At 64.9% G+C, this 56,557-nt stretch carries 52 protein-coding genes, 1 tRNA gene and 1 pseudogene (2 of these 54 cut by a window edge); 26 read left to right on the plus strand and 28 right to left on the minus strand.

Annotation, left to right across the window (positions count from 1 at the left end):
* The 9 genes from NBE95_RS10195 to NBE95_RS10235 form a co-directional block, all read left to right on the plus strand.
* Window positions 1–255: the 3' portion of an SCP2 sterol-binding domain-containing protein gene (locus NBE95_RS10195; protein WP_289893780.1), read on the plus strand. The gene continues 30 nt to the left of window position 1, outside the view; only the last 255 of its 285 coding nucleotides appear in the window; its start codon lies beyond the left edge, outside the window; its stop codon occupies window positions 253–255.
* Window positions 256–258: 3 nt separating this feature from the next.
* Window positions 259–1,206, plus strand: coding sequence for an alpha/beta hydrolase (locus NBE95_RS10200; RefSeq protein WP_289893781.1), 948 nt, complete (start codon window positions 259–261; stop codon window positions 1,204–1,206).
* A gap of 88 nt (window positions 1,207–1,294) precedes the next feature.
* Window positions 1,295–3,133 carry a M3 family oligoendopeptidase gene (locus tag NBE95_RS10205; RefSeq protein WP_289893782.1) on the plus strand — a complete coding sequence of 613 codons (1,839 nt, stop codon included), beginning with the start codon at window positions 1,295–1,297 and terminating at the stop codon, window positions 3,131–3,133.
* Complete coding sequence (locus NBE95_RS10210; protein WP_289893783.1) at window positions 3,130–3,639, plus strand: GNAT family protein; 510 nt, start codon at window positions 3,130–3,132, stop codon at window positions 3,637–3,639. The genes NBE95_RS10205 and NBE95_RS10210 overlap by 4 nt, the downstream gene beginning before the upstream one ends.
* 100 nt (window positions 3,640–3,739) lie before the next feature.
* Window positions 3,740–4,921 (plus strand): membrane dipeptidase, encoded by a 1,182-nt coding sequence (locus tag NBE95_RS10215; RefSeq protein ID WP_289893784.1) that lies wholly within the window; start codon window positions 3,740–3,742, stop codon window positions 4,919–4,921.
* Window positions 4,922–4,957: 36 nt separating this feature from the next.
* Complete coding sequence (locus NBE95_RS10220; protein WP_289893785.1) at window positions 4,958–5,617, plus strand: glutathione S-transferase family protein; 660 nt, start codon at window positions 4,958–4,960, stop codon at window positions 5,615–5,617.
* Between the two features lie 578 nt (window positions 5,618–6,195).
* On the plus strand, window positions 6,196–8,166 hold the full coding sequence (gene parE, locus NBE95_RS10225) for a DNA topoisomerase IV subunit B (RefSeq protein ID WP_289893786.1): 1,971 nt from the start codon (window positions 6,196–6,198) through the stop codon (window positions 8,164–8,166).
* 1 nt (window position 8,167) lies between these two features.
* Entirely contained in the window at window positions 8,168–8,500 is a 333-nt protein-coding gene (locus tag NBE95_RS10230) for a YnfA family protein (RefSeq protein ID WP_289893787.1), read from the plus strand.
* Between the two features lie 108 nt (window positions 8,501–8,608).
* Window positions 8,609–9,061, plus strand: coding sequence for a DUF2267 domain-containing protein (locus tag NBE95_RS10235; protein ID WP_354670351.1), 453 nt, complete (start codon window positions 8,609–8,611; stop codon window positions 9,059–9,061).
* Window positions 9,062–9,090: 29 nt separating this feature from the next.
* Here the strand turns inward: NBE95_RS10235 and NBE95_RS10240 are convergent, their stop codons facing one another.
* From NBE95_RS10240 to NBE95_RS10260, 5 genes are all read right to left on the minus strand, one after another.
* The gene (locus tag NBE95_RS10240; protein WP_289893789.1) at window positions 9,091–9,777 is read right to left on the minus strand and encodes a phosphatase PAP2 family protein; all 687 of its coding nucleotides are present in this window, start codon (window positions 9,775–9,777) and stop codon (window positions 9,091–9,093) included.
* The gene (locus NBE95_RS10245) at window positions 9,774–10,448 is read right to left on the minus strand and encodes an ABC transporter ATP-binding protein (protein WP_289893790.1); all 675 of its coding nucleotides are present in this window, start codon (window positions 10,446–10,448) and stop codon (window positions 9,774–9,776) included. Before NBE95_RS10245 ends, NBE95_RS10240 begins: the two co-directional genes overlap by 4 nt.
* Before the next feature lie 78 nt (window positions 10,449–10,526).
* Window positions 10,527–11,828: an ABC transporter permease gene (locus NBE95_RS10250; protein WP_289893791.1), complete on the minus strand. Its 1,302-nt coding sequence runs from the start codon at window positions 11,826–11,828 to the stop codon at window positions 10,527–10,529.
* Between the two features lie 71 nt (window positions 11,829–11,899).
* Entirely contained in the window at window positions 11,900–12,358 is a 459-nt protein-coding gene (locus tag NBE95_RS10255) for an Lrp/AsnC family transcriptional regulator (protein WP_289893792.1), read from the minus strand.
* A complete protein-coding gene (locus NBE95_RS10260; protein WP_289893793.1) occupies window positions 12,355–12,810 on the minus strand; it encodes an Lrp/AsnC family transcriptional regulator in 456 nt (151 codons plus the stop codon). Before NBE95_RS10260 ends, NBE95_RS10255 begins: the two co-directional genes overlap by 4 nt.
* A 127-nt stretch (window positions 12,811–12,937) precedes the next feature.
* Here NBE95_RS10260 and ilvC point away from each other — a divergent pair, with 127 nt between their 5' ends.
* Complete coding sequence (ilvC, locus tag NBE95_RS10265; RefSeq protein ID WP_289893794.1) at window positions 12,938–13,960, plus strand: ketol-acid reductoisomerase; 1,023 nt, start codon at window positions 12,938–12,940, stop codon at window positions 13,958–13,960.
* 49 nt (window positions 13,961–14,009) lie between these two features.
* On the opposite strand, the gene NBE95_RS10270 is transcribed toward ilvC, so the two are convergent.
* Together NBE95_RS10270 and dnaE are read right to left on the minus strand one after the other, a co-directional pair.
* Complete coding sequence (locus NBE95_RS10270; RefSeq protein WP_289893795.1) at window positions 14,010–15,071, minus strand: hypothetical protein; 1,062 nt, start codon at window positions 15,069–15,071, stop codon at window positions 14,010–14,012.
* 47 nt (window positions 15,072–15,118) lie between these two features.
* Window positions 15,119–18,589 carry a DNA polymerase III subunit alpha gene (gene dnaE, locus NBE95_RS10275; protein WP_289893796.1) on the minus strand — a complete coding sequence of 1,157 codons (3,471 nt, stop codon included), beginning with the start codon at window positions 18,587–18,589 and terminating at the stop codon, window positions 15,119–15,121.
* Between the two features lie 92 nt (window positions 18,590–18,681).
* On the opposite strand from dnaE, the gene NBE95_RS10280 reads away from it, so the two are divergent.
* From NBE95_RS10280 to NBE95_RS10295, 4 genes are read left to right on the plus strand one after another with little or no spacing between them, the layout of a single operon-like run.
* Window positions 18,682–20,196 (plus strand): ABC transporter ATP-binding protein, encoded by a 1,515-nt coding sequence (locus tag NBE95_RS10280; protein ID WP_289893797.1) that lies wholly within the window; start codon window positions 18,682–18,684, stop codon window positions 20,194–20,196.
* On the plus strand, window positions 20,183–21,253 hold the full coding sequence (locus tag NBE95_RS10285; protein ID WP_289893798.1) for an ABC transporter permease: 1,071 nt from the start codon (window positions 20,183–20,185) through the stop codon (window positions 21,251–21,253). The genes NBE95_RS10280 and NBE95_RS10285 overlap by 14 nt, the downstream gene beginning before the upstream one ends.
* Window positions 21,250–22,140, plus strand: coding sequence for an ABC transporter permease (locus NBE95_RS10290; protein WP_289893799.1), 891 nt, complete (start codon window positions 21,250–21,252; stop codon window positions 22,138–22,140). The genes NBE95_RS10285 and NBE95_RS10290 overlap by 4 nt, the downstream gene beginning before the upstream one ends.
* Window positions 22,141–22,161: 21 nt before the next feature.
* On the plus strand, window positions 22,162–23,238 hold the full coding sequence (locus NBE95_RS10295) for a BMP family ABC transporter substrate-binding protein (RefSeq protein ID WP_289893800.1): 1,077 nt from the start codon (window positions 22,162–22,164) through the stop codon (window positions 23,236–23,238).
* 54 nt (window positions 23,239–23,292) lie between these two features.
* Here NBE95_RS10295 and dps read toward each other — a convergent pair whose 3' ends face one another.
* From dps to NBE95_RS10320, 5 genes are all read right to left on the minus strand, one after another.
* Entirely contained in the window at window positions 23,293–23,766 is a 474-nt protein-coding gene (gene dps / locus NBE95_RS10300) for a DNA starvation/stationary phase protection protein Dps (RefSeq protein ID WP_289893801.1), read from the minus strand.
* A 145-nt stretch (window positions 23,767–23,911) separates the two neighbouring features.
* Complete coding sequence (locus tag NBE95_RS10305; protein ID WP_010397399.1) at window positions 23,912–24,145, minus strand: acyl carrier protein; 234 nt, start codon at window positions 24,143–24,145, stop codon at window positions 23,912–23,914.
* A 136-nt stretch (window positions 24,146–24,281) separates the two neighbouring features.
* Window positions 24,282–25,019, minus strand: a complete 738-nt coding sequence (gene fabG / locus NBE95_RS10310) for a 3-oxoacyl-ACP reductase FabG (protein ID WP_289893803.1) — start codon at window positions 25,017–25,019, stop codon at window positions 24,282–24,284.
* A gap of 64 nt (window positions 25,020–25,083) precedes the next feature.
* Complete coding sequence (gene fabD / locus NBE95_RS10315; protein ID WP_289893804.1) at window positions 25,084–26,010, minus strand: ACP S-malonyltransferase; 927 nt, start codon at window positions 26,008–26,010, stop codon at window positions 25,084–25,086.
* A gap of 72 nt (window positions 26,011–26,082) precedes the next feature.
* Window positions 26,083–27,423, minus strand: coding sequence for an ATP-binding protein (locus tag NBE95_RS10320; RefSeq protein ID WP_289893805.1), 1,341 nt, complete (start codon window positions 27,421–27,423; stop codon window positions 26,083–26,085).
* Window positions 27,424–27,481: 58 nt separating this feature from the next.
* Here NBE95_RS10320 and NBE95_RS10325 point away from each other — a divergent pair, with 58 nt between their 5' ends.
* The 4 genes from NBE95_RS10325 (at window position 27,482) to NBE95_RS10340 (ending at window position 32,534) form a co-directional block, all read left to right on the plus strand.
* Window positions 27,482–28,348 (plus strand): MBL fold metallo-hydrolase, encoded by an 867-nt coding sequence (locus NBE95_RS10325; protein ID WP_289893806.1) that lies wholly within the window; start codon window positions 27,482–27,484, stop codon window positions 28,346–28,348.
* A 104-nt stretch (window positions 28,349–28,452) separates the two neighbouring features.
* A tRNA-Asn gene (locus NBE95_RS10330) sits at window positions 28,453–28,527 on the plus strand.
* A gap of 121 nt (window positions 28,528–28,648) precedes the next feature.
* Window positions 28,649–30,649, plus strand: coding sequence for a site-specific integrase (locus tag NBE95_RS10335; protein ID WP_289893807.1), 2,001 nt, complete (start codon window positions 28,649–28,651; stop codon window positions 30,647–30,649).
* A gap of 301 nt (window positions 30,650–30,950) precedes the next feature.
* Window positions 30,951–32,534 carry a Mob protein gene (locus NBE95_RS10340; RefSeq protein WP_289893808.1) on the plus strand — a complete coding sequence of 528 codons (1,584 nt, stop codon included), beginning with the start codon at window positions 30,951–30,953 and terminating at the stop codon, window positions 32,532–32,534.
* Between the two features lie 82 nt (window positions 32,535–32,616).
* Here NBE95_RS10340 and NBE95_RS10345 read toward each other — a convergent pair whose 3' ends face one another.
* The 3 genes from NBE95_RS10345 to NBE95_RS10355 form a co-directional block, all read right to left on the minus strand.
* On the minus strand, window positions 32,617–34,026 hold the full coding sequence (locus tag NBE95_RS10345; protein ID WP_289893809.1) for a hypothetical protein: 1,410 nt from the start codon (window positions 34,024–34,026) through the stop codon (window positions 32,617–32,619).
* A gap of 163 nt (window positions 34,027–34,189) precedes the next feature.
* Complete coding sequence (locus tag NBE95_RS10350; protein WP_289893810.1) at window positions 34,190–34,669, minus strand: hypothetical protein; 480 nt, start codon at window positions 34,667–34,669, stop codon at window positions 34,190–34,192.
* A gap of 64 nt (window positions 34,670–34,733) precedes the next feature.
* Window positions 34,734–35,039 (minus strand): hypothetical protein, encoded by a 306-nt coding sequence (locus NBE95_RS10355; protein ID WP_289893811.1) that lies wholly within the window; start codon window positions 35,037–35,039, stop codon window positions 34,734–34,736.
* A gap of 81 nt (window positions 35,040–35,120) precedes the next feature.
* On the opposite strand from NBE95_RS10355, the gene NBE95_RS10360 reads away from it, so the two are divergent.
* Window positions 35,121–35,381, plus strand: a complete 261-nt coding sequence (locus NBE95_RS10360) for a helix-turn-helix transcriptional regulator (protein WP_289893812.1) — start codon at window positions 35,121–35,123, stop codon at window positions 35,379–35,381.
* Window positions 35,382–35,394: 13 nt separating this feature from the next.
* Here the strand turns inward: NBE95_RS10360 and NBE95_RS10365 are convergent, their stop codons facing one another.
* Entirely contained in the window at window positions 35,395–35,838 is a 444-nt protein-coding gene (locus tag NBE95_RS10365) for a hypothetical protein (protein WP_289893813.1), read from the minus strand.
* 157 nt (window positions 35,839–35,995) lie between these two features.
* On the opposite strand from NBE95_RS10365, the gene NBE95_RS10370 reads away from it, so the two are divergent.
* Window positions 35,996–36,175, plus strand: coding sequence for a helix-turn-helix transcriptional regulator (locus tag NBE95_RS10370; protein ID WP_181870420.1), 180 nt, complete (start codon window positions 35,996–35,998; stop codon window positions 36,173–36,175).
* A gap of 910 nt (window positions 36,176–37,085) precedes the next feature.
* Window positions 37,086–37,763, plus strand: a complete 678-nt coding sequence (locus NBE95_RS10375; protein ID WP_289893814.1) for a thermonuclease family protein — start codon at window positions 37,086–37,088, stop codon at window positions 37,761–37,763.
* Window positions 37,764–37,841: 78 nt separating this feature from the next.
* Here NBE95_RS10375 and NBE95_RS10380 read toward each other — a convergent pair whose 3' ends face one another.
* The gene (locus tag NBE95_RS10380) at window positions 37,842–38,714 is read right to left on the minus strand and encodes a helix-turn-helix transcriptional regulator (protein WP_289893815.1); all 873 of its coding nucleotides are present in this window, start codon (window positions 38,712–38,714) and stop codon (window positions 37,842–37,844) included.
* Window positions 38,715–39,149: 435 nt separating this feature from the next.
* Here NBE95_RS10380 and NBE95_RS10385 point away from each other — a divergent pair, with 435 nt between their 5' ends.
* The 3 genes from NBE95_RS10385 (at window position 39,150) to NBE95_RS10395 (ending at window position 44,408) form a co-directional block, all read left to right on the plus strand.
* Window positions 39,150–40,994, plus strand: a complete 1,845-nt coding sequence (locus NBE95_RS10385) for an SIR2 family protein (RefSeq protein WP_289893816.1) — start codon at window positions 39,150–39,152, stop codon at window positions 40,992–40,994.
* On the plus strand, window positions 40,991–42,409 hold the full coding sequence (locus NBE95_RS10390; protein WP_289893817.1) for a nuclease PIN: 1,419 nt from the start codon (window positions 40,991–40,993) through the stop codon (window positions 42,407–42,409). The genes NBE95_RS10385 and NBE95_RS10390 overlap by 4 nt, the downstream gene beginning before the upstream one ends.
* A 280-nt stretch (window positions 42,410–42,689) precedes the next feature.
* Complete coding sequence (locus NBE95_RS10395; RefSeq protein WP_289893818.1) at window positions 42,690–44,408, plus strand: retron Ec67 family RNA-directed DNA polymerase/endonuclease; 1,719 nt, start codon at window positions 42,690–42,692, stop codon at window positions 44,406–44,408.
* Window positions 44,409–44,693: 285 nt separating this feature from the next.
* Here NBE95_RS10395 and NBE95_RS10400 read toward each other — a convergent pair whose 3' ends face one another.
* From NBE95_RS10400 to NBE95_RS10450, 11 genes and pseudogenes are all read right to left on the minus strand, one after another.
* The gene (locus NBE95_RS10400) at window positions 44,694–45,014 is read right to left on the minus strand and encodes a hypothetical protein (RefSeq protein WP_289893819.1); all 321 of its coding nucleotides are present in this window, start codon (window positions 45,012–45,014) and stop codon (window positions 44,694–44,696) included.
* Window positions 45,015–45,317: 303 nt separating this feature from the next.
* The gene (locus NBE95_RS10405) at window positions 45,318–46,775 is read right to left on the minus strand and encodes an alpha/beta hydrolase (RefSeq protein WP_289893820.1); all 1,458 of its coding nucleotides are present in this window, start codon (window positions 46,773–46,775) and stop codon (window positions 45,318–45,320) included.
* Window positions 46,776–47,519: 744 nt separating this feature from the next.
* A pseudogene (locus NBE95_RS10410) lies at window positions 47,520–48,281 on the minus strand (DUF4394 domain-containing protein).
* A 126-nt stretch (window positions 48,282–48,407) separates the two neighbouring features.
* A complete protein-coding gene (locus tag NBE95_RS10415; protein WP_289893822.1) occupies window positions 48,408–48,965 on the minus strand; it encodes a fasciclin domain-containing protein in 558 nt (185 codons plus the stop codon).
* Between the two features lie 134 nt (window positions 48,966–49,099).
* Window positions 49,100–49,801, minus strand: coding sequence for an anti-sigma factor (locus tag NBE95_RS10420; RefSeq protein WP_289893823.1), 702 nt, complete (start codon window positions 49,799–49,801; stop codon window positions 49,100–49,102).
* Window positions 49,798–50,352 (minus strand): sigma-70 family RNA polymerase sigma factor, encoded by a 555-nt coding sequence (locus tag NBE95_RS10425; protein WP_289893824.1) that lies wholly within the window; start codon window positions 50,350–50,352, stop codon window positions 49,798–49,800. The genes NBE95_RS10420 and NBE95_RS10425 overlap by 4 nt, the downstream gene beginning before the upstream one ends.
* Complete coding sequence (locus tag NBE95_RS10430; RefSeq protein ID WP_289893825.1) at window positions 50,349–51,059, minus strand: tryptophan-rich sensory protein; 711 nt, start codon at window positions 51,057–51,059, stop codon at window positions 50,349–50,351. The genes NBE95_RS10425 and NBE95_RS10430 overlap by 4 nt, the downstream gene beginning before the upstream one ends.
* A gap of 29 nt (window positions 51,060–51,088) precedes the next feature.
* Window positions 51,089–52,492 carry a deoxyribodipyrimidine photo-lyase gene (locus NBE95_RS10435; RefSeq protein ID WP_289893826.1) on the minus strand — a complete coding sequence of 468 codons (1,404 nt, stop codon included), beginning with the start codon at window positions 52,490–52,492 and terminating at the stop codon, window positions 51,089–51,091.
* Window positions 52,489–53,649 (minus strand): cyclopropane-fatty-acyl-phospholipid synthase family protein, encoded by a 1,161-nt coding sequence (locus tag NBE95_RS10440; RefSeq protein WP_289893827.1) that lies wholly within the window; start codon window positions 53,647–53,649, stop codon window positions 52,489–52,491. The genes NBE95_RS10435 and NBE95_RS10440 overlap by 4 nt, the downstream gene beginning before the upstream one ends.
* Window positions 53,649–54,428 carry a DUF1365 domain-containing protein gene (locus NBE95_RS10445; RefSeq protein ID WP_289893828.1) on the minus strand — a complete coding sequence of 260 codons (780 nt, stop codon included), beginning with the start codon at window positions 54,426–54,428 and terminating at the stop codon, window positions 53,649–53,651. Before NBE95_RS10445 ends, NBE95_RS10440 begins: the two co-directional genes overlap by 1 nt.
* A gap of 3 nt (window positions 54,429–54,431) precedes the next feature.
* Complete coding sequence (locus tag NBE95_RS10450) at window positions 54,432–55,712, minus strand: FAD-dependent oxidoreductase (RefSeq protein ID WP_289893829.1); 1,281 nt, start codon at window positions 55,710–55,712, stop codon at window positions 54,432–54,434.
* 243 nt (window positions 55,713–55,955) lie between these two features.
* Between NBE95_RS10450 and NBE95_RS10455 the strand changes: the two genes are divergently transcribed.
* Together NBE95_RS10455 and NBE95_RS10460 are read left to right on the plus strand one after the other, a co-directional pair.
* Window positions 55,956–56,519 carry a sigma-70 family RNA polymerase sigma factor gene (locus tag NBE95_RS10455; RefSeq protein ID WP_289893830.1) on the plus strand — a complete coding sequence of 188 codons (564 nt, stop codon included), beginning with the start codon at window positions 55,956–55,958 and terminating at the stop codon, window positions 56,517–56,519.
* Window positions 56,516–56,557, plus strand: partial view of a ChrR family anti-sigma-E factor gene (locus tag NBE95_RS10460; RefSeq protein ID WP_289893831.1) — the 5' end (the start) only. 594 nt of this gene lie beyond the right edge of the window; the window shows 42 of its 636 coding nt (coding positions 1–42); the start codon lies at window positions 56,516–56,518; the stop codon falls past the right edge of the window. Before NBE95_RS10455 ends, NBE95_RS10460 begins: the two co-directional genes overlap by 4 nt.

Here is a 56,557-nt window from a genome sequence, read left to right on the forward strand (position 1 = left end):
GCGCTGGACGAGAAGGCCAAGGGCTTCGACGGCACCGCCAAATTCGTCATCGAGGGCGAGGGCTCGGTCTATATCGACGCCAACGGCGCCCGCGCCGCCGATGACGAGGCCGAGGTGACGCTGACCGCCAGCCGCGAGACCTTCGAGGGGCTGCTCTCGGGCGACGTGAACCCGACCACCGCCTTCATGACCGGCAAGCTGAAGGTCGACGGCTCGATGGGCACGGCGATGAAACTGGGGGCACTGCTTTCTTAAGCGATGAAGCCCGCGCCCTTCAACACCCTGCCCGGCGATCCGCTGCCCCTGGCCCGCGCCTTCTGGCTGCGGGCCGATGACGGGGTGCGGCTGCGCGCCGCGCATTGGCCGGCGGGCGGCGCCACCGGCACGGTGCTGCTGTTTCCCGGCCGCACCGAATATGTCGAGAAATATGCCGAGACCGCGGCGGACCTGAACGGCGCCGGGTTCGAGGTGCTGTCCATCGACTGGCGCGGCCAGGGCATGTCCGACCGGCTGCAGGCCAATGTCCGACCCGGACATATCGGCAGTTTCGCCGATTACCAGCGCGACGTGGTCGAACTGGTGGTGGCGGCGCAGGAACTTGATCTGCCCCGACCCTGGCACCTGCTGGCCCATTCCATGGGCGGCACCATCGGCCTCGCCGCGCTCGAGGCGGGGCTGCCGGTGGACAGCGTCGCCTTCTCGGCGCCGATGTGGGGCATCGACCTGCGCGGCGTGCCGGAATGGCTGGCGCTCGGCCTGGCCACCGCCCTGTCCCGGCTGGGCCGCGGCGGCCACCCGGCGCCGCGCGCGGGGGGCGAGGAAAGTTTCGTCCTGCTGGACCCGTTCCACGACAACCTGCTGACCCATGACGGCCGGCGCTGGGGCCGGCTGGTGGCCGAGGCCGCGGCCTGGCCCGACATCTCGGTCGGCGGCGCCAGCAACGACTGGCTGCGCGAGGCGATCCTGGAATGCCGCCGCATCGCCGCCCTGCCCTCGCCCGCCCTGCCGGCGCTGATCGCGCTTGGCGACGCCGAGCGGATCGTCTCGAGCCCCGCCATCCGCGCCCGCGCCGCCCGATGGCCCGGCGCCGCGCTGCTGGAACTGGCCGAATGCCGGCACGAGCCGATGCTGGAGCGCGACCCGGTCCGCAGCCGCTTCCTCGAGTCGGTGGTCGCGCATTTCTCGGCCGCCACCGACCGGCGCTGAGGCGCCGTCTCGGCCGCCCGATTGTTCCCTTCGACTTGCAGCCGGGCGCATCAGGCGTCACATGTTGTCGCAGAGGAAAGGAATAACGATGACGATTTCAGCCAGCCGCCTTCTGCCGCGAGACGAAAACGCCCTTCCCGCCGCCGCCGCCAATCCCGATCTGGGCCCACTGCCGGAATGGGATCTGAGCGACCTCTACCCCTCGCCGGAAGCCCCGGACCTGATCCGCGATCTGGAGGCGGTCGAGAAGGCCTGTTGCGAATTCGCCCGCGACTATGAAGGCAAGCTCGCCTCGCTCTCGGCCGAGAAGATGCTGGAATGCATCGAGCGTTACCAGCAGATCGACGTCCTGGCCGGGCGGATCATGTCCTATGCCGGGCTGCGCTATTACCAGAACACCACCGATGCGACCCGCGCCAAGCAGATGGGCGACCTGCAGGACCGCATCACCACCGCCACCACCCGGCTGGTGTTCTTCAGCCTGGAGTTCAACCGCATTCCCGACGCGCGCTATGACGAGGTGTTCTCGGCGGCGGATGGGCCCGCGCGCTACAAGCCGGTCTTCGACCGGATGCGCGCCATGCGGCCCTATCAGCTGTCGAACGAGCTGGAACGCTTCCTGCACGACAATTCCGTGGTCGACGCCGCCGCCTGGAACCGGCTGTTCGACGAGACCACCGCCGGCCTGAGCTTCGATGTCGATGGCGAGGAGCTGGGGCTGGAGGCGACGCTGAACCTGCTGACCGACCACGAGCGCGCCCGGCGCGAGGCCGGCGCCCGCGGCCTGGCCGAGGTGTTCGGCAAGAACGTCAAGCTGTTCGCCCGCATCCACAACACCCTGGCCAAGGAAAAGGCCATCGAGGACAAGTGGCGCAAGATGCCGACGCCGCAGACCGCGCGCCACCTGTCGAACCATGTCGAGCCCGAGGTGGTCGAGGCGCTGCGCAATGCCGTCACCGCCGCCTATCCGCGGCTGTCGCATCGCTACTACCGGCTGAAGGCCAAATGGCTGGGCCTCGACAAGCTGCAGGTCTGGGACCGCAACGCCCCGCTGCCGACCGAGACGCCGCGCCTGATCGCCTGGCCCGAGGCCGAGGCCACCGTGATCGACGCCTATGCCGGATTCTCGCCGAAACTGGCGGAACTGGCGCAGCCCTTCTTCGACAAGGGCTGGATCGACGCCGGGGTAAAGCCCGGCAAGGCGCCCGGCGCCTTCGCGCATCCCACCGTGACCACGGTGCATCCCTATGTGCTGCTGAACTACCTCGGCAAGCCGCGCGACGTGATGACGCTGGCGCATGAACTCGGCCACGGCGTCCACCAGCGCCTTGCAGCCGGACAGGGCGAACTGCTGGCCTCGACGCCGCTGACGCTGGCCGAGACGGCGAGCGTCTTCGGCGAGATGCTGACCTTCCGCGCCCTGCTGGCAAAGACCACCGATCCCGCGCAGCGCAAGGCGCTGCTGGCCGGCAAGGTCGAGGACATGATCAACACGGTCGTGCGCCAGATCGCCTTCTACGATTTCGAATGCAAGCTGCATGCCGCCCGCGCCAAGGGCGAGCTGACGCCGGACGACATCAACGCGCTGTGGATGTCGGTGCAGGCGGAATCGCTGGGCGACGCCTTCGAGTTCATGCCGGGCTACGAGACCTTCTGGGCCTATGTGCCGCATTTCGTGCATTCGCCCTTCTACGTCTATGCCTATGCCTTCGGCGACGGGCTGGTGAACGCGCTCTATGCCGCCTACGAGGACGGGCTGCCGGACTTCCAAGCCAAGTATTTCGACATGCTGGCGGCGGGCGGCTCCAAGCACCACAAGGAACTGCTGGCGCCCTTCGGCCTCGACGCCTCGGACCCGGCGTTCTGGGACAAGGGCCTGTCGATGATCGAGGGCTTCATCGACGAGCTCGAGGCGATGGAGGCGTGACCGCACCCAAGGTCGTGCTGGAACCTCTGGGCCGCGACGGGTTCGAGCGCGTGGCCCATATCGCCGTGCGCCCCGAGCAGGAGCCGTTCTGCGGCACCATCGCCGGCCATTTCGCCGCCGACGAGCCGGGCTGCGACTTCCATGTCGTGACCCGCGACGGCCGCGCGGTCGGATTCTTCAAGATCGACCGCGCCTATGCCGCCCATTTCGACTTTGCCGGCCCGCAGGATCTGGGATTGCGCGGGGTGATGATCGACGCCGCCGAACAGGGGCACGGCACCGGCAAGGCGGCGATGCGGGCGCTTGGTCGCTATGTGCCCCGGCTTTATCCCCGAGCCAAGGCCCTGGTGCTGACGGTCAACGAGGTCAATCCGGTGGCGCGCGCCGTCTATCTGGACGCCGGATTCACCGATACCGGCAGCTTCTATCACGGCGGCCGGATCGGGCCGCAGCATATCCTGCGCCTGTCGCTCGCGGACGGGCAGCCGGGGCGGCAGACGTTCTGATCCGCAGCACCTTCCCCGGCGGACGGGTCGGGGCAGTTTTCCGTCGCATGGCCGGCGGCCCTGCCCTATGCTCCGCCCCGGACGAGACAAGGGGGACGGCATGATCCGCATGATCCGGCGCATTTTCCTGTGGCTTCTGGGGCTTGCGGTGCTGGCGGCCGTCGCGGTGGCGATCTGGGGCCCCGGCTTGGTCGAAAGCCGGCTGAACCCCGTGACCATGCCGGCGAAGGGCTGGCCGGTCTCGCCGCAGGCCGAGGCGCTGCATCAGCAGCTGGTGATCGGCGACTGGCATTCGGACGCGCTGCTGTGGGACCGCGACCTTCTGGACCGGGCCGAGCGTGGCCATACCGACATTCCCCGCCTGGCCGAAGGCAATGTCGCCGTGCAGGTCTTCACCACCGTCACCAAAAGCCCGCGCGGCCAGAACTACAGCCAGAACTCCGCCGAGGCGCCGGACAACATCACGCCGCTGTTCATCGGCCAGCTGCGCCCGCTGCCCAGCTGGTTCAGCCTCAAGGAACGCGCCCTGGTGCAGGCCGCCGCGCTGCGCCGCGCCGCCGAAGCGGCACCGGACCGGCTGATGCTGATCCGCTCGGCCGCGGACCTGCAGACCTTGCTCGAGGCGCGCCAGAACGGCGCCCAGACCGTCGGCGCCATCCTGGGCAGCGAGGGCGGGCATCCGCTGGAGGGCAATATCGCCAATCTTCAGGTGCTCTACGGCGCCGGGTTCCGCCTGCTGGGACTGACGCATTTCTTCGACAACGAGTTGGGCGGCAGCCTGCATGGCGAGGGCGGCAGCGGCTCGGGCCTGTCGGATTTCGGCCGCGAGGTGGTGGCCGAGATGATGGACAAGCGCATGATCATCGACCTGGCCCATGCCAGCCCGCAGATGGTGCGCGACGTGCTGGCCATTCCCGGCACCCGGCCGATCCTGTCGCATACCGGCATCCACGGCCGCTGCGCCAGCCCGCGCAACCTGCCCGACGGGCTGGTCAAGGCCATCGCCGACAAGGGCGGCCTGATCGGCATCGGCTATTGGGCCGACGTGAACTGCGGCAAGACCCCCGCGGACATCGCCGCATCCATCCAGGCGGCCATCGCACTGGTGGGCGAGGACCACGTCTCGCTGGGCTCGGATTACGACGGCTCGGTGGATGCGCCCTTCGACGCGGCGCATCTGGCGGCGCTGACCCAGGCGCTGCTGGATGCCGGCCTGACCGACCAGCAGATCGCCAAGGTCATGGGCGGCAACATGATGCGCTACCTTGCCCAGACCCTCTGAACGCGCCTAAGCTCGCGCCGAGACCAGGAGAGAACCATGCTGACCGTCTATGGCGTCACCCGCTCGCGCGCCTCGCGCATCGTCTGGCTGTGTCACGAGCTGGGCCTGCCCTTCAAGCAGGTGCCGGTGATCCAGGCCTATCGCCTGCCCGATCCCGACGCCCCCGACGCGCCGCTGAACACCCATTCCGAGAGCTTCCTGAAACTCTCGCCCGCCGGCGCCATCCCGGTGATCCAGGACGGCGACCTGGTGCTGTCGGAATCGCTGGCCTGCACGCTGCACCTGGCGCGCAAGCACGGCCAACCTTTCGGCCCCGCCGATGCCATCGAGGATGCGCTGATGCTGCAATGGAGCTTCTACGCCGCCACCGCGATCGAGCCGGACGCGCTGGCCATCCTGTTCAACCACCACAGCGGCCAGGCCCAGCCGGGCGCCGCCCAGGCCGCCGTCGCCAATGCGGCCGAGCGGCTGGTCCGCCCGCTGGCGGTGCTCGAGCATCACCTGAACCGGCATGGCCATCTGGTCGGCGGCCGCTTCACCGTGGCCGACCTGAACGTGGCCGAGATCCTGCGCTATGCCCAGGGCCACGGCGCGCTGATGGAGCAGTTTCCGGCCGTCCAGGCCTGGCTTGCCGACTGCCAGGCCCGGCCGGCCTTTCACAAGATGTGGCAGGAGCGGCAGGCCGAACCCGAATAGGCCGCCTCGCCCGCCGCGGGCGCAGGCCGGCCTGCGGGAACAGCGATGGCGCCCGGGCTCGAAAGCCGCCGGATCACATCGGGATCGGCGGCGGGACAGCCACGGGGGGACGCTCGCCCCCTCGCCATTGCCACCGTCTGGCGCAACCAACGGCGGGATGGAACCACCGGCCACAGCCCTCGTTGTCAGCCCCTTCTCAGCCGCCTTCCCGGTCGCATCGCCGTCGGCCGGCGCTGTCCGTGGCAGTAGCGGCGGCCGGGGCGCGACCGACGCCGCCCCGACCACCGCCACTCCCAACTCTTTACCCTTCGGAGGTGGCCGGCGTTTCCCTCTTGACCCGCTCACCATCCATTCGCGCGCGCCCCCGTTCACCCTTCAACGACAGAACTGTGACAGTGATTCCCGCGACCGACCTTGACCTGCGTCAAACTGCCGGGCGTTTTGTCGCATTTGGCGGGGCTTGACGCCGCGCTCGGCCACCATCACTTGCGGCCCCTGCCCCGGCCGACACTTTCCCTTGCCCATGGCCCGCCGGGCATGAGATAACGCCGGCCCAGAGTACAAGACGAGCAGGTGCCATGGCAGACGATCTCTTTCCCGCCTCGGACAAGGCCACCGAAAGCTATTCGGCCGCCTCGATCGAGGTTCTCGAGGGGCTGGAGCCCGTCCGCAAGCGTCCCGGCATGTATATCGGCGGCACCGATGAACGCGCCCTGCATCACCTGGTGGCCGAGATCCTCGACAACTCGATGGACGAGGCGGTGGCCGGCCACGCCAGCCGCATCGAGGTCGAGTTGCTGGCCGATTTCAGCGTGGTGATCCGCGACAACGGCCGCGGCATTCCCATCGACCCGCACCCGAAATTTCCCGGCAAGTCGGCGCTGGAGGTGATCCTGTGCACGCTGCATGCCGGCGGCAAGTTCTCGGGCGACGCCTATCAGACCTCGGGCGGGTTGCACGGCGTCGGCGCCTCGGTGGTCAACGCGCTGTCGGACAGCATGGTGGTGCAGGTCGCCCGCAACAAGGAGCTGTTCCAGCAGAGTTTCTCGCGCGGGGTCCCGCTTGGCCCGGTGGAAAAGGTCGGCGCCGCCCCGAACCGGCGCGGCACCACCGTGACCTTCCACGCCGACGAGCAGATCTTTGGCCATCACCGCTTCAAACCGGCGCGGCTGCTGAAGATGGTGAAATCCAAGGCCTATCTGTTCTCGGGCGTCGAGATCCGCTGGAAATCCGAGATCGACGACGGCGAGACGCCGCCGGAGGCGGTGTTCCACTTTCCCGGCGGGCTGGCCGACTATCTTTCCGAAACCCTCGACGGCTCCTCGACCTATGCCGACCGGCCCTTTGCCGGCAGCGTCGATTTCAAGGAAAAGTTCAACACCCCTGGCAAGGTGGACTGGGCGATCAACTGGACGCCGTCGCGCGACGGCTTCATCCAGTCCTATTGCAACACCGTCCCCACGCCCGAGGGCGGCACGCATGAGGCCGGCTTCTGGTCGGCGATCCTGCGCGGCATCCGCGCCTATGGCGAACGGGTCAGCAACAAGAAGGCGGCGCAGATCACCCGCGACGACCTGCTGACCGGCGGCTGCGCGCTGGTCAGCTGCTTCATCCGCGAGCCGGAATTCGTCGGCCAGACCAAGGACCGCCTGGCCACCACCGAGGCGGCCCGGCTGGTCGAGGGCGCGGTGCGCGACCATTTCGACAACTGGCTGGCGGCCGACACGAAATCCGCCGGCGCGATCCTGGATTTCCTGGTGCTGCGCGCCGAGGAACGGCTGCGCCGCCGCCAGGAAAAGGAAACCGCCCGCAAGTCGGCGACCAAGAAGCTGCGTCTGCCCGGCAAGCTGGTCGATTGCTCGGCCACCAACCGCGACGGCACCGAACTGTTCATCGTCGAGGGCGACTCGGCCGGTGGCAGCGCCAAGATGGCGCGCGAACGCCAGACCCAGGCGCTGCTGCCGCTGCGCGGCAAGATCCTGAACGTGCTGGGCGCCGCCAGCTCGAAGCTCGGCCAGAACCAGGAGATCGCCGGTCTCTGCCAGGCGCTCGGCGCCGGCATGGGCAGCAAGTTCAACGTGGACGATCTGCGCTATGACAAGATCATCATCATGACCGATGCGGATGTGGACGGCGCCCATATCGCCTCGCTGCTGATGACCTTCTTCTTCACCCAGATGCGGCCGCTGATCGACAAGGGCCATCTGTATCTGGCCTGCCCGCCGCTCTATCGCCTGACCCAGGGCGCGCATCGGGTCTATGTCGCCGACGATGCCGAGAAAGAGGCGATGCTGGCCAAGGGCCTGGGGGGCAAGGGCAAGATCGACGTGCAACGCTTCAAGGGTCTGGGCGAGATGGACGCCAAGGACCTGAAGGACACGACGATGAACCCGAAGACGCGCAAGCTGATCCGGGTCTCGATCGACGAGGACGAGGGCGGCGAGACCTCGGACCTGGTCGAGCGGCTGATGGGCAAGAAGCCCGAGCTGCGCTTCCAGTTCATTCAGGAGAACGCGCAATTCGCGGATGCCGAGGAACTGGACCTCTGACATGGCGCTGGCCGCGCCGCTTGCCGTCTACGTCCTTGCCGCGCTGGCCGAGATCGCCGGCTGCTTTGCCTTCTGGGCCTGGCTGCGGCTGGGCCGCTCGGCCTGGTGGCTGGTGCCGGGCATGGTCTCGCTGGCGCTGTTCGCCTGGCTGCTGACCCGGGTGGACACGGATTTCGCCGGCCGCGCCTATGCGGCCTATGGCGGGATCTATGTGGCGTCCTCGCTGGGCTGGCTGTGGCTGACCGAGGGTCAGGTGCCGAGCCGCTGGGATCTGCTGGGCGGCGGACTGTGCGGGCTGGGCGCGGTGGTGATCCTGGCCGGCGCGCGGGGGTAGCGGGTCGTCACGAGCAGCTGGGCTGGGCGGCTTTGCGGGACGAATCGGCCTCGGCGGGCTAGAATCAGGTGCCTGATGCCCCAGAAGAGACGAGAGCCGACCATGCCGATGCCCTGGACCTATCGCCACGCTTCCAAGGAATGGAGGGCGATCCTTGACGATCTCAGGGACCGCATGGACCTCACGTCGGATAATACGGCCTATACCGCGATGGACGGGGTCTTACAGGTGTTTCGGCGGCGGCTGACCGCCCAGCAGGGATTGAACTTTGCTTCCGTTCTTCCAGCCATACCGCGCGCGGTTTTCGTTGCGGGCTGGCAGGTTCACCTCCCCCCGCTTCCCTTCGCGGAGCGGGCTGCCTTGGTGCAGGAGGTAAAGAAGGTCCGGCAGAACCACAACCTGACGCCTGACAATGCCATTGAGGCGACAGCCTGGTCCTTGCGCCGTTACACGAACAAAGCGGATCTGGCGCGGGTGCTGGCGACCCTGCCCGAAGGCGCAGTCGAGTTTTGGCATGTGGATGTGGCCGATCCGCGTGAGATCGAGCAAAGAATTTTCTAGGCCGATCGGATCGACCGCCCGCTAAGGGCTCAGAACCGCATCCCCACCGAGACGCTCGCGCCCTCGGTGCCGATCCCGAAGCTTGCCGCGCCGAAGCTGATGCCGATCAGCGCCCCGGTCCAGACCTGCTGCGGGGTATGTTCGCCGGCATGGATGCGGCTCCAGCCGGTCAGGCCGGCCGCGCCATAGGTGGCGGCGCCGGCCAAGGGTTTGTCCTCGAAGCATTTTCCGGCCAGATCCGCGGCGCCGAAAAAGGCCATCGCCGTATGGCCCGAGGGAAAGCCGCCGCCTTGGCCCGAAGGGCGGCGGGCGATCGGCGCGTCGGTATATTCCTTCATCGCCCAGACCAGCGCCGTCTGCAAAAGCCCGCGCAGCGCGAAATCCTCGAGCCGGTCCTGGTCGGCGGCGCAGGCGGCCGCGGCCAGCGGCAGGCCGTATTTCATCGCCGTGCCGAACTGCTCGAACGGGTCGGCGGCGGCCGGGGCCGGCAGCAGGCCGAGAAGCGCCAGCCCCGCCGCCAGGCAGGCGGGGTATTTGGAAAACGGTGAAGGCCGCGGCGGCGCGCAACGGCTGCGGGCGTTGCGCCGGGGCTGCCTGGCGGCGTCCGGGCCGCCGGGACCAGCAATTGCCGGGGTTTCGGGCGTGATCTGCGTGCAGCCCGCATGCACCGCGCGTACACCGGCCGTACACCGCCGCCGGCCGGCGGCGGCGGTCATGCCGCGCCCCCCCCGCCCAGCCGCACCACCCGGTCCATGCGCCCTGCCAGTTCGAGGTTGTGGGTGGCGATCAGCGCCGCCAGCCCGGTTTCGCGCACCAGCGTCATCAGCATGTCGAACACCTTGTCCGAGGTCGCCGGGTCGAGATTGCCGGTCGGCTCGTCCGCCAGCAGCAGCGAGGGCTGGTTGGCCAGCGCCCGGCAGAAGGCGACGCGCTGCTGCTCGCCGCCCGAAAGCTGCGCCGGCCGGTGGGCGGCGCGATGCGACAGCCCGACCCGCCCCAGCAGGTCGGCGGCCCGCGCCCGCGCGGCGGCGCCGGAGACGCCATTGGCCAGTTGCGGCAGCACGATGTTCTCGGCCGCGGTGAATTCGGGCAGCAGGTGGTGGAACTGGTAGACGAAGCCCAGCTCCTCGCGCCGCGCCTCGGTCCGGGCGCGGTCGCCCTGCCCGCTCATCTCGCGGCCGTTGATCGCCACCCGCCCGGCATCGGCGGTGTCGAGCAGGCCGGCGATATGCAGAAGCGTCGATTTCCCCGCCCCGGACGGCGCCACCAGCGCCACCACCTCGCCGCGCGCCACGCTGAGCGACAGGCCGGAGAGCACCGGAACCGGCGCCGGGCCGCCCTTGCCATAGGTCTTGGAAACGCCTTCGAGGACCAGGACGTCATTCATGATGCGGGACCCTCTTGCGGGTTCGGATTGGCCGGGGCTGGTCCCCGGCGGCGGGCCGGGCGAGCGGGACGCGCGGGATCATTCATAGCGCAGCGCCTCGACCGGGTTCATGCGCGCCGCCCGCCGCGCCGGGAAGATCGTCACCACGAAGGCCAGCCCCAGGGACAGCGCCACGGCGCGGAAGATGTCCCAGGCGCGCAGCTCACCATGCAGCGCGTAGATGCCGCGCACCTCGGGCTGCCAGGCATTGCCGCCGGTCAGCGCGTTCAGCGCCGCCATGACATGGTCGACGTTCAAGGCCAGCGCCACGCCCAGCAGCACGCCGGCGGCGGTGCCGATCACCCCGGTGAAGGCGCCGCAGAGGAAGAACACCCGCAGCACCGCGCCTTCGGTCAGGCCCATGGTGCGCAGGATGCCGATGTCGCGGCCCTTGTTCTTGACCAGCATGATCAGGCCCGAGGTGATGTTCATCGAGGCGATCAGCACCAGGATCGCCAGGATGACGAACATCACGTCATCCTCCATGTCCAGCGCGGCAAGGAAGCTGCCCGAGGCGTCGCGCCAGGTCCAGACCTGGCCGCGTTCGCCCACCGCCGCCAGCAATTGCGGCGTCCAGTCGTCCACCCGTTCGGGATCCCCGACGAAGACCTCGATCTCGTCGGCGACGCCCTCGCGGTTGAAGAAGCTCTGCGCCGCGGCCATGGGCATATAGATGCGGGCCTCGTCGATGTCCCAGCGCCCGGCCGAGAAGACATAGACCACCTCGTAGCTTTCGATCCGGGGCGTGGTGCCGACCGGCGTCTGCGCCCCCTCGGGCGAGACCAGCTGGATGCGGTCGCCGACGCCGACGCCCAGCGTCCGCGCCAGCCCCAGGCCGATGGCGACGCCCCGGTCGTAATCGGCGATGTTGCCGCTGGCGCGCTGGGGATCGACGACGCCGGGCAGCGCCTTCAGCGCCTCGGCCGAGACGCCGTAGACGTCACCCAGGCCGCGGGCGCCGTTCTGGGTGGCCATGACCTTGCCGCGCACCGCCGGATCGGCGCGGGTGACGCCGGGGACGGCGGCGATCTTCGCGGCCAGCGCGTCGTAATCCGCGATGGTGCCGGGGGAGACGTAGGTTTCCTCGGTCAGCTCGTTATAGATCTGCGTCGGCGGGTAATAGACGGTGCTGTGCGGGTTGGCGCCCAGGATGGTGTCGACGAAATCCGCCCGGAAACCGGCCCGCACCGCCAGCGTGGCGATCAGCGCCATGACGCCCAGGGTGATGCCGATCAGGCTGATCCAGGTCATCACGCTGACCCCGCCTTCGGCCCGGCGGGCGCGCAGGTAGCGCCAGGCGATCAGGAATTCGTAACGCGAAAACGGGGCGGGACTGGCCATCGCTCACCTCATGTTGGGTCGCGCCTGATTGGCGGCTTTGCCGGGGTTTTGCAAGCCAACAAGCCCGTGACCTAGAGCGGGCCGGGCCGGCGTTCCTCGGAGAGCATCACGTTCGCCTCGACCTGGCCGACGCCGGGCAGGGTCATGATGCGGCGGCGCAGGATGCGTTCGAAATCGGCGATGTCGCGGGCATGGATGCGCAGCCGGTAGTCGAACTGGCCCAGCACATGCTGGACGGTCTGCACCTCGGGGATGGCGGTCACCGCGCGCTCGAAATCCTCGAGGCTGGTGCGGCCCTTGGCGGCCAGGCGGATGCCCAGGAAGACGGTGACGCCGAATCCCAGCGCCGCCTCGTCCACCACCACGCGGCGGCCGGCGATCACCCCCGCCTCGGCCAGGCGCCGGATGCGGCGCCAGGTGGCGGGCTGGGTCAGGCCCAGGGCGCGGCCGATCTCGGCCGCGCCGCGGGTCGCGTCCTGGGCCAGGAGCCGCAGGATGGCCAGGTCGGTGGCGTCGGGGGCGAGGCTCACAGCGGCAGCTCCTGCACGTCCTTGATGGTCGAGACCAGCATCAGCGCGTCGCTGTCCTGGACATGCGGCAGCGTCAGGATGCTTTCGCGGTAGATCTGCTGCCAATGCGCCATGTCGCGGGCGATGACCGACAGCCGCAGGTCGACCGAGCCGAGGAAGGTCTGGATCTCGGTCACCTCGGGGACGCGGCGGGCGGCGGCCTGGAATTCGTCGAAGGCGCGCTGATGGGTCTTGTCGAGGGTGAAGCGCAGGCTGACCTGCACCTCGTAGCCGAGCTTGCGCCAGTCGATGCGGGTCTCGGTGGCGCGGATCACCCCGGTCTCGCGCAGCTTTTCCAGCCGGCGCCACAGGCTGGCGGGCGTCACCCCGGCGCGCAGGGCCAGTTCGGCATTGGCGATGTCGGGATCGGCGAGCAGCTGGCGCAGGATGCGGCGATCGGTGGCGTCGGGCATGATTTTTTCGCAAAGATGATCTATCGTTTATTATCATTTCGCATTTGAAGATAGAAGTGCGAAAAATGCGCTGATCTGCCGGCGCACGGCTGCTACAACCCCTGCAGCGAAATGGAGGGAGTTTCCGATGCGCGTTTACTATGATCGCGATTGCGACGTGAACCTGATCAAGGACAAGAAGATCGCCATGCTGGGTTACGGCAGCCAGGGCCACGCCCATGCGCTGAACCTGCGCGATTCCGGCGCCAAGAACGTCGTCGTCGCGCTGCGCGAGGGCTCGGCCTCGGCCAAGAAGGCGGAAGCCGAGGGGCTGAAGGTCATGGGCATCGCCGAGGCCGCCGCCTGGGCCGACCTGATCATGTTCACCATGCCCGACGAACTGCAGGCCGAGACCTACAAGAAATACGTGCATGACAATATCCGCGAAGGCGCGGCCATCGCCTTTGCCCACGGTCTGAACATCCATTTCGGCCTGATCGAGGCCAAGCCGGGCGTCGACGTGATCATGATGGCGCCGAAGGGCCCGGGCCACACCGTGCGCGGCGAATACACCAAGGGCGGCGGCGTGCCCTGCCTGTTCGCGGTGCATAACGACGCCACCGGCAAGGCGCAGGATCTGGCGCTGAGCTATTGCTCGGCCATCGGCGGCGGCCGCTCGGGCATCATCGAGACCAATTTCCGCCAGGAATGCGAGACCGACCTGTTCGGCGAGCAGGCGGTGCTGTGCGGCGGTCTGGTCGAGCTGATCCGCATGGGCTTTGAAACCCTGGTCGAGGCCGGCTACGAGCCCGAGATGGCCTATTTCGAATGCCTGCACGAGGTGAAGCTGATCGTGGACCTGATCTACGAAGGCGGCATCGCCAACATGAACTACTCGATCTCGAACACCGCCGAATATGGCGAGTATGTCTCGGGCCCGCGCATCCTGCCTTACGAGGAAACCAAGGCCCGCATGAAGGAAGTGCTGTCGGACATCCAGACCGGCAAGTTCGTGCGCGACTTCATGCAGGAGAACGCCGTCGGCCAGCCCTTCTTCAAGGCGACCCGCCGCATCAACGACGAGCACCAGATCGAGAAGGTCGGCGAGAAGCTGCGCGCCATGATGCCCTGGATCAGCAAGGGCAAGATGGTGGACAAGGAGCGCAACTGAGCGCCCTGCCCCGGAATGGAAAGCCCCGCCATCGGCGGGGCTTTTGCGTTCAGCTGACGCCCTGCGCCGCTTGCAGCCGGTCGATGGCGCGCTGTTCGTCGGCGGCGGTCCAGCCGGCCTGCAACAGCCGCACCAGCTGCGCGATGAAGGCCGGATCGACGGCCCGCAGCGCCGCGAGCTGCTGCTCGGACAGCAGGTTCACATATTCCAGCGCCACGTCGTCGCTGTCGGTGAAATGCGCCGCCTCGAGCCGGTCGAAGATCGCGCGCAGCCGCTTGGTGTTGGTGCCGAGTCCGGCGCAGAACTTCGCCAGCCCCTTTTCGTCCATGTTGACGGTCATGCCCCAGCCGCCGGTGCGGAAGCGGTTCACAACGAATTCACCGTCTTGCGCGACATAGTTCAGAAAGCCATGCGCGACCTTGAAACCGACCTTGGAACTGGTCCAGTCCATGCGCAGGTCAAGAAAGCTGACCGGGTCGAAGGTATAGGCGTTGTTCACCCGGTTCAGCCCCACCGGCCAGCCGCGCGCCGGCGAGCCGAAGCTGTTCACCTCGAGGCCCCGGACCGAGTCCGCGCCCTTGACCAGCGTCACCGCGGAAAGCGCGTTCGAGGTCACCAGGTTGCCCTGGCTGTGGCAATAGACCGGCGTGCCCAGCATGCCGCCCGGCTGGCCGATCAGCAGCGCGAACAGCGATTGCGCCGCCGGGTTGCCGGCCAGCATCTCATGCGCGAAATCCTCCTTGCTGAGCATCGGGCGCTTCTCGCGGCTCTTCTGCCAGACCTGGTCGAAGAACGCGATCCAGTTGGTGTTGTGGTTCAGGTTCGAGGTCTGGACCTGGGTCAGCCGCGCCTTGTCGGTGATGCACTGGAACAGGTCGGCCCAGAAACCATCCTTGCGGTTGTAGACGCCGATGACCGGGCAGCCCAGCATCAGCGACAGCGCCTCGGCGCTGGCCCGGTGATCGGCGCCGGTATTCATCATGCCGTTGACGAAGATCACCGGCTTGGTCGGGTTGAACCAGCTTTTGTTCTGGACCTCGGGCGAGACGAAGCGCGTCACCGCCCCGTCCGCCGAGGGCGTGGCGCCCTGCGCAATGGTCGGGAATCGCATGAAAGCTCCTTGTAACAATGGGCCGGCGGGCCGGCCGGATGAAAAAACTATTCTTCAAGCACTTCCAGCACGCCGGGAATGACGCGCAACGCCTGGCGCGCCGGCGTGGTCAAGGGCGCGTCCTCGGCGATCTCGATATCCACCAGATCCTCGCCGTCCTTGAGCCGCAAGGCAATAGGACCGCGCGCGCGGGCCGGGGCGGCGATCTCGGCCTGGATGCGGGCCAGCGCCTCGGCGATGCCGGGCACGGCGTCCAGCCCGGCGATCTCGACCGCGAGCCGATTGGCCCCGGCATCCGCCACCGCCTGATCGAGCGGCGTCACCGCGCGGGCCAGAAGCTTGACCTGATCGCCCGACGGCTCGACCTGCACCTGCAGCACCACGTTCTCGCCCGGTTCCAGGTGCTGGCGATGGGCGTCCAGCGTGTCGGAAAACACCGTGACCTCGTAAAGCCCGGTCGGGTCCGACAGGCCGACGAAGGCGAAACGGGTGCCGCGGGCGGATTTCTTTTCCTGCCGGAAGGCCACGGTGCCGGCCAGCGAGGCGACCAGCGCCCCATCGGCCGCCGCCTGCGTCACCTCGGCCAGGGTCTGCACGTTCTTGCGGCGCAGCGCCGGCTGGTAATCGTCCAGCGGATGGCCCGAGAGGTAGAAGCCGACCGCCGCATGTTCCTCGGCCAGCTTCTCGGCCGGCATCCAGATCGGCGCCGGCACGGGGCGCGGCGGCGGCAGATCCTCGCCGCCGCCGAACAGCGAGCTTTGCGACGAGGCCGCGGCTTCCTGCACCGCCGCCGACCAGGCGACCAGCCCGTCCAGCGCCTTGAGCACCCGGGCGCGGTTCGGTTCCAGCCCATCGAAGGCGCCGGCGCGGGCCAGCATCTCCAGCGGCCGCTTGCCGACGCGCTTCATGTCGACGCGGCGGGCGAAATCGTGCAGGTCGCGGAACGGCGTCTGGCCGCGCGCCGCGGTGATCAGCCGCATCGCCTCGACGCCGACGCCCTTCAGCGCGCCGAGCGCATAGACGATGCGGCCGTCCTTGACGCTGAAGGTCGGCTCGGAGCGGTTGACGCAGGGCGGCACGGTCTCGATCCCCATCCGGTCGGCTTCGCGCTTATAGACGGCGAGCTTGTCGGTCAGGTGAATGTCGCAGTTCATCACCGCGGCCATGAACTCGACCGGGTGATTGGCCTTGAGCCAGGCGGTCTGGTAGCTGACCACGGCATAGGCGGCGGCATGGGACTTGTTGAAACCGTAATTGGCGAATTTCTCAAGCAGGTCAAAGACCTCTCCGGCCTTCTTCGCGTCGATTCCCTGTTGCTTGCAGCCCTCGACGAATTTCGGCCGCTCCTTGGCCATCTCCTCGGCGATCTTCTTGCCCATGGCGCGGCGCAGCAGGTCGGCGCCGCCCAGGCTGTAGCCGGCCATGACCTGGGCGATCTGCATCACCTGTTCCTGGTAGACGATGATGCCCTGGGTCTCGGCCAGGATGTGGTCGATGGTGGGGTGAATGGATTCAAGCGGTCGCAGGCCGTTCTTCACCTCGCAATAGGTCGGGATGTTCTCCATCGGGCCGGGGCGATACAGCGCCACCAGCGCCACGATATCCTCGATGCAGGTCGGCTTCATGCGCCGCAGCGCGTCCATCATCCCCGAACTTTCGACCTGGAACACCGCCACGGTGCGGGCGCTGGCGAACAGCTCATAGCTGGGCTTGTCGTCCAGCGGGATGGCGTTGATCTGGTTCTCGGCCCCCTTGGCCGGATCGTAGAGCCGCCGCCCGTCGGCGGCGACATGCAGCTGCCGGCCGCCGGCATTGATGAGATCGACCGCGTTCTGGATCACCGTCAGGGTCTTGAGGCCGAGAAAGTCGAACTTGACCAGCCCGGCCTGCTCGACCCATTTCATGTTGAACTGCGTCGCCGGCATGTCCGAGGCCGGATCGCGATAAAGCGGCACCAGCCGGTGCAGCGGCCGGTCGCCGATCACCACGCCGGCGGCATGGGTCGAGGCATTGCGCAGCAACCCCTCGATCTTGGCGGCATAGTCCAGCAGGCGGGCGACCACCTCCTCCCTGGCGGCCTCGCGCAGGCGCGGCTCGTCGGCCAGGGCCTTGGTGACGCTGACCGGCTTCACGCCCTCGACCGGGATCATCTTGGACAGCCGGTCCACCTGGCCGAAGGGCAGTTGCAGCACCCGGCCCACGTCGCGCACCGCCGCCTTGGAGAGAAGCGCGCCGAAGGTGATGATCTGGCCGACCTTGTCGCGGCCGTATTTCTCTTGCACGTATTGGATCACCTCCTCGCGGCGATCCATGCAGAAGTCGATGTCGAAGTCGGGCATCGACACCCGTTCCGGGTTCAGAAACCGCTCGAAGAGCAGGCTGTAACGCATTGGATCCAGGTCGGTAATCGTCAGCGCATAGGCAACCAGAGAGCCGGCGCCCGAGCCGCGGCCCGGCCCGACCGGGATGCCGTGTTCCTTGGCCCATTTGATGAAGTCGGCGACGATCAGGAAATAGCCGGGAAAGCCCATCTGCTCGATGATGCCCAGCTCGAAGCGCAGGCGTTCCTCGTATTCCTCGACGGTGGCGGAATGCGGGATCACCGCCAGCCGGGCGCGCAAGCCGTCCCAGGCCTGGCGGCGCAGTTCCTCGACCTCGTCACCCGCAAAGCGCGGCAGGATCGGCTTGTGTTTCTTGACCGCGAAGGCGCAGCGGCGGGCGATCTCGACAGTGTTCTGGATCGCCTCGGGCAGGTCGGCGAACAGCGCGGCCATTTCGGCGGCGGTCTTGAAGTAATGCTGCGGCGTCAGCCGGCGGCGCGGCGCGGTCTGGTCGACATAGGCGCGGTCCGAGATGCAGATCAGCGCGTCATGGGCGTCGAACAGCTCGGATTTCGGGAAATACACGTCGTTTGTGGCGACCAGCGGCAGGTCGAGCGCATAGGCGATGTCGATCATGCCGCCTTCCGAGCCCGCCTCCTCGGGGACGGGCTGGCCCTCGGCATCGTGGTGGCGCTGCAGTTCGACATAAAGCCGGGTCGGGAAGGCGGCGGCCAGCCGCTCGGCCAGGCCGCGGGCCTCGGCCGGGCGGCCCTGCAGCACCAGCTGGCCCAGCGGGCCGCCGGCGCCGCCGGTCAGGCAGATCAGCCCCTCGGCATGGGCTTCCAGATCGGCCAGCGTCACATGCGGCAGCGCGTGGTCGTCGCGCAGGTAAAGGCAGGTCGACAGCTCCATCAGGTTCAGCCAGCCGGCCTCGTTCTGGGCCAGCAGCACCACCGGGCCGGTCACTTCGGCCGCCAGCGTGACCTGGCAGCCGACGATGGGCTGCACGCCGGCATCCTGCGCCTTGACCGAGAATTCCAGCGCCGCGAACAGCGCGTTGGTATCGGTCAGCGCCACGGCCGGCATGCCGTTCTGCGCCGCCAGATCGGCAAGTTTCTTGACCGGCACCGCGCCTTCCAGCAGCGAATGTTCGGAATGGGTGCGCAGGTGGATGAATCGGGGAGAATTTTCCGGCATGGCGCAATCTAGGTCCGACCTGACGGATTGTGCAATTGCCCCTCGGCGGAAAACCGCTAATCTTGGCGCAAAAAGCAGCGAGGCGCGCGACAGTGACCGATGTTTTCCGGGCCGAGGGTCTGGGCAAGAGCTATCCCGGCGTGCGGGCCAATGACGACCTGTCCTTTGCGGTCGCCGCCGGCGAGATCCATGCCCTGCTGGGCGAGAACGGCGCCGGCAAGTCCACGCTGGTCAAGATGATCTATGGCCTGGTGCGGCCGGACGAGGGGCGGATGGCGTTGCTGGGCGCACCCTATGCGCCGCACGATCCGCGCGCCGCCCGCGCCGCCGGCGTCGCCATGGTGTTCCAGCATTTCAGCCTGTTCGACGCGCTGACCGTGGCCGAGAACATCGCGCTGGGGATGGAGAACCCGCCGCCGCGCGCCGAACTTGCCAGCCGCATCGCCGAGCTGTCGCAGGGCTACGGGCTGCCGCTGAACCCCGGCCGCCGCATCGCCAGCCTGTCGGCGGGCGAGCGGCAGCGGGTCGAGATCCTGCGCTGCCTGCTGCAAGGCCCGCGCCTGCTGATCATGGACGAGCCGACCTCGGTCCTGACCCCGCAGGAGGCCGAGATCCTGTTCGCCACCCTGCGGCAACTGGCCGAGGCCGGCACGGCGGTCCTGTATATCAGCCACAAGCTGGAGGAAATCCGCAGCCATTGCGACCGCGCCACCATCCTGCGCCAGGGCCGGCTGGTCGGCACGGTCGATCCGCGCGCCCATTCCGCCCGCGAACTGGCGGCGATGATGGTCGGGGCCGAGATGCGGCTGGTGGACCGTTCCGGCCGCAAGCCCGGCGCGCCGGTGCTGGAGGTCCGGGGCCTGTCCACGCCGGCCGGCGAGGGCGTGGCGCTGAGGGACATCGCGCTGAGCCTGCGCGCGGGCGAGATCCTGGGCATCGGCGGCGTCGCCGGCAACGGCCAGGAGGAGCTGCTTTCGGCGCTGTCGGGCGAGACCGCGACCGCCGCCGGCACCGTGGCTCTGGAGGGACGCGACCTCTCTGCCGCCGGCCCCGAGGCGCGGCGCCGGGCCGGGCTGCTGGCGGCGCCCGAGGACCGGCTGGGCCATGCCGCGGTGCCCGAATTCAGCCTGGCCGAGAACACGCTGCTGACCGCCGGGGCGCGGCAGGGGCTGATCCGCAACGGCCTGATCGACCGCAAGGCGGCCACGGCTTTCGCGCAGGAGGTGATCCGCGCCTTCGACGTGCGCACCCCCGGCCCCGGCACGGCGGCGGGCGCGCTGTCGGGCGGCAACCTGCAGAAATTCGTCATCGGCCGCGAGGTGCTGGGCCGGCCGCGGGCGCTGGTCGTCAACCAGCCGACCTGGGGCGTCGATGCCGGCGCCGCCGCCGCCATCCGCCAGGCGCTGCTGGACCTGGCCGCGCAGGGTGCCGGGCTGATCGTCATCAGCCAGGACCTGGACGAGCTGCTGGAACTGTCGGACCGGTTCTGCGCCCTGAACCAGGGCCGGCTGTCCGCGCCCCGGCCGACCGAGGGCCTGACGGTCGAGGAGATCGGGCTGATGCTGGGCGGCGCGCATGGCATGGAGGTGGCGCATGTTTCGGCTTGAACCCCGCACCAGCGCCCCGCTGCTTTGGCAGGTCGCGACCCCGGTGCTGGCGGTGCTGGCGACGATGCTGGTCGGCGGCGCGCTGTTCGCCGCCATGGGCTTCGACCCGCTGGCCGCGATCCGCACCATTTTCTGGGACCCGCTGTTCGGTCCCGCCGCCGGCTATTCGCGGCCGCAACTGCTGGTCAAGGCCGGGCCGCTGATCCTGATCGCCTGCGGGTTGGCGCTGGGATTCCGCGCCGGGATCTGGAACATCGGCGCCGAGGGGCAATACATCATCGGCGCCATTTGCGGCGCCGCGGTGGCGCTGGCCGCCTATCCGCTGGACGCGTTCTGGATCTTCCCGGCGATGATCCTGGCCGGCGCGGCGGGCGGCTGGGCCTGGGGGATGATCCCGGCGCTGCTGCGCAACTGGTTCGGCGCCTCGGAAATCCTGGTATCGCTGATGCTGGTCTATGTGGCGCAGAAGGTCGCCGCCTGGATGGCCTTCGGGCCGATGAAGAACCCCGAGGGCTTCAACTTTCCCGGCTCGCGCAACCTGCAGCAATACGAGGCGGCCTCGAACCCGGACCTGATCGCCGGCTCCGGCCTGCATTGGGGCGGCGTGGCGGCGGTGCTGGCCCTGGCGGCGACCTGGTTCGTGATGTCGCGCCACGTCCTTGGCTTCCACATCCGCACCGCCGGGGCCGCCCCCCGCGCCGCGCGCTTTGCCGGCGTCCGCCCCGAGCGGCTGGTGGCGCTGTGCCTGGGCGTCTCGGGCGCGCTTGCCGGCCTCGCCGGCCTGTTCGAGGTCGCGGGCCCGGCCGGCCAGATCACCGAGAGCTTCGGCTCGGGCTACGGCTTCACCGCGATCATCGTGGCCTTCCTGGGCCGGCTGCATCCCTTGGGCATCCTGCTGGCGGGGCTGCTCATGGCGCTGACCTATATCGGCGGGGAACTGGCGCAGATGATGCTGAACCTGCCCGCGGCGACGGTGCAGGTGTTCCAGGGGATGCTGCTGTTCTTCCTGCTCGGCTTCGACATCCTGACCCGATACCGCATCCGGAGGCGCGCATGATGATCGACCCGCTTTCCGTCTTCATCCTGCTGCTGGGCGCCGCGACGCCGATCCTGTTCGCAGCCCTGGGCGAGCTGGTCGTCGAACGCGCGGGGGTGCTGAACCTGGGGGTCGAGGGCATGATGATCGGCGGCGCGCTGGCGGGCTTTGCCGTGGCCCATGCCAGCGGCAGCCCGGCGCTGGGTTTCCTGGCCGCCGCCGTCGCCGGCGCGGCGCTGTCGATGATCTTCGCGGTGCTGACGCAATTCCTGCTGTCGAACCAGGTTGCCACGGGGCTGGCGCTGACGCTGTTCGGCCTGGGCCTGACCGCCATGTTCGGCAAGCCCTACGAGGGGGTGAAGGCGCCGCCGATGCTGGCCGGGCCGCTGCGGCTGAACCTGATGATCTGGCTGGGCCTGGCGCTGGTGCCCGCCGTCTGGTGGTTCCTGATGCGCTCGCGCCCCGGCCTGATCCTGCGCGCGGTGGGCGAGAACCACGACGCCGCCCATGCGCTGGGCTATCCGGTGCGCGCCCTGCGCATCGCCGCCATCGGCTTCGGCGGCGCGCTGGCCGGGATGGGCGGCGCCTATATCTCGATCGCCACGGTGCTGCAATGGACCGAGGGCATGACCGCCGGCGCCGGCTGGATCGCGCTGGCCATCGTGGTCTTTGCGCAATGGAACCCCTGGGGCGTGCTGGCCGGCGCCTGGCTGTTCGGCGGCGTCACCGTGCTGCAGCTGCGTCTGCAGGCGGCGGGGGTCGCGGTGCCGGTGCAGCTGCTCAGCATGGCGCCCTATCTTGCCACGATCCTCGTGCTGGTGCTGATCTCGGCCCGGCAGAAATTCGGCCGCTCGGGCGGGGCTGCTGCCCCCGGATCGCTGGGCAGGCCCTTCCACGCACTGCGCTAGCGTAACCAACAGGAGACCATGATGAATCGCAGAACCCTTCTCGGCAGCGCCGCCGCCCTTCTGGCCGCCTCGGCCCTGCCCGGCTTTGCCCAGGATGAAAAGCTCAAGGTGGGCTTCATCTATGTCGGGCCGGTGGGCGACGGCGGCTGGACCTATCAACACGACCTGGCCCGCCAGGCGGTCGAAAAGGAATATGGCGACCGCGTCGAGACCACCTTCATCGAAAGCGTCCCCGAGGGCGCCGATGCCGAGCGTGCCATCACCCAGCTGGCGCTGTCCGGCCACAAGCTGATCTTCACCACCAGCTTCGGCTTCATGGACGCGACCGTGAACGTGGCGAAGAAATTCCCCGACGTGAAGTTCGAGCACGCCACCGGCTACAAGACCGCCGAGAACGTCGCCACCTACGACGCCCGCTTCTACGAGGGCCGCGCCGTCATGGGCACCATCGCCGGGCGCATGACCAAGTCGAACAAGATCGGCTATATCGGCTCGTTCCCGATCCCCGAAGTGGTGCAGGGCATCAACAGCTCGTATATCCACGCGAAGAAGGTGAACCCGGATGTCGAGATGAAGGTGGTCTGGGCCTATAGCTGGTTCGATCCCGCGAAAGAGGCCGACGCCGCCGCCGCGCTGATCGCCGAGGGCGTGGACGTGATCCTGCAGCACACCGACTCGACCGCGCCGCTGGCCAAGGCGCAGGAGGCCGGCGCCATCGGTTTCGGCCAGGCCAGCGACATGGCGGCGTTCAAGCCCAGCCCGCGGGTTTCGTCGATCATCGACAACTGGGCACCCTATTACATCCAGCGCGTCGGCGAGGTGCTGGACGGGACCTGGAAATCGCATGCGGTCTGGCTGGGCATCGGCGACGGCGAGGTCGAGATCGGCGAGATCACCGAGGCGGTGCCGGCCGAGATCAAAGACGAGGCGCTGGCGCTGAAGGACAGGATCGCCTCGGGCGAATACCACCCCTTCACCGGGCCGCTGAACAAGCAGGACGGCAGCGTCTGGCTGGCCGAGGGCCAGACCGCCAGCGACAAGGACCTGTCCTCGATGAACTTCTATGTCGAGGGCATCACGGCGCCGATGCCGAAGTGACCAGACGACAAAACCGGGGCTTGCGCCCCGGTTTTCATCGCCCCGGCCAGGCCGTCACTCCAGATGGCTTTCCAGGAACCACAGATCCTTGTCGGCGGTGCGCGAGGCGGCGGTGAACAGGTCGGCGGTATCGGCATCCCCGGCCTCGTCGGTGGTGCCGATGGCGGCGCGGACCTTCCCGCCGTAATCGCGCATCCGTTCGCAGACCGCCTTGATATGGTCCTCGGCCTTGGTCAGGTCGGTGGGGTATTCCTTCAGCGTGCTGGCCTTGGCCACCTTCTCGACCGTGCCGACGGCGACGCCGTCCAGCACCTGCACGCGCTCGGCCATCATGTCCACATGCTCGTCCAGCCGCGCCTTCACGGTGTCGAACAGCTCGTGCACCGCGATGAAGTTGCGGCCCTTCACGTTCCAATGCGCCTGCTTGATCGCCGCCGACAGCGCCAGCGCGTCGGCCAGGCGGGCATTCAACTCGGCGATCGCGGTCTTGCGGGCATTGTCGCTGAGCCCTTTGACATTCACAGCCATGAAACTCTCCTTCGTCAGGTTCATCCTTGCAACGAAGGCCGGGACGCGACGGTTCCCCGCGACGCCGGGTCAAACCGCCGCAGGCACAGAAAAAGGGCGGCGCTTCCTGCGAAGCACCGCCCCTGCAAACTCGCTCAGAGCTGGATCAGACCGCGCCCTGGATGAACTTCACCGCGTCGCCGAAGGTCTGGATCGTCTCGGCGGCGTCATCGGGGATCTCGATGCCGAACTCTTCCTCGAACGCCATGACCAGTTCCACGGTATCCAGCGAATCGGCGCCGAGATCGTCGATGAACGAGGCGGTTTCCGTCACCTTGTCCTCATCGACACCCAGGTGCTCGACGACGATTTTCTTCACGCGATCAGCAATATCGCTCATGTCTCTTCCTCGTTTTCGCGGGCAATCCGCCCAGATGTTCCAGCGATTGCCGGTCACAGCCCAGGGCGGTTCCCCTGCAGCCTTGCTTGCGGGATATAGCACGGAGACGTGATCTTGCAACCCGCATAAACCATCATCAGATCATCGCCATGCCGCCATTCACATGCAGCGTGGTGCCGGTGACATAGCCCGCCTCGGGGCTGGCCAGATACAGCACCGCGCCGGCGATTTCCTGCGCCGAACCCATGCGCCCGGCGGGGATCTGCGCCAGGATCCGGCCCTTCTGCTCGTCGTTCAGCTTGTCGGTCATCGCAGTCTCGATGAAGCCGGGCGCGACGCAGTTCACCGTGATCCCGCGCGAGGCGACCTCATAGGCCAGGCTCTTCGACATGCCCACGAGCCCCGCCTTGGCGGCGGCGTAATTGCCCTGGCCCGGATTGCCGGTGGCACCGACGACCGAGCCGATGTTCACGATCCGGCCCCAGCGCGCCTTCATCATGCCGCGCAACACCCCCCGGCACAGCCGGAAGCTCGAGGTCAGGTTCACCTCGATCACCTGCGCCCATTCCTCGTCCGACATGCGCATGAACAGGTTGTCACGGGTGATGCCGGCATTGTTGACCAGGATGTCGACCGAGCCCATGGCCTCGGCCGCCGCCTTGGGCAGCGCCTCGACCGCGGCCGCATCCGACAGGTTCGCGGTCACGACATGCGCCCGCGACCCCAGTTTCCCGGCCAGCTCGCGCAGCGGCGCCTCGCGCGTGCCCGACAGCGCCACCGTGGCGCCGGCGGCATGCAGCGCCTCGGCCACCGCACCGCCGATCCCGCCCGAAGCCCCGGTCACCAGCGCATTCCTGCCCGTCAGATCAAACATCAAGCTCTTTCTCCGTTTTCCAAATACCCCGGGGGAATCCCGCAGGGATGGGGGCGGAGCCCCCTTATGCCTTCAGCGCCGCAATATCGCCCGGCACGCCGATATTCCGCACTGCTGCCTCTTTCGAGATGCGCTTGATCATCCCCGACAGCGCCTTGCCGGCGCCGATCTCCCAGAATTCGGCGACGCCCGCGCCGGCCAGGAACTCGACCGACTCGCGCCAGCGCACCGCGCCGGTCACCTGCTCGACCAGCAGCCGGCGGATGGCGCCCGGCTCGCTCACCGGCTCGGCGCGGACATTGGCGACCAGCGGCACGGCCGGGGCGGCGATTTCGACCGCCGCCAGCGCCTCGGCCATCACCGCCGCCGCCGGCTGCATCAGCGCCGAATGGAACGGCGCCGAGACTGGCAGCATCAGCGCCCGCTTGGCGCCGCGCTCCTTCGCCAGCCCTGCCGCCCGCTCCACGGCGGCCTTGTGGCCCGAAATCACCACCTGCGCCGGATCGTTGTCATTGGCGGCCTGGCAGACCTCGCCCTCGGCCGCGTCCCGCGCGATCTGGTCCACCGCGGCGAAATCCAGGCCCAGGATCGCCGCCATGGCGCCCTGCCCGACCGGCACCGCCTCCTGCATGGCCTGGCCGCGCAGGCGCAAAAGCCGCGCGGTATCGGCAAGGCTCAGCGCCCCGGCCGCGCAAAGCGCCGAATATTCACCCAGCGAATGGCCGGCGACGAAATCCGCGTCCGCGATGCCGAACCCCTCGGCCTCCAGCGCCCGGAAGGCCGCAAGCGAGGTGGCCATCAGCGCCGGCTGGGCGTTCTGGGTCAGGGTCAGCGTCTCGATATCGCCGTTCCAGATCAGCTCCGACAGGCTCTCACCCAGCGCCTCGTCCACCTCGGCAAAGACTGCGCGCGCCGCCGGATAGGCCTCGGCCAATTCGCGCCCCATGCCGACGACCTGGGCGCCCTGCCCCGGAAATACGAATGCCCGCATCGCGGAATCCCTTCTGTCTCATGTCCTTGTGACAGCCTTAGCCCGGCGGGGGACGTCCCGCAACCGCGCCGCTCAGCGCGGAATCACGATCTCGGCCCGCAGCCCGCCCAGCCGCTCGCCCTCGCCCAGCCGCAGCTGGCCGCCATGGGCGCGCGCGATATCGGCGGCGATCGACAGGCCCAGGCCCACGCCCTGGCCGCGATTCTGGTTCCTGGCCGGGTCGAGCCGGGTGAAGGGCTTCAGCGCCTCCTCGCGCTTCTCGGGCGGGATGCCCGGGCCATCATCCTCGACCGAGATGCGGAAATAGCTCGGCCCCAGCGCCGCATCGACCTCGGCGCGTTCGCCATAGCGCACGGCATTGCCGATCAGGTTCTCGACGGCGCGGCGCAGGCTGTCGCGGCGGAAGGTGGCGCGGCCGGCCTCGTCCCCGGTCAGTGCATGCAGAACCACCCGCTGGCCGCCGCGCTGCGCATCGGCGACGATGCCGCGCAGGAAGTCCAGCGCCGGCACCGGCTCGGGCGGCGCGTCCTGGGCCGCATCGCGGGCATGGTCCAGGAAGGCGTCGACCATGGTGCCCATCGCCGCCACGTCGCTTTCCAGCGCCGCGATCTCGTCCGGCTCGGGCGGGTAGTCGGGGCTCAGCATCGACAGGCCCAGCCGCAGCCTGGTCAGCGGCGTGCGCAGGTCGTGGCTGACGCCGGACAGCATCTGCTTGCGCTGTTCGTTCTGGCGCTCGATGCGGGCGCGCATCTCCAGGAAGGCGGTGCCGGCGCTGCGGATCTCGCTGGCGCCGCCGGGACGATAGGGGATGATCCGGCCCTTGCCGTAATCCTCGGCGGCGCGCGCCAGGCGCCTGATCGGCCGCAGCTGGTTGCGCAGGAAGATGGTGGCGATGGCGGTCATCAGAAGCGAGGTGCCGATCATCAGCACCAGCAGCTGATGCGGGTTCGAGGCGCTGACCCGCACCCGCGGAAACACCAGTTGATAGGGGCCCCAGCGGCCCTGCAGCGTCACCCGCACCTCGCGGCGCCGGCTCAGGTCGACGGCGCGCACTTCGGCGACCTTCTCGTGCAGCTCGGTGATGACGATGCGGCCCGAGAGGTCGTAGAAGACCCGCCGGTCCTCGCCCCCGGCCCCGGCCGGCAGGATCAGCTGCAGCCCCAGCGGCCCGGTCACCTCCTGCGCCGCCGCCCGCGCGGCGGCGATATCCGGGGCGGCGTCGATGCGGTGGACGACCAGCCCGATCTCGCTGGCCATGCCCGAGCTCATCTGCCGGGTCACGTCCTCGAAATGCCGCTGCAGGAACATGACGGTGACGACCACGGTCACCACCGCCACCGGCAGGAACAGGATCAGCGCCGCCCGCCCGTAGAGGCCGCGCGGCATCACCCGTTTCAGCCAGTCGAAATTCATCGCCCTTCGCCTCATTGCGGCCTTGGAAAACCGGCCGGCCCGCGTCTAGGTTAACCGCATGACAAGCACCGAGAAAGCCCTGCGGATCATCACCGCCGACAATCCCTCGCCCCTGACCGGGCCGGGCACCAACACTTTCCTGCTGGGCCGCGACCAGATCGCGGTGATCGACCCCGGCCCCGACCTGCCCGCCCATCGCCAGGCGATCCTGGCCGCGGCCGGGCATGGGCGGATCAGCCATATCTTCGTGACCCATGCGCATCTGGATCATTCCGGCGGCGCCCGGGCCCTGGCGCAGGCCACCGGCGCGCCCATCCTGGGCTTCGGCCCGGCCGAGGCCGGGCGCTCGGCGGTGATGGCGCGCCTGGCGCGCGAGGGCGGCATCGCCGGCGGCGAGGGACTCGACCGCGATTTCCTGCCCGACATCGCGCTGGCGGACGGCGCCGCGGTCGAAAGCGACGAATGGCGCCTGACCGCGCTGCACACGCCCGGCCATTTCGCCGGCCATCTGAGCTTTCGCCACGAGGCGGTGATCTTTTGCGGCGACGTGGTGATGGGCTGGTCCTCGACGCTGATCTCGCCGCCCGACGGCGACCTGGCGGATTACTTCCGTTCGCTGGCGCGGCTCGATTCGGCGGACGCGCGGCTTCTGCTGCCGGCGCATGGCGCGGCGGTGGGCGATCCCGCGACCCGGCTGGCCGAGCTTGCCGCGCATCGCCGCGAGCGTACGGCGCAGATTCTGTCGGCGCTGCGGGCCGGTCCCGCCACGGCCGAAAACCTTGCGCGGCGAATCTATGAGGTGCCGCCGGCACTGATTCCCGCCGCCACCCGCAACGTGCTGGCGCATCTGATCGCGCTGTCCGAGCTTGGCGCGGTCTCGACCCCGGGTCCGATCGCGGCGGATTCGGAGTTTTCGCCGCATTGAGCGGCGGGTGACGGACCCGTCATGCAGATTTTTCGCTACCGGGAAAAAAATCCGCAAACCCCTCTGGACGACCCGAAACAGCGCGGCTATACACCGCCCCGTGTTCCGGCGTAGCTCAGCGGTAGAGCAGTTGACTGTTAATCAATTGGTCGTAGGTTCGATCCCTACCGCCGGAGCCAAAATTTCCCAAGCTACGAGAATTGTTGTGTAAATCAGCCCTGCGGGGCGGTGTGCGACAAGGGTGTCATACGTATGACACCTGCAGGCCACGGCGAGGCAGCCCGATAAGGGGGTATTGCCTTGGGCTTGCAGACGCATGTTTTCCGTCGTGGCGCGACCTATGTTTGGCGCCGACGCCTGCCTCTTTCGCTGGGTGGCGCGCTGATGCAGGTCAGCCTGCGCACCCGCGATCCCTTGATTGCCCGGCGTCTTGCCTTACTTCTGGGGGCAGAGGGGTGTCGGGTGTTCGACCAGATGATGCAAAGCAAACTCAGCCGGGACGAAGCGCGCAGCCTGTTGCAGGCGGCGATTCTGCGGGCTTTGGATCAGATCGAGGCGGCCCGCGCCAATATTCCCGACCGCACCGCCCCGGACGCTTGGCAGCAGGCGCTGAGTGCCGACTGGGTGATGGGCAAGGCCTGCGAACTGGTCGGCCATCGCGGCGCGGCAGCCGCGCCGGTTCCCGATAGCGATCGCGACGCCATGCGCGTTGAGGGGCGCAGCGACGCCGAAATTGCTTCGGTCAGCCATCATGTCGACATGCTTGCGCAGAATTTTGACCGCGACCCGCGGCTTGGTCCGAACCGCCCGGGATACGATTTGATGTGCAGGGCACTGGGCCGGGACAAATTCAGTCAGGGCGAGGTGAATAACGGGCGCCAAATCGTGCAGCGCGGGCGTGGCGCGGCCTATCAGATCGCCAGCCTCGGGCACCTGCCCGCGATCGAAACCGCTGCAGCCGAGGCCATGGATCTGGCCGAGGGGCGCAAGCCCGTCACCAAACATGCGCCGGTGTCGCAGCCTGTTCAGCCGCAGCTGGTGCTGATTCCCCCGGCCGCTGAGCCGTCCCCCGCAGGACTGACGCCCTCAGAACCATCCCCCGCAGAACCTGCGGCGCTTTATGATCCTTCGATTGCGGCGCTGGCCGACCGGCTGATGGCACAGAAAAAGCGTCAGAAGATGTCCGCGCAGATGATCGACCAGATGCACAAGGTCTATGACCTGTTCATCGAGGCGACCGGCGTCTCGGACATCCGGCAGCTGCGGCAGGAGCATCTGGCACGTTTTATCGACGTGCTGAACCAACTGCCCAAGTCCTATCGCAAGTCGCCAAAGGACCGGCTGAAGACTCTGGCCCAGATCCTTGACGCCGCGCAGGGCAAGCCGGTTGGACTGTCGCCGACGACGATCAACCGCAACATCGACTATATCGGCCAGCTTCTGAAAAAAGCGCGCAGCGAGGGCTTTACCTCGGTGGTGATGCTGGATCCCGGCAGCCTGCGCGAACGCAAGAGCCGCCGCGACCGGGACGAGCGCCCGGCCTTCACCCTCGAGGATATCGGCAAAATCTTCAGCCACCCGATCTGGCACGGCTGGAAAAGCAAACGCCATTGGCAGGAGCCGGGCTCGAACCTGATCCGCGACGGGCTGTTCTGGGTGCCGATGATTGCGGCCTTGACCGGCGCGCGCGGGGCCGAGATTGCAGGCCTCAAGGCCGAGGATCTCGAGGTCATCGACGGCATCCCGGTGATGCATTTCCGGCCGAACCCGAACCGGGGTCTGAAGAACCTGGTGTCGGAGCGCACCCTGCCGCTGCATCCGCAACTGGTCGCACTTGGGCTGATGGAGCACGCCCGCCTGGCGCTGACGGGACCGCGTGGCGATCTGTTCCCCGATCAGCGGCCAAAGTCCGGCACCAAGTTCGGCGACCCGCTGGACTACCGCTTCCGGCTGCTGATCCAGCGCCAGCTCTCGGGCAATCCCGAGGGCAAAGTGCTGCACAGCTTCCGGCACTATGTCGCGACGCAGCTGGGCCGGATCGAGGGCTTGCGCGAACAGGTGCGCAAGGACATCCTTGGCCATGCGGGCGACTCGATCACCGCCGAGCGCTATAGCGAGACGACCCCGCTGGCCGCCAAGCTGGCAGCCCTTCGTCAACTGCCCCCGCTGCCCGTGCGCGATCTCGCGGCAGATGTTCGGGCCGTTGAAGCTGTGCGGGCCGTGGCCCGCAAGACCCGCAAGGATGGGCCTTGCCCGTCCGCGCAGTTGCCCCTTGGGCGACGGAGCGCCTCCCCGGCGTAAGGGGCAGACCACCGAGGTAGCTTTAGCTACCTATAGTCTGTCACTATGGGTAGGCCGAAGGCGCTGAATTGCCCCTCCAAACTTCCGCGTGCGATCCTCTTCTTCCTGCTGCGATGCGGCCCTCTGATCCCGCCGTTCGCAGCACCTGACGGACCGCCATTTGCAGCGATCTGCCGCCCGCATTCGGCACCCGCCGGAATGGCGCCGACATATTTCTGAAATTCGAGGCCGTTAGCGCCTTAGGTTTTTTCGCGGATGCGCGATAGCTGGATGGCCATGATCCAAACCAGGGACCCCAATCATGGCCTTCCAATTCGTCCATATCGAGACCTACGCAGAGCAACCCAAAGCCGTCAAAGGCGCCCCGGACCAGTTCAACAGCGCCGAACAGGTTCTGGGTGAGGCCGCGCGCGAGGGGCATTTCTCGCAGCATGTCGAGAACCCGCAAGAAGCAATACAGCTGATGTATCCCGGCTCGATCACCCTGGCCGAATTGCGGGCAAAACGCGCCGCCCTTCTCGCCGGGATCCGCGAAACCGTGACAGGCGCGAACGGAAAGACCTATACGCGCAGACTGCGTGCCGATGCAGCCACCCTCTATACCGAGATCCATTCGCATCCGATGACGCCGCAGGACATGAAGGCTGATCCGGATAAAAAACGTCAGATTTCTGTCTGGATAAAACGTATCGTCAGGGATTTCACGGCCCGCATGCCAGTCGGCATCGACTGGACGGTTGTCGTGCATCTGGACGAAGGCCATGTGCATATCCACATTCTCGCCATCAACACGCCCGATCCGAAACTTGATGCCAACAAACTGCATGTCGGCAAATGCGCAGCCGCCCGGTGGCGCGCTTGCAACGACAGCGATGTCATCGCCCCGCTGCCAAAACCGGAACTGATCGCGCGCCCCCTGAAACCGAAAAAAGAACGCTCCAGCAAAAATCGACAGACCCAGGCCAAGCGCGATGCGCGCCATGCAGAAGCCGTTGTCGCATGGGAAGAGTCCTGCGTGTCGATCGACGCTGTAAATACGGCCCGCATCTCGCAGTGGGAAACCGCAAACACCGCACACATCAAAGCTGCTCGCCTTCTGCGGGGAAAACCCGGCGTCCAGCGCGCATTCAACGACGAGATGAAAGCCTTTCAGGATCGCTATTATGATGCCGTCGGCAAATATTGCGGCCTGCTGCGCGTCGGTCCGCACCTCACTCGAAAATCGACCAAGGCCTATGCCGCCGATAAAGCCCAGGCAAAGCACATCGCCGAGACCCTTGCCGAGTCCGAGCGGACACAGGAGCAGTTGTTGGAGCAACGTAAAGATTTGGACAGACAGCAGGCCGAGTTGTCGCAGATCGACCACGAGCAGAGGATCAGGCAAGAATCCCTGGAGGCGCGAGAGGATCGCCTGATCGCCGATCAGACGGAATTCGCCCGCGGGGAAGATATGATCCGGAAAAAGGTAAAGGTGGCACGGCAGGATCTGGAGCGGGAAAGGTCTGAGATAGCGGCGGCGCAGCGCGAGAAAGAGCAGCAGCTTGCGGAGCAAGCTGCTGCCTTGAAGAAAAAGGAACATGAACTGGTCCAGACGGCGATTGCCCTCAAGAACCAGCGTGAAGAGTTCGACGATGCCGTCGAAGCCATGGATGAGGTGCTCACCGCCGTCGAATCCGGCGAGACCACGGTCGACGGCGGAAAGCTGAATTTCCAGCGCATGCCCGCATTCTTGCACGGTATGCGCAACATCGCCCCTGAGCAGCGCAGCCCGATACAGAAACTCGTGGGACGGTTCATCAACGTGATCAACCGCTTCCAACAGGGCATTGATGCGATGCGATTTGGACGCGGGTCCGATAACGACAGCCAGTCACCGGGACTCTAGGGCATGATCGCCGTGCCGTGCGGCGCAGCTCTGCCCGAAGACTGAGTGTCAGCGTCTTTGATTCCGTAGTGGGTAAACGCCCTTACTGCCCTAGAACATAGACCACCGGCGTCCTGCCTTCTGCCCCTTCGATGGCATAGATTGTGATCTCCCGGCGGATGGGCTCGACGCCGGTGGTGTTTTTCAGGGGGTCATAGGGCGGGTTGGCGGTCAGGGGGTGGCCTGCGCCTGCGGCGAAGGTCGGGACGCCGCGGCCGCCGGTGATCGGGGCTTTGCGGGCCTGGCGGATGTCCTCGCGGTCGTAATCGGCGATGGTGGTGAGGCCCTCGAAGGCGGTTGCGGCATCGCCGAGGAAGGCCTTGAAGGCCGCCTCGGCGCTGGTGGCAGAGGGCTGTTCGATGACGCCGTAAGCGCCGGTCAGGACATGGTTGCCGTCTTTGGGTTCAAAGATCAGCACCGCGCAGCGGTCCAGCGCCTCAGGGGTGTAGCAGGCGAGACCCGGGCCGAGGCCCCTTGTGTCGACCGCGCCCGCGCCGCTGCCGTAAAGCAGGTCGGTCACGCTGATATGCTCGCCGTCCTGCGGCATCCAGGCCGCCTCGCGCTGCTGCAGATACAGTCGGAACCCCTTGGCCGGATGATGGGCCTCGTCCTGCTGCACCGCGCCGTCCTTCCAGAAATAGGCCACGCGTTTGGCGGTGCTCCAGTTGACAAAATCGCTGCTGGCCATCACAGGCCAGTGGGGTTGCAGCTGCTGTTTCGCCTCGTCCCAACTCGTGCCCAGCGGCGGGATCCCGGCGGCGATCAGGATGGTTTGCCGCGCGGCCTCGGTCTGCGCAGCCACGGTTTTGGGGTCGGCGGCGATGGCGTCCGGCGGGGTAATCTGGCCGATCTCGCTGCCCCTGGTGGTGGAAAAGGTGACGCTGGCGACATGGCCTTCGTAGCCGCCGCTGCGGGTCTGCGATTTGCGGATGTCGCGGATGTCGACCCGCGCCAGCAGGCTGTCCTGGCCGATTTTCTGGCGCAGGGCGCGGCCTTCATTCCTAGTCGCGGGAAACAGCGCGACATCCTGCCAGTTGCGGAAGAACAGGCTACGACCCAGTGACAGCGGCAGACGCGAGGTCGGGGTGAAGATGCTGACCGGAAAGCCGCCCCGCGCGCTGTCGTAATCGCCGAATTCGGCGCGGATCGACAGAACCACCTCGGCCGTGGCCGGGTCGATCATGGCGCGGTCGGCGGCAAGGCGGGCCATGACCCTGGTCAGCGCCTCGTCGCGGCTGAACTCATCGGCGGCGAGATATTCGGGGGCCTGCAGCGCCAGCGATTCAAGGTCGGGCGCGGTGCCGTCGAGGGTGTCCAGAAAGGCGTTCCACCAGGCGGAATCGGGGTCGGTATAGGTTTCGGCCAGCGACGGGGTGGCCAAAGGCACGGCCAGGATCAGGCCAAGGCAGGTGGTCAGGCCAAGGCAGGTGGTCAGGGCGAGGGTCTTGAACATGGGCAGTCCTCCGGAAACGGGCATAAAGCAGGATGACCACCGCGCAGGGGCACGGCGGGTGTGGCTGGGGCATGGGATCGTTGGGCGGCGGAGCCTGCGCGCCGCGCGGGGGCTGCGTTCGTCAGCTGTCCGCGTTGCGCATCGCGGCCCGGACGCAGAGATCCTAGCGGATCAGCGCCTCGAAGCTGGCGAACGTCCCGTCGGGCGTCGGACGATATCCGAAGCCTTGCAGCGTCGCCTCGATGTTGCGGCCGGGATCGACGCCCGGATGGCAGGCGCGCAGATACATGTTCGCGACCAGTTCGTTTGCGCCAAAGATCTGGCCGAGGTTCAGGCCCTGATAGCCGCCGCCCTGCAAGCCAAACGCCGGGCGGGCGGTGCTGCAAAAGAACCGCACCTCGGAGGGCGCGTCGAATTGCAGGTGCTTTTTCGGTGTATCGGGCCGGTCCGAGACTGCCTGACGCAGCGTGACCCGGACCAGATCGCCCGGAACCCGCGACGAGCCCTGAGCTTCGACGCGTCGGTCGCTCTGGTCGTAATGCAGGCATTCGCCCATCTTGCAGCGGCCGAGGTAGCTCTCGGCCGCGACCGGGCTGGCAAGGGCGGCCAGTGCCAGACCGAGGAAAAGGGATTTGGGATTCATGCGGCACTCCTGCGAAAGACGTGTGAGATCAAAGGGGATTGGGGCAAACGTCAGGCAGCGGTCCTCAGCGGAACCAATATTCCCGACCGCGGCTGAAGATCACGCTGCCAGACTGAAAGACCAGCCCCAGCGCCACGGCGCCGCAGACGACGGCGCCTTCCCACACGCCGGTCGCCCAGAACACCACGAGCCCCGCCAGAGACAGTGCCAGCAGGCGCCGCAGCTTGGGGATCTTTTCCGGGCCGACGACCCGGCCGCTGGCGATGCGGCCGACGCCGCGCTGTGCGTGACAGGCCGGGCAGGTCCGGACGCTGCGCTTGACCGGCGTGCCACAGTGGCCGCAGTCGATGGTGGGGGATTGCTCAGGCATCGCGGGCCTCCGTCAGATCACGATTTGAATTCATAGCATTTGCGGTGTAACATCCTTCCCGAACCATCCGGAGCACAGCCCTTGTCGATCAAACCCGCGCCCCGCACCGTCGAGCCTTTGGTCGAGGCCTTCGCCACCGTCCTGCGTCGCCGGCGCCTGGCGCAGGATCTGTCGCAAGAGGCGCTGGCCCGGCGCGCCGATGTCTCGATGCGCTTCGTCTCGCTGCTGGAGCTCGGCCGCCACATGCCAACGATCAACACCATGCAGAAACTCGCCAAAGGGCTGGGCGTGCCGCTGTCGGATCTGGTCCGCGAGGCCGAGGCGGAACCGGCGCAGGAATAACGGGGCTGCAGCATCATCCCTTCTCCCGCGCGGCGAGCAGCCGCATCGCATCCGCCAGAACGCCCGCCTCGAACTCGGGCCGCAACTGACCGTCGAGCGAGAGCAGCGCGATCTTGAGGCGCAATTCGGCCAGATTGCCGGACGGCCGCGCCGCAAGCCCGGTCTCGAGATCACGGATGCGGTGCTGGATCCGGTCCATCTCCGCCATCGCCGCACGGCCCTCGTCGCTGGCCGAGAACTCCGCAGCTGCCGCACGAGCGTCGCAGACCGCGTGATCGCTCCAAGCCTGTTCCAGCGCGGACCGAATTGTCAGGAACACCGGATGAATCTGGTGGCCTGCACCTTCCCCGCCGCAGCCAGCCTGCATCAGATGCGACAGTTCCGGCAGCGACAAGCTGTCCGCTTCCTCTGCCGAAACATCATTCAGGCGGCCGTTGTCGATTTTCGGTTCCTGCATCGGCCACCCCTCAACACCGGTTAAACTCACTACACTATGTGAGCAATATACAGTGATATTTACAAGAGGGGCAGCGACAATTATTTCCGGCATCGAAACACGGCCAAAAGACCCACTCATTCCCGCCTTTGCCACGGTTCTGCGAAGGCGGCGCGAGATGCTGGATCTGTCGCAAGAGGCGCTGGCCCGGCGCGCCGGCATCTCGACGGTCTTCGTCGGCAGGGTCGAAAGCACGCGCAACCAGCCGACGATCAATTCCATGCAGAAGCTGGCGAAAGGACTGGACGCGCGGCTCTCGGACCTGATCCGCGAGGCCGAGGCGCTGGCGAAGCGGTGAAGGGTTGGACGCGGCGCAGAGCCGCAGCAGGTGCATACCAGATCATCCGGCGTCCGCGCGCTTACAATCTCTCGCGGTCCTGATTGCACCGCAGAGGTCACGACAGGCTTCCCCCGGACAATGACGCGGCAGGTCACCCTGGATCAGAGACCGCCGATGCGCAGGGCTGCACGGCAATCCGCGTTCAGCATGATCAAATAGTGACAAGCCTCAATTGATCAAATGAAGCATTGATGACGCAGCCTGCGGCTTCGTAGAGTCAGACATGGGTCAATATGTTCATTTGATCATCGGGTGATCTGCTTCATAGCCTCATTGGGTGGAAAGCCTCATTTGATCATGGCGCCAGCGACCAAGACGTTACCCCAGACTTCTATCCAGCATGAGCAAGACGTCGGATTTGAGCTTCAGCCATGTGGACGGGATAGGTAACCGGGGCTGGCGCGACGGGGTTATCCCGGTTCTCTCAGCATCGGCATTCACGCAACTGGTCACGGCCTTCATGGCACCGCCGGGGCCGCTACAAGCTTGCCCGGCCAGTGGCGCGGCAGGCTCCCTTTATCAGCGACCGCCGCTGCGCAGGACCTGCGCTGCAACGCGCGCACGGAATGATCAAATGGGGATAATCTTCATTTGATCAAATGAAGCTTTGATGTCCCAACCTGCGGGTCCGCAGGGATGGGCACAGGCCAGAATGATCATTTGGTGATCTGCTTCATAGGCTCATTTGGTGATTGTCTTCATGTGAACATGGATCGGACCACGGGCGCAGGGTCGGCAAAGGCGGCTGCTCACCGCCCGACCATCATCCGCTAAAATTCTTAACAAACAGTTCCCGCTATGGTCCTGTTGGTGCTTTGCCCCGTCCTGCCCAACGGTTAGGCAGGGGTGAACCACCCGAGACCACGTGATGCATCCCACCCTTGCCGCCCTGACCCTTGTCCTCGCCTGCACGCTGCCCGCCTGTGACAGCGAAACGGTCGGGGCCGATCTGCAGGGCGTGGCCTCGGTCATCGACGGCGACACCATCGAGATCCACGGCGCCCGGATCCGGCTGAACGGCATCGATGCGCCGGAAAGCGGACAGCTTTGCCAGGATCCGCGCGGCACGGCCTGGCGCTGTGGTCAGCAGGCTTCGCTGGCACTGTCAGACCGGATCGGGCGGCAAGTCGTCAGCTGCCAGGAAACAGACATCGACCGCTATGGCCGGTCTGTGGCGGATTGCTTTGCGGGCGGCGAGAACCTGAACCGCTGGATGGTGCGCGAGGGCTGGGCCGTGGCCTACCGACAATATTCAACGGCCTATATCGCCGCCGAGGATCACGCCCGGACCGGTCAGCGCGGGATCTGGCAAGGCCGTTTCGACATGCCCTGGGATTGGCGTGCGGAACGTCGTAGCGGTCAGAATGTGGCACCGACAATGCAGAGGCTTTACGAATTCGCAGGACAAAACTGGTCCTGCAGCCCGCGCCGGACCTGCTCGCAGATCGGCAGCTGCGACGAGGCGCGCTGGTATCTGCAGAACTGCCCCTGGGGCCGCAGGCTCGACCGCGACAATGACGGCATCCCCTGCGAGAGCATCTGCTGAGAGAGATTCAGGCGGTCCGGCATCTCGGCGCGGGGTTGTGTCGCCTGCGATGACTGCCGGATCGTCAGTTCACTGCGGCTATACTGCCAGTCGCGTCACCGACCAGCCGCCGCTGTGCCCTTTGCGCAGCCAGGCCGCGACCAGTTGAAAGCCACTCTGCGGCCAATCCTTCGGCGTGTCGATCAAGACCAGCTCGGCAATGCCGAACCCGGCCTCGTCCAGATCGCGCAGCCGCGCCTTCGTGGTTAGATTGGTCAACGGCGCGAGCCAGACGACATTCGGCGCAATCCGCATGGCATGGCGGGTAAAATCGCGCAGCCGCGACCAGGGCGGATTGGTCATCACCCAATCGACCGGCTCGCGCCAGTCCAGGAAATCGCGGCCCTCGGTGATCTCGCACCAATCCCGCTCCAGATGGGCCGGGAAGCGGTCGTGAAACGCCCCCTGCCCTCTGGCCGGATCCAGGACGCTGCCCGTCATCCGCCCGGCGAAATGCCCGATCATCGCTGTCGCCAGCTCCGGCGACGTCATGACCAGATCGTGCGCCGGGCAATTTGTCGCGGGCACCAGACCACCACGTCCCAAGGGGGCCGCACGCAAAACCGGCCTGACGCCCAGCACCGCCGCCGCCCTGACCAGCGTCGCCACCGTCGCGCCCAGATCCCGCTCGAGCGCGATGATAACCGGTCGGCTGACCCCGATCCGATCGGCCAGTTGCGCCTGGCTCAGTCCATGCGCCCGCCGCCGATCCCCCAGAGCCCGCGCCGCCTGCACACGATCCGGCGCCCAGCCCCAGCGCAGATCCAGCACCGCCATGACTGCGACCAGCGCCCGCACACCGCCTTCGCCCCGCTCGAGCGCCCGCAGCGTCGGTAGACTGATCCTGGCAGAGGCCGCGACTGAAGCTTGTGTCAGTCCATATAAGCGACGCGTTGTGCGCAGGGCATTCATGTCAAGAATTGCTTGCTTTTATTGCAATCAAAAGGAAATGATTCATGACACTATCTGCACCGAATCATTCCGTCGACGCCAGACGAAAAACGTTGAGAAGGGCGGGAAGCGGTCTGACGGCAGTGCGGCGTGGGAGCCGCAGCGAACTTGAGGAAGCAGACATTCATCCGCGGCGCAGCAAGCACCATCCCCTGCGGCCGGCGACGGGCGGTGAGCTGCCTGTGATGCCGCGGCATCACATCCGCAAAATACAGCGATAGCTGCCGTTCTCCAGCGCCTCCGAGGCAGGCATCCTCGTCGAAGCCGCCGCTCGAGCGGAACTGTTACGATTGGGAATATGGCGCTCGCAACCGCGCCAATGGAGCCCAATCATAGAACGTGCCAACTAGAGCCTCGAACCGGATCACCTGATCGCACTACAGACGTTTCTTTCCTGTGGACAACTTCATTATCAACTGGTTGAGTTCGCAGTATCAACAAAATAAGCTATTGGAAAAGATCACCAACCCAAGGCCGAGCAGAGTGGAACAAGCTGAATTTATAGCACTGGTATGCTCACGCCCACAGAACTTTGCATGGTTTCTGGGTGCCGGGGCTTCTCGGTCTGCTGGACTACCAACAGCGACCGACCTGCTTTGGGATATGAAACGGCGCTATTATTGCCGCGAAGAAAACCAAGACATCTCACGCCAGGAGATGCAAGTCGTAGCCATTCAGGACAAAATACAGGCGTATATTGAGTCTCAAGGTTTTCCTCCACTTTGGGACGACATGGAATACCCCGAATGTTTCATCAGAATTTTCGGTGACGACAAGGAACGCCAAAGAAAATACATCAAAGCCATGCTTTCGGAAGAGCATGTGTCCCTCTCGGTCGGACACCGCGTTCTTGGGGCGATGATGGCATCGGGCCTGACGCGCACTGTTTTCACAACGAATTTTGACACCGTGATTGAGAAGGCTGTCGCAGAAGTGGCCGGAACCTCGCTTGCGGCCTATCACATTGAAGGTGCCAGCTCAGCCAACGAAGCGCTGAATAACGAAGAATTTCCGATATATTGCAAGCTTCATGGCGACTTCCGCTACGATAGTATCAAGAACCTACCGGAAGATCTTGCGACACAGAACATACATCTTGCGCAATGCCTGATCAACGCGGCAAATAGATTTGGATTTGTGGTCTCCGGATATAGCGGGCGCGACGAAAGCATCATGGAAATGTTCCGCGCGGCGCTTGCCGTGAGCAATCCATTCCCACATGGCCTATACTGGACAGGGATGGCGAGGAAACCCATCAAAATCGTGAGCGATTTACTGGACGCAGCCAAAGCGAAAGGCATTCGGGCTGAGTACGTGCAGATTGAAACCTTTGACTCACTGCTCTCAAGAATATGGCGCAATATCGACGGAAGATCGGAAACGCTTGATGGCAAAGTGAGAAAATCTGAGACCTCGCGTGTTGCGATCCCGCTCCCCAAAAATGGCTCGCAGAACGCATTGCTGCGTTTGAACGCCTTGCCCATACAAAACCTGCCGTCTCAATGTCTTCAGCTTAACTTCAAAGTCCCTGTAGAATGGAGCGATCTTCGCAAAGCCCAGCATGAAACCGACGGACGCCTCGTTCTAACTAAGGCTGAACATGTCTGGTGCTGGGGGGAAGAAATTGTCGCCAAAGATCAATTTGGTGCTGCGTTGAACTCCATCGATGCCGCCGAATTACCGCACGACCTTTCTCGCCCGGAGAACTTGCATCTAAGAGGATTTCTGGAAGATGCTCTCGCAAAATCTCTTGCTCGCTCCAAACCTCTGCTGGCTAGAACGACACGCACTGGAACTTGGCTGATTGTTGATCGGCATTCCGAAGACCTAGCTACATTGTCGTCCCTGCAACAGGTTGTCGGAAAAGTATCCGGTAAGATACCCGGCCTATTTACTGAAGTCGACGAGAGTTTTCCACGGCAGGAGCAAATAGAATGGGCGGAAGCAGCTCGGATATCTCTCGATGTCAAACAAGATAAGGCTTGGCTCCTAGTTGATCCAGACATCTGGATATGGCCGCCCCGAGGGCGCCGAATTGCAACTGATTTTCTTGATAAACGAAGGGGAAGCCGTTTCAATGATACGTTCAATGCCTTGCTTAGTGCATGGGTAAACCTTCTTTTAGGGCCACATGAGAGAAATAGCGATATCCAAGTCAGCCCCTTTGACAACGGCAGCGCAGTCGAAAACCCGCGCTTCACGTTGGGTAGCCGTACGGCATTCTCCAAGAGGTCTCGATGACGCAATCTCATGATCGCGAGCTTTCTGGTTTTGCCTGCTTGCCCGAGCCCGACCTAATATTTAACGGGGGCAAAGTCCATAAGCATCCGTTAATGGGACTGATTGAGCATGGCCCTTACGGGCTGAAGTTTGGAACACTTCCCTCCGTTCGCTTCGCTCTCGTTGCGCCGGAGAGAGAACTAGGAAAGCTTCGCCGTCTTGTGGGTGAGCTGCAATCAAAGGCCTGTCCGATTGAAGCAAAGAACTATTATCCTGAATATCCTGGCTTCGAGGCGCTGTTCAGAGCGCCCATCGCGACTGTTGACAACGCGCTGGAAGTTAAGTTTTCCAGTGATCTGGATGAATTCGCGCGAAACCGCTTGAAGCTTGAGCTTGCCCAGGGGCTATTTCGTTGCATTGCCCGGCTATCGTCTTTGCGCAGCAACTTTGACGTTGCTCTGGTACTCCTGCCTGATGAGTGGGCATCTTGTTTTGAAGGTGAGAACTTCGATTTTCACGACTTCCTCAAGGCCTATTGCGCGCCATCTGACATCCCGATCCAGATCATTCGGCAAGCCAGCTTCAGCCGTAGATGCCGCGCGAACGTCATGTGGGGCCTTAGTGTCGCGCTATACGCCAAAGCTGGCGGCATCCCGTGGAAGTTGACGGGCCTCGCACCTGACGAAGCTTTCATCGGCATTAGCTATGCGATGAAAACAGACAAGAAAACAGGCACACAGTATAGCACCTGTTGCAGTCAGGTCTTTGACCCTGACGGAACCGGCTTCAAGTTCGTGGCATACGATACGAAGGACTTTACCCAAGACAGTCAAAAGAATCCTTACCTCTCTTACTATGAGATGCAGTCGGTTTTGACCCGAAGTTTAGAGATCTATCAGCGCGGCCATCTCGGGGTTGCGCCAAAGAAAGTCACAATCCACAAAAACACCTCGTTCACGGACGAAGAAATACTTGGCGCATTTGATAGCTTCCGTGCAAGCACTGAGATTGAGTTGGTACAAGTCGTGAAAGGCACCAATTGGAAAGGTGTCAGATTTGACGAGAAATCTCCGCCCTCAGCCCATAAGTACCCGGTTCAAAGAGGGACGTATCTCCCGATCAGCAAGAGCGAAGCACTGCTTTGGACGCAGGGGAGCGTTCAGGGGGTGCACGTCCAGAACCCCCGCTATAACGTCTACAAGGAGGGAGCCCTTAAGCCCACGCCCTCACCTGTCTTGTTGCGCCGCTACTCCGGAGAAGGGGGATGGCATGACACGTGTGCGGGCGTCCTCGGCCTGACCAAGATGGATTGGAACAACAATACGCTTTATAAGAAGCTTCCCGTCACACTGGTGTATTCGAAGGCCTTCGCGGATATTCTCCAACAAAACCCACAGATGGTAGACCGCATCTATGATTTTAGATACTTTATGTGATCTCGTAAATCCCGACATGGCGATCTCGGGCTTGCACTAAAAGCTAATAACATTCATAATCCAAAGTGCTTACGGGCAGACTTCCTGCTGCGCATCGCGGCAAATGACAGCAATGGTAGGCAGGCTGCTTACCTTCAGGTTCCCTTGCGGTATTTCCGATTTTCGGTGTATCGCGACGCTCGCATAAGAGTGCCCGTAAGCACCCAACCCAGAGTACAGGCATTTGAGCTCAATAGAAAATCTACAGAAGGCTAAAAGCCTCACCGACCTCGCCAAACTGTTGGGCTTCACACCCAAGGGTGTCAGCTACGTTCTGTACAAAATGGATGCTGCAAAAAAGTATCGCTCGTTCGACATCCCTAAGAAGTCTGGCGGCACCCGCGCCATTAACGCGCCCGAGCCACAGCTTGCGCTTCTCCAGAGCCGTCTAGCTGCATTACTCTATGCTTGCGTTCAAGAGCGTAAGAAAACCAATCCCCGGTTCTGGTTTGCGTCCCATGGATTCCATCAGGGGCGCACCATCGTCTCTAATGCAGAGGTGCACAAGAGGCGGCGATTTGTCTTCAATCTTGATCTGAAAGACTTCTTCGGCACAATTAATTTCGGGCGCGTTCGCGGCTTCTTCATCAATGACCAGATGTTTTCTCTGGAACCCAAGGTCGCCACTATCATCGCCCAGATTGCGTGCCATGATAATACCCTGCCGCAGGGTAGCCCTTGCTCGCCAGTAATATCAAACCTGATTGGCAATATTCTGGATTCGCGGCTTCTCGCTCTCGCCCGCGATGCGCACTGCACCTATACCCGTTACGCCGACGACCTAACCTTTTCTACCAACGAAAAGCTCTTTCCAACAGAAATTGCAGTAAATGTCCACGGCGCAGAGTGGCAGGTTGGAACGAAGCTCGGGAAGACGATAGAGACCACAGGCTTTTCGATCAATCCAACCAAGACCCGTATGTCCCTACGGCGTTCACGTCAGACCGTCACGGGCCTGGTCGTGAATGATAAGGCCAATATCAATCAGGACTACTACCGGGCGGCACGAGCCATGTGCCATTCTCTCTTCAAAACCGGATACTATTTCAAACCAGGCGATGATGCGACCAGCGGCACTGACAATCTAAATCCGCTAGAGGGAACGCTGTCACACATCTATTTCGTAAAAGCACGACGCGACAGAAAACCAAAGATCAATAAAATGTCGAAGGCGGCAGGAGAGTTCAGCACGCCTCACGCGCCTGAAGACCTCTACCGAAAATTTCTATTTTATAAGTATTTCGCTGCGCCAAAAGCCCCGTTGATCGTGACGGAGGGCATTTCCGACATCACCTACCTTCATTGCGCCATACGTGCTATGGCAAAGAAATTTCCGCTACTCGCCGAGGAAAAAGATGGGAAGATCGCCCGGCGGGTGCAGTTCCTGAAACCATCCGGTACGTCTCGCGACATTCTGAACCTTGGCCACGGCGCCGCGGGTCAGGCTTCCCTGATATCCAGCTACTCGAACAATCTAAAACCGTACGCTCACAAGCCAATGGCCAATCCGGTCATCATACTTTGTGACAATGATGACGGCCCCAAGACAGTGTTCAAGAGTGCGGCAAAGAAACAGAGCGGAGTTAGCATCAGCACAACGACAACCGATCCGTTCTATTATCTAGGCGAAAATCTGTATCTTGTAAAAGTTCCTGAAGGAGCGACGCCGCATCCGCGTGAGATTGAAAATTTGTTCCAGCCTGCCCTCTTGGCGATCAAGCTAAATGGAAAATCCTTTGATCCGAGAAAAGATCATGGTGATGACACCCACTACGGAAAGGTGGCTTTCGCGGAATCCGTGGTGCGACCCAATGCGAGCACTGTAGACTTCTCTGGGTTTGAGGATTTTCTCAAGCGCATCGAGGATGTGCTAAAACACTATGCTGACATTTTTGCTGCTACGGCCGCCGCGCCACCAGCGTCTCCTGCGGTAGCTGCTGGCGGCTCAGGTACACCCTAAGCGAAGTAAATGCAGCTATTGAATTTCACGCATTTCTGCGGGCCGGGTAGCCTTGAGGGTCATTAAACTTTTGCTTCTATGCCCGGGCTTGGTCAAAATTCTGTGCCTGCGAACGAACGCAACCCGCCCTATGAGCCGGCCCTGGACACAATACTGCGTTTTGCACGCAGGATAGCTCAGGGCTGCCTTGCCCCGTCGCTGCGACTTTCCTACACGGCAGATTCGAGGAGTTGTACGTCGAAGCTCGACCGGCAGCTTTGGGCCGTGCACGTGCACAGATTTTGCTCAGGTCTTATCGAGAAATCGGATTTCATCTTCCGCAATAAGCGTACCAGCACGCGTATGCTTCAGCCGATATACATTCATATCAGGCTGGATGCTGAATGCCTTTGAAGTGTCGTACCAGCGATACTGAACGAGGAGGCGTTCATCGCCGACCACCAATTCAAACGCATCGTTGAACTCGGTGAATTTGTCGTCTTCAGCAGCACAGGCCGACATACTGGCCTCGGAGATGGCCCGCAAGACGGGCGCACAATCTTTCGATACGCTTGCTTCACGTCCAGCTGCCAAAATAGCTCGATATGCGTCCGTCGGCGCAGTCATGGTAGCTCCTTCCTTCAGAAAATGGTAACGTGAGATGCTGCCCCTGAGCAATGCAAATGACGACTTCCCAACGAGCAGTAGGCTTCAGACTAGATTCTTAGGTTCAGTAAATCCAACAGATTCGGTCGCAATCTGACGGTCCAATATGGGCCGAACCGTGTCTGCCAACCTTCATGACTACGGTGCAGACACATCCCTTAATAATGCATTAGGCGTACCATCATTTTCAGCTGTGTAGAAAGTTCCCGGAGACTAACAAACAGGGGAAGTCTTGCCGACCTGCAACGATCTTGTTCGATTTGGCTAGGGCACGAACTCCCAGTACGGCGCCGCGCCACGGAGCGCTCTGCGCAGACCGAAGCGTTTGTCTGGTGCGGTATCGGACTGGATGAGCCGGTGCATGTCAGCGAGCACCGCCCGCATCTCTGCCGCGTAGCTGTGACCCATCAATCCAAGGTTCACCCGGCTGGCGTCGATGGTATCGATACCAGGAACGACGGCAACCGGAGGAGCGAGACCAGCTCGGTGAAAACGATGCAGCTCGCGCGAAAGGCCGATCGCCTTGTCATTTGCGGTCACGTAGAGTGTGGCCCGCGTCGATATCTGACCGTAGGCCGCTGCGAGATTCGTGAAGAGCTGCGCATCAACGTCTGGTGCAGCTAGGATGATCTGACCGAAACGAACCGGCGCAGCCGAGGCCGCGATCTTGGCGATCGCGTCCATCGCGCGTAGCAGCCCCCGATTCCCCATTGAGTGAGCGATGATGTGCACGGCGCTCACGCCCGAGCGTTGAGCGAAATTCACTAGGAAGTCGCGGATGACCTGCTCACTGCCTTCGATTGCGGCTTCGTCACCCGCATAGCCGGCGGGATAGCCGAGTGAGGGCCATGAAAAGAAGGCAGCGGGACCCCTATGCGCCAGGTCAACCTTGAGCTGGGCCGTTCGCCGGGCAACATCTACAAATTTCGTGTTGTAGCCGTGCAGGAAGACCAGACCGTCCCGTTCGGATACATTCAGGCTTGTCACCTCCTTGACTAACTCTTTCCAGAAAAGGGTCTCGTCGAGGAGGGCGCGCTCCTTCAACTTCACCCGATTATCGCCTTTGAAGATCCTCCCAAAGAGGCCCCGGCCCAGCGACCCGGCTTCGCGGTCTTCGGGCACGAAGACTGCGCACCGACCATAGCGCACCTGGTCGGCGCGCTCACCCAAGAACTGACCGTTGGTGTGCAGGCGGCGGTTGGTGCCGAACCAGACGGTAACGTGATGTCCATCAGTCGCCAAGTTCTGGACCCCATTGGCGGCGGCACCGGGAAGCTGGTTCCATTCCAGGAGGTGGGCTCGCCTGCGCGCAGCGCGGACTCCCTCGCGGCGCTGATTGATGCGGGCGCGAACTTCGTGAATGACATCGCGCAAAGGTCCATCCAGCAGCAGCGAGTGCAACTGGGCGGCCATGCGATCAAGTGTGTTTTCTGCGCGCTGAACACGATAGGCGGCAGAGGCGTCGGACATAGGTTCCCCTTCCCCCATGCCCAACAGCGGCCCCGCCGTCTCTTCGCCGATCGTGGAAGCCTCCTGAGCTAGGTCATTCTGGCCGGCTTCCTGGTCGAGTCTGGCCGCATCTTCGAGGCGCTCGCCGGCTATCTGTCGGTAAAAGCCCGCGTTGTCGGCTGTATCGATCCTATCAGCATATCCGAGGTAGCGCTTCGCCGCGAATTTCAGACCGAAACGGAGATCGGCCAAAGCCGCAGCAGTCCTAGACATCAATCACTCCGGCAGGATCCGATATGCCGCAGATCGTGCTACGGACATACACTCATTCTATAAGCTAAAACCTGGCCGTAGCCGGAGGCAAGGCCGGTAACGAGATAATTGCACGCCTGCCTGCGAAACGATGCGGCGCGGTAAGGGCCACGGGCCGCGGATTGCAACTACGCTGCCTAAGGCGCTCTTAAGCGCGAGGATGCAACGCGCAATGGACGGGGCGTACGGATCGAATCCGAAGCGATCCTGCGCGGGATTTTCAACGGGGGCATTGTCAAAGTCGGGCGTAATTCGCTTCGAAACAGTCAGGGTATAGTTGGCGCGCAAAGCCCGCTCAGTACGAACGAAAAATCCATCCGCGTCGCTGCCATCATGCCGAGATTTTGCTGCGGCACTAGTCGAGGGGCGGCTTAGGGAATTCTGCCACGCAGCGCAAAGCCGGGCCGACCGTCAGCTATGGGCCGCGCTCGCCTGCCGGCGGCGGCGGGACCGTTGATGGCGCCAAACCTGAAAGTTGCTGTGTAGCAGCATGTTGCTCGGAGCCCCATTGCGGACACTCAGAGTTGGCACTGCGAAATGTTATAGTATGTCGGCCTGGTGATGCGGGCATGCAGAATTCTCGGAGTTTGACGCCGGGCAAATGAGTAACCTGCTCAGAGGCCATTCAGGAAATGGATTGCGGCCCGGAAGCCTGAGGCTTCGGGCCGCGTCACTCGTCCAGAACTGAACTATAGCACTGGTTACTTACATCGCGGGCAGGACGGCGATGTCGCGGACATTCGCGCCGTCGATCCTGCCAACCTCCGTGGTTGCGCCGGTTTCGAGGTTGACCGAATGGAAGCCACCCTCGACCACCAGCCAGGCCTCATTTCCGCCCTTGCCGTCGGAGACGATGTCGAACCCGGCCTCGGCCGGATTCACACCGATCTCGCCAACCGGATTCAGCTTGCCGTCATTCGGCGGATCTTGCAGCACCAGCCAGCCAGCGGCGCCATCAATGTTGAAAAGCTGGGTTTTCTCGGTGCCCTTGTAGGAATTGGTATAGGCGCCCGCGATGATGTTCGGGGCAGTGCCATCCTCGTAGGCATGGCTGCCATCGGTTACCACTTCGCCCGTTTCAACCGTCACCCGCAGGCTGGTGCCATCGCTGCCCATCACCCGAAGTTTGTCGGCGACCGGGTTGAAATCCACCGTGGCCGAAACCCCATCGGCCAGTGTGGTGGCCAGCGTGCTGACCTTCGTCGCCACGCCGCTTTACGGATCGATGCTCGCGAGGGTGCCATCGGCAAAGACGCCATAAAGCATGCCATCAGCCGGGCGCACGTCGATACCGAGGAGACGCCCCTCGACGCCGGTCACGGTCACGCCGCCGGTGCGGGTCCAGGTTTCGGTATCGAGCCAATGCAACTCATTCTCGCCGGACAGGCCCACCACAGTGGCCGCCATCGCCGGTGCGGCAAGCGCCGAAAGCAGCAGACCTGCGGTAACCGATTTGATCGCATTCATGGGAAATTTCCTTCTTTGGTTGGGGTTTGCCAGTGAACCCGGCGATAACGGGCCATGTCCGTGCGGGAGGGAGAGACCGCGCGAGACATGGCCCGGGCCATGACAGCCCTGATCTGGCCGGAGGGATCAGCCCGCCGGCAGCAGAACCTTGTCGATGACATGGATGACGCCGTTCGACTGCACGACATCGGCGATCGTGACGGTGGCGACGCCGCCGGTCTCATCGGTCAAGGTGACCATTCCGTCTTTGGCCTCGGCGGTGATCTTGCAACCGCCCAGCGTCTCGATCACATGCTTGCCGCCGTCATCGGCGACCATCTTCTGCACATCGGCGGCCATCGCTTTGGCGCCGACGACATGGCAGGTCAGGATCTTGACCAGCGTTTCTTTGTTTTCGGGTTTCAACAGGGTCTCGACCGTGCCTGCGGGCAGCGCTTCAAAGGCCGCATTGGTGGGCGCGAAAACCGTGAACGGCCCTTCGCCCTGCAGGGTTTCGGCCAGACCGGCGGCCTGGACTGCGGCCACCAGCGTGGTGTGATCGGCCGAGTTCATCGCGTTTTCGACGATGTTCTTATCGGCGAACATTGCAGCGCCGCCGACCATGGGATTGTCCTGCGCCAGTGCTGCCCCCGCGGTGGTCAGCGCAAAACAGCCTGCGAAGAGAGCTTTGGTAAAGGTCTTCATGTGACTTCCTCCCGGAAATGTCTGCCCCGTTGATCGGGGGACAGGAGAAGACACGGATGGTGGTTTCAGAAAGTTTCAGGCCCCTGCGATTTTTTTCGCAGGGGCCTGTTTTTTCCCGAGCGTCAGACCCGGCATCAGATGTCGAGCAAATCACCCACGGCGAGAACCGGCCCGGTCGGCTGCCCGGTGGGCGAGCCGCCCGGCGGCTCCAGACTGATCGCCATATGGGCGGCGGTCGTCATCAGGGCGCGGATCTGGTCGCTGGTGACAGGAACCCGGGTCGAAACACCTGCCGGGATCACCCCAAGCGAGACCGGCGCTTCGGCGCCGCGCGCGATCCAGAGCTGGAAGTCGCGCCCCTCGACCGGATCGCCGCTCATATGGGCAAGGCTGATGCTGCCGGTGGCAGAGTCGTAAAGCACCAGATAGGTGACGCTGCTGCCCTCGGCCGTCAGTGATGCCGCGAGGCGGTCTGTCGGCACCGCAGGCTTCAGACCGGGCAAGGCCATGGCCAGCACAAAGGCCATTGTGGCCGCGCCTGCAAGTCCCCGCCAGAGCGCGAGGCTTGACCAGAAACCGGGCTGCGCCTGAGCGGCTCCGAAAAGCCGCAGATCCAGTGCGCGCTTGACCGCAGGCGGCAGATCCACTGGCAGGAAGCCCTCGGACAGCGGGGAAAGACGGTCCTCCCATTCCCCCACAAGCCGGGCGAAGGCCGCATCGGTTTCAACCCGGCGGGCCAGGGCCGCCTGTTCATCGGTCGGCAAAACTCCAAGCGCGAATTCCGCTGCAAGGATGTCGTCGCCATCAGGCCCATGATCCATATCGGTGTCGCTCATCTTTGCAGACACTCCTTCAGCCGCATCAGGCTGCGCCTGAGCCAGGTTCGCATCGTATTCAGCGGCACAGCATGGCGGGCCGCAAGATCGGCATAGCTGTCGCCGTCCAGATAGGCCGCGCGCACGGCATCGGCGCGACCGGCTTCCAGCTCGCCAAGGCAGCCGTCAAGCGCGCGGCGCTCTCCGGCGGCAACCGCCTGAGCTTCGGGTCCGGGTGTCGGGTCGCGGACCTCCATGGCATCATCGTCCAGCGCCGGGAGCACCCCGCGCCGCATCCGCAGCCGGTCAATCGACCGGTTGCGGGCAATCGCGATCAGCCAGGACATCGGGCTTTGCCCGGTCACCGCAAAGCGGTCCGCCTTCAGCCAGATCCCGATGAACACCTCTTGTAGCACGTCCTCAGCCTCCGCTCTGTCCTTCAAGACACGCAGACAGGTGCCGAAAAGTTTCGCCGACGTGGCCGCATAGAGCCGATCAAAGGCGGACCGGTCACGCAGCGCAACCCTGAGGATGAGATCGGTGATCTCTGGCCGAACAGCATCCGATGTCATCTGACCCTCCTATATGACGCGGGTGACTGGAGGAGTGCTAGCACCGAGACCAGCAGCACCCCTGCACCACAGAGGCCAGTCACCACCGGATTGAACGGATCGAAGTTCGCCGCGATCACCCCGATCAGCGCCCAGATGAGTGCAGGCGTAAAGGTCCAGTCGCTTCGCGGGCGCGTGAGGATCACCGTTGCAACTGCCAGAACGGCCAGCAGCATCAGAACCGCAGCCGTCCTGGCGGGCAGGAGGCCATATCCGGTCAGCACCGCCGAAAGCGCCACCCCGGTGGCCGCCGTCAGCCAGCCCGCATAGAGGCCAAGCGGCAGGCGCTGCCAGATCGCGGGTCCACTGCGCTGCCAGGCCAGAATGGCAAAGCCCGCCATGACCACGATCATCGCGGTCGCCAACAATGGCGCGTGATTGGCCGCCGCGATCCAGAACACGCCAACCGCCAGACTGATGCCAAGCGGCCCTGCCGCCCGCGCCCAGCCCGTGCCGCCACGCAGGGCACCAATTGCAGCGGCAACAATCAGCGCGAGATAGATCAGCCCCCAGATCGAGAACGCCCATCCCGCAGGTTGCGCGGGCCAGGCATCGGTGACGGGAAACTGCTCCGGCCTGAATCCGTTGAAACCCCCGGAGAGCAGCGGCGCGGCGGCAAAGGCCAGCGCCAGCAGCAGAACCAGGATCGAAAGCGTTCTTTGTGGCATCGGGTCATCCTTTCTTCGCGCAGAGCCTGTCAATTGTCCCGGTTGAACCGTTCCAGCGCAGCGAGGGCGCGGCTACGGCCTTCGGCCAGCAGGGGCGCGGTGTCTGCGCTTGCCCATCTGGCGGGGCTGTTCCAGGACGCGGGCAAGGTGGCAGCATAGGCCCGCGCGCCCTCACCTTGCAGCCAGTGGTCGCGGTAGCGGCTTTCGGGGTCAAAACTTGCGGCCTGCTTTTCCGGGTTGAAGATGCGGAAGAAGGGCGAGGCATCCGGGCCGCAGCCCGCCACCCATTGCCAGTTCATCGCATTGGCCGCCGGATCCCAATCGGTCAGACTATCCGCAAAGTGGTGCAGCCCGATGCGCCAGTCGGTCATGAGATGCTTGGTCAGCCAGCTTGCCACCACCATCCGCACGCGGTTGTGCATCCGCCCCGTCACCCGCATTTCGCGCAGACCCGCATCGACCAGTGCGATGCCGGTCTCCGCCCGGGCCCAGGCAGTGGCGGCAGGGCTTTCGCCTGCCCAGGGGAAGGCCGCCCATTCGGGGCGCCAAGGCGCCTCCGGCATCTGCGGGAAGGCCAGCAGCAGATGCCAGGCAAACTCGCGCCACAGAACCTCAGAGAGGAATTTCTCGCTGCCTGCGGCCAGGGATGGCTCGACCTCACCCCGCAGGCTTGCCGTGGCCCAGATGCGGCGCGGGCTGATCTCTCCCAGAGCGAGGTGCTCGGAGAGGCCAGAGGTTGCGTCGATATCGGGACGGTCGCGATGGGAGGGGTAATCCCGTGCGTGGTCAAGGAAATCTTCCAGCCGCTCGAAGGCGGCGGCTTCTCCTGCCGGCAGCGCGTGTTCTGCCAGCACAGGTGCGCCACGATACATATCCGGCGCGAGGTTCAGGGTTTCCACGCGCAGATCCCCGATGGCTGGGAGTGCCGTCAGCTGTCCGGGGGGCGCCAGCGGGCGATCCGGCCCGGCCTGCCGCACGGCCCGGGCGAAGGGAGTATAAACCTTGTAACTGCCGCCCGCGCCGGTGCGAATCCGGGAGGGATGGATCAGGAGGTGCCCAGGATGCAGGTGCAGCCGAACCGGCCCACCGCCGAGCGCATCACGCAAAGCCGCCTGTACCCTTTGCTGCGCAGGCGCGGGCCAGTCATTCTGATGAATGCTGGTCGCGCCGAGGCGGGCCGCGAGGGCTGGCAGCAGCGCTGCCGCCTCGCCCTCCAGCACGGTGATATGTTCGCCGGTCCGCGCCGCCCAGGCGGCATCAAAGGCCGCAAGCGCCCGCCCCAGCCGCCAGCGGCTGGCCGAACCTTGCGCCCGTGTCGCCGCATCCAGAATGAAGACCGGCAGGACAGGGCCGTCAGCGCAGGCCGCCGACAGTGCCGCGTTGTCATCAAAGCGGAAGTCGCGGCTCAGCCAGAGGATTGCAGGCATCGTCATGCCGCCATCGCGATATCATCGGCATGGCTGTATTCCACCTGCACCACATCCGTCCGCCCGGTGGCGAAAGTCGCGGCGCAGCCCTCGAGGTAATAGCGCCAGCCGCGCAGGAAGGCCGCGTCATAGCCAAAACGGTGGATACGCGGCGCGGCCTCGGCCATGCGGGCGGCCCAGATCCGGCAGGTGCGGGCATAGTCCTGCCCAAAGGAGAAACTGCCGCGCAGCGCCAGCCCCGCCTTTGCGCCCTGATGCGCGAGGATCGCCGGGCTGGGCAACATGCCGCCGGGAAAGATATGCTGGCGGATGAAGTCGGATCGTTTGCGATAGACCGAGAATTCGGCATCCGACACGGTGATCGCCTGCAGGACCGCCCGGCCTCCTGGTGCGAGGCGGGCTTTCAGTGTGGCGAAATAGGCGGGCCAGTAGCGCTCGCCCACCGCCTCGATCATCTCGACCGAGACGATATTGTCGTATTGCCCGCCCGCATGGCGATAGTCCTGCAACCGGATCTCGGCCCTCCCGTCCAGCCGCGCATCGGCATAGCCCTTTTGCGAAGGCGAGAGCGTCAGCCCGGTGACATGGCGGCCGGTGTTGGCGGCCGCCTCGGCAAAGCCGCCCCAGCCACAGCCGATCTCCAGAATCCGCTCGCCGGGGGCGAGACGGGACAGGATGCGGTCGTTCTTGCGGGCCTGCGCGGTCTCCAGATCATCCGTGCCGTCAAACAGTGCCGAGGAATAGCTCATCCCGGGGTCAAGCCAGAGCTGGTAGAACTCATTCCCGACATCGTAATGTGCGCGGATGTTGCGCGACGAACCTGCCAGGGAATTCGTGCGCAGCCGGTCGGTCAGGCGAAAGCGCAGACCGGAAAGCAGGCCCTGCCGGGCCTGCCCGCCAAGATGGTCAAGGTTGCGGATCGCGAGCACCAGCAGCGCCTCCAGATCCGGGCTGTCCCAATGACCGGCGATATGGCTCTCGCCAAACCCGACATCGCCGCGCTGCGCCAGTGCCGCGAGCATCGCCCAGTCGGTGATATGGATCACGGCCTCGGGGCCGTCAGTTCCGAACTGGTGGCGATGGCCTTCGGGGGTGGTCAGGGAGAGACGCCCATGGCGGATGCCCTCAAGCGAGGCGAGGAAGCGGTTTCTAAGCAGGCTCATCAGCTGATTTCCTCATTCGGGGGCGCGGGCAGGCGGCGATAGGCGGCCCCTTTCAGGCGCAGGCGCAGGGCCTGCCAATAGATCAGAGCCACAATCCGCAGCGCCCCGCCCGGACGGCGCAAGGCCGCGGCAAGCAGCGCGGGCTGGCGGAGGGGCCGGGGTGTCGCGTGCAGGGTGGCGACCAGACCTTCTGCTCCGTTGATCTGCCGGATCAATATCGCAACCTTGTCGTTGGTCACGGTGAAACCGAACTCATAGCCGCCCGCAACATCCTGAAACGGCGAGACATGGAACAGCTTTTCAGAGCTCAGCCGGTCTTCGGGCCGGATCGGCGCGAAATCTGCCAGGTGGCACAAATAGGAATGGCGCTGACCAAAGGTATTGTTCACCTCGGCAATCACCGCCAGCAGATCCGGGCCGCGCAAGACCATCCAGAAGCTGACCGGATTGAACCAGAAGCCGAGAAAACGTGGCTGCGCCATCAGCGCGAGGGTCATTGTGTCATCGCGTGTCAGCCCCGCCTGTTCCAGCGCAGCCCAGGCCCAGGCCGCCCCTGCGCCCGCCTTGCGCCTGCCGCCATGATCTGGCTGATGAAAGCTGAAAAGTCCCATACGGCCCAGCCGGAACAGGCCCTGAGGGCGGACAGCCTCGGGCGACAGCAACAGATAATCCACGCGGTAGCGAAAGGCATGGCGCAGCGCCCCGCGTCTGGCATGGCTGACATCTGCCGTCAGATGCAGCACCTCTCCCCCCGTCAGGATGGATGCGAGATCACCCATCCCTCAAACCGTCGCGGGCGAGAGCTGGCGGGCGATCCGCATGGCGCTGGCAAACCCGTCCTCATGGAAGCCATTGCGCAGCCAGGCACCGGCAAACCAGGTCTGCCGCTGGCCCTGCATCCCCCGCAAAGCGGTCTGGGCATTCAGCGCGGTATGGTCGAAGACCGGGTGGCGAAAGACCGTCTCGTCATAGATCAGCGCCGGGTCGATGGTCGTGCCGGGGTTGAGGGAGACGAAAAGCGGATCCTCCTCGGGCAGCGATTGCAGCCGGTTCATCCAATAGGTGACACCGACAGCCTTGCCAGACGCCGGGTCGTCATCGCGGTAGATCCAGGAGCTCCAGCATTTGCGGCGGGTCGGCATCACCCGCGGATCTGCATGGAGAACGGCGCGGTTGTCCTGGAACTGCACCGCACGCAAGGCGGCAGTCTCAGCCACCGACGGGTCACTCAACAAGGCCAGCGCCTGATCGGCATGGCAGGCCATGACCACGTGGTCGAAGGTCTCAGACGTGCCGTCGGTCTGAACGACCACCCCGGTATCGCTGCGCGTGATCGCGCGGACCGGGGTCGCTGGCCGCAGGCTGACCCCAGCCGCCGCCAGCCGATCCGTGAGCAGGGTCACATAGCTGATGCTGCCTCCCGAAACCGTCCACCACTGATGCTGACCGCCACGCGACATCAGCGCATGATTGGACATGAAGCGCAAAAGCGCCTCTGCCGGAAAGGCGCCGATCTGGCGCGCAGGTGTCGACCAGATCGCGCCGCAGATCGGATAGAGATACCGGTCGCGAAACCGGGGGCCAAGGCCCAGTTCGCGGATCAGCTGGTCGATGGTCAGATCGGCACGGCCCCGCGCCGCCGCCTCTCCCTGCGCGTTGAAGCGCAGGATGTCGCGGATCATCCGGTGAAAGCCGGGCCGCAACAGGTTCGCGCGCTGCGCGAAAACCGCATCCAGCGAGCGCAGCGCATATTCCACCCGACCATGGTCCAGCGAGACACCAAAGCTCATATCGCTGCGCTGCACCGGCACGTCCAGGTCGCGAAACATCGCCGTCAGATGCGGGTAATTGGCGTAATTGAAGACGATAAAGCCGGTATCGACCGCCACATCGCCCCGCCGCCCGGCCATCACTGTACGGGCATGGCCGCCCAGGCGCGGGGCTGCCTCATAGAGCGTGACCTGATGGTGGCGCGACAGCAGCCAGGCCGAAGACAGGCCGGAAATACCGCCGCCGATAATGGCGATTTTCTGTGGTGCGCCGCGGGATGCATCAAAGGGCAAGGTGGTCTCCTTCGGTCCTTTTGGTGAGGAATACGCAACCCCCGGAGCAACAGATCATCACCCGACGTAAAAATCTCCGACACCGGCAAATTTTGTGACGCAGTGATCTGATCCGTGCGCTGCGACGTATTCCGCTCCATGATGCAAGATGACCGCAGCAGCCAGATTGTGATAGCGCCGCCCGAGAGCAGGGGCGCAATGCATCATGGCGATGCGCGACCGGCATCTGAGGAGAACGGCTTTTTGTCCGATGAGAAGACCAGCCCGACGCAGCCCACGCTCTGGCTGCTTGCGGTGCGCGACCGCCGCGACCGCGCGGCCTTCATGCAGCTCTTCGACCATTTCGGCCCAAGGCTGAAGGCCATGCTGATCCGGGGCGGCTTGCGCGATGGCAGCGCCGAGGATGTCGTCCAGGATGTCATGCTGACGGTCTGGCACAAGGCCGCGCAGTTCGACCCGCACCGCGCCGAGGCCAGTGCCTGGATCTATCGCATCGCCCGCAACCGCCGCATTGACCTCGCCCGCCGCAAGCCGCCGCCCGAACCAGATCCGCTGGCGGATCCCGAAGGATCGGAGCCCGATGCGCCGCAGATCCTTGCGCTTGGGCAGGAGGCAACACTTTTGCGCCGCGCGCTGGAGGCATTGTCGCCCGATCAGGCAAAAGTGCTGGAACAGGCCTATTTCGAGGATCTGCCGCACAGCCGCATCAGCGAGATGACCGGCCTTCCTCTGGGCACGATCAAATCCCGGATCCGGCTGGGGCTGGAACGACTGCGGCGCGACCTGAAAGATCTGAGGCAGCCATGACCGCGATCACGCATCACATTTCCGACCATCTGCTGGAC

This window comes from Paracoccus sp. TOH, assembly GCF_030388245.1.
Lineage (GTDB): Bacteria > Pseudomonadota > Alphaproteobacteria > Rhodobacterales > Rhodobacteraceae > Paracoccus > Paracoccus simplex.

Bases quoted from the DNA above. Each gene is read 5' to 3' on its own strand.
- NBE95_RS10200 (WP_289893781.1), top strand. From the start codon at position 259: ATGAAGCCCGCGCCCTTCAACACCCTGCCCGGCGATCCGCTGCCCCTG.
- NBE95_RS10205 (WP_289893782.1), top strand. From the start codon at position 1,295: ATGACGATTTCAGCCAGCCGCCTTCTGCCGCGAGACGAAAACGCCCTT.
- NBE95_RS10215 (WP_289893784.1), top strand. From the start codon at position 3,740: ATGATCCGCATGATCCGGCGCATTTTCCTGTGGCTTCTGGGGCTTGCG.
- NBE95_RS10220 (WP_289893785.1), top strand. From the start codon at position 4,958: ATGCTGACCGTCTATGGCGTCACCCGCTCGCGCGCCTCGCGCATCGTC.
- parE (WP_289893786.1), top strand. From the start codon at position 6,196: ATGGCAGACGATCTCTTTCCCGCCTCGGACAAGGCCACCGAAAGCTAT.
- NBE95_RS10230 (WP_289893787.1), top strand. From the start codon at position 8,168: ATGGCGCTGGCCGCGCCGCTTGCCGTCTACGTCCTTGCCGCGCTGGCC.
- NBE95_RS10235 (WP_354670351.1), top strand. From the start codon at position 8,609: ATGCCCTGGACCTATCGCCACGCTTCCAAGGAATGGAGGGCGATCCTT.
- NBE95_RS10240 (WP_289893789.1), bottom strand. From the start codon at position 9,777: ATGACCGCCGCCGCCGGCCGGCGGCGGTGTACGGCCGGTGTACGCGCG.
- NBE95_RS10245 (WP_289893790.1), bottom strand. From the start codon at position 10,448: ATGAATGACGTCCTGGTCCTCGAAGGCGTTTCCAAGACCTATGGCAAG.
- NBE95_RS10250 (WP_289893791.1), bottom strand. From the start codon at position 11,828: ATGGCCAGTCCCGCCCCGTTTTCGCGTTACGAATTCCTGATCGCCTGG.
- NBE95_RS10260 (WP_289893793.1), bottom strand. From the start codon at position 12,810: ATGCCCGACGCCACCGATCGCCGCATCCTGCGCCAGCTGCTCGCCGAT.
- ilvC (WP_289893794.1), top strand. From the start codon at position 12,938: ATGCGCGTTTACTATGATCGCGATTGCGACGTGAACCTGATCAAGGAC.
- NBE95_RS10270 (WP_289893795.1), bottom strand. From the start codon at position 15,071: ATGCGATTCCCGACCATTGCGCAGGGCGCCACGCCCTCGGCGGACGGG.
- dnaE (WP_289893796.1), bottom strand. From the start codon at position 18,589: ATGCCGGAAAATTCTCCCCGATTCATCCACCTGCGCACCCATTCCGAA.
- NBE95_RS10285 (WP_289893798.1), top strand. From the start codon at position 20,183: ATGTTTCGGCTTGAACCCCGCACCAGCGCCCCGCTGCTTTGGCAGGTC.
- NBE95_RS10290 (WP_289893799.1), top strand. From the start codon at position 21,250: ATGATGATCGACCCGCTTTCCGTCTTCATCCTGCTGCTGGGCGCCGCG.
- NBE95_RS10295 (WP_289893800.1), top strand. From the start codon at position 22,162: ATGAATCGCAGAACCCTTCTCGGCAGCGCCGCCGCCCTTCTGGCCGCC.
- dps (WP_289893801.1), bottom strand. From the start codon at position 23,766: ATGGCTGTGAATGTCAAAGGGCTCAGCGACAATGCCCGCAAGACCGCG.
- NBE95_RS10305 (WP_010397399.1), bottom strand. From the start codon at position 24,145: ATGAGCGATATTGCTGATCGCGTGAAGAAAATCGTCGTCGAGCACCTG.
- fabG (WP_289893803.1), bottom strand. From the start codon at position 25,019: ATGTTTGATCTGACGGGCAGGAATGCGCTGGTGACCGGGGCTTCGGGC.
- fabD (WP_289893804.1), bottom strand. From the start codon at position 26,010: ATGCGGGCATTCGTATTTCCGGGGCAGGGCGCCCAGGTCGTCGGCATG.
- NBE95_RS10320 (WP_289893805.1), bottom strand. From the start codon at position 27,423: ATGAATTTCGACTGGCTGAAACGGGTGATGCCGCGCGGCCTCTACGGG.
- NBE95_RS10325 (WP_289893806.1), top strand. From the start codon at position 27,482: ATGACAAGCACCGAGAAAGCCCTGCGGATCATCACCGCCGACAATCCC.
- NBE95_RS10340 (WP_289893808.1), top strand. From the start codon at position 30,951: ATGGCCTTCCAATTCGTCCATATCGAGACCTACGCAGAGCAACCCAAA.
- NBE95_RS10345 (WP_289893809.1), bottom strand. From the start codon at position 34,026: ATGTTCAAGACCCTCGCCCTGACCACCTGCCTTGGCCTGACCACCTGC.
- NBE95_RS10350 (WP_289893810.1), bottom strand. From the start codon at position 34,669: ATGAATCCCAAATCCCTTTTCCTCGGTCTGGCACTGGCCGCCCTTGCC.
- NBE95_RS10355 (WP_289893811.1), bottom strand. From the start codon at position 35,039: ATGCCTGAGCAATCCCCCACCATCGACTGCGGCCACTGTGGCACGCCG.
- NBE95_RS10365 (WP_289893813.1), bottom strand. From the start codon at position 35,838: ATGCAGGAACCGAAAATCGACAACGGCCGCCTGAATGATGTTTCGGCA.
- NBE95_RS10370 (WP_181870420.1), top strand. From the start codon at position 35,996: ATGCTGGATCTGTCGCAAGAGGCGCTGGCCCGGCGCGCCGGCATCTCG.
- NBE95_RS10375 (WP_289893814.1), top strand. From the start codon at position 37,086: ATGCATCCCACCCTTGCCGCCCTGACCCTTGTCCTCGCCTGCACGCTG.
- NBE95_RS10380 (WP_289893815.1), bottom strand. From the start codon at position 38,714: ATGAATGCCCTGCGCACAACGCGTCGCTTATATGGACTGACACAAGCT.
- NBE95_RS10390 (WP_289893817.1), top strand. From the start codon at position 40,991: ATGACGCAATCTCATGATCGCGAGCTTTCTGGTTTTGCCTGCTTGCCC.
- NBE95_RS10400 (WP_289893819.1), bottom strand. From the start codon at position 45,014: ATGACTGCGCCGACGGACGCATATCGAGCTATTTTGGCAGCTGGACGT.
- NBE95_RS10405 (WP_289893820.1), bottom strand. From the start codon at position 46,775: ATGTCTAGGACTGCTGCGGCTTTGGCCGATCTCCGTTTCGGTCTGAAA.
- NBE95_RS10415 (WP_289893822.1), bottom strand. From the start codon at position 48,965: ATGAAGACCTTTACCAAAGCTCTCTTCGCAGGCTGTTTTGCGCTGACC.
- NBE95_RS10420 (WP_289893823.1), bottom strand. From the start codon at position 49,801: ATGAGCGACACCGATATGGATCATGGGCCTGATGGCGACGACATCCTT.
- NBE95_RS10425 (WP_289893824.1), bottom strand. From the start codon at position 50,352: ATGACATCGGATGCTGTTCGGCCAGAGATCACCGATCTCATCCTCAGG.
- NBE95_RS10430 (WP_289893825.1), bottom strand. From the start codon at position 51,059: ATGCCACAAAGAACGCTTTCGATCCTGGTTCTGCTGCTGGCGCTGGCC.
- NBE95_RS10435 (WP_289893826.1), bottom strand. From the start codon at position 52,492: ATGACGATGCCTGCAATCCTCTGGCTGAGCCGCGACTTCCGCTTTGAT.
- NBE95_RS10440 (WP_289893827.1), bottom strand. From the start codon at position 53,649: ATGAGCCTGCTTAGAAACCGCTTCCTCGCCTCGCTTGAGGGCATCCGC.
- NBE95_RS10445 (WP_289893828.1), bottom strand. From the start codon at position 54,428: ATGGGTGATCTCGCATCCATCCTGACGGGGGGAGAGGTGCTGCATCTG.